This is a genomic window from Tissierella carlieri (genome assembly GCF_018917285.1).
Lineage (GTDB): Bacteria > Bacillota > Clostridia > Tissierellales > Tissierellaceae > Tissierella > Tissierella carlieri.
The window spans coordinates 1-57,671 of the sequence record NZ_JAHLOH010000040.1; the positions used below are offsets into that span (position 1 = coordinate 1).

46 protein-coding genes, 1 pseudogene, 2 CRISPR repeat arrays and 1 other annotated feature (1 of these 50 running past the window's edge) are annotated in these 57,671 nt (G+C 31.8%); of the genes and pseudogenes, 16 read left to right on the plus strand and 31 right to left on the minus strand.

Annotation, left to right across the window (positions count from 1 at the left end; all coding sequences use genetic code 11):
• Window positions 1-65: 65 nt before the first annotated feature.
• Window positions 66-1,284: a CRISPR direct-repeat array (repeat unit 30 nt; unit sequence GTTTCAATACCTCATAGGTAATCTAAGTAC).
• A 145-nt stretch (window positions 1,285-1,429) separates the two neighbouring features.
• From cas2 to KQI38_RS12405, 18 genes are all read right to left on the minus strand, one after another.
• The gene (gene cas2 / locus KQI38_RS12320) at window positions 1,430-1,693 is read right to left on the minus strand and encodes a CRISPR-associated endonuclease Cas2 (protein WP_216559844.1); all 264 of its coding nucleotides are present in this window, start codon (window positions 1,691-1,693) and stop codon (window positions 1,430-1,432) included.
• 1 nt (window position 1,694) lies between these two features.
• Window positions 1,695-2,687 (minus strand): type I-B CRISPR-associated endonuclease Cas1b, encoded by a 993-nt coding sequence (cas1b, locus tag KQI38_RS12325; RefSeq protein WP_216559846.1) that lies wholly within the window; start codon window positions 2,685-2,687, stop codon window positions 1,695-1,697.
• Between the two features lie 12 nt (window positions 2,688-2,699).
• Window positions 2,700-3,191, minus strand: a complete 492-nt coding sequence (gene cas4 / locus KQI38_RS12330; RefSeq protein WP_216559847.1) for a CRISPR-associated protein Cas4 — start codon at window positions 3,189-3,191, stop codon at window positions 2,700-2,702.
• 10 nt (window positions 3,192-3,201) lie between these two features.
• On the minus strand, window positions 3,202-5,445 hold the full coding sequence (cas3, locus tag KQI38_RS12335) for a CRISPR-associated helicase Cas3' (RefSeq protein WP_216559848.1): 2,244 nt from the start codon (window positions 5,443-5,445) through the stop codon (window positions 3,202-3,204).
• Window positions 5,446-5,458: 13 nt separating this feature from the next.
• A complete protein-coding gene (gene cas5 / locus KQI38_RS12340) occupies window positions 5,459-6,187 on the minus strand; it encodes a CRISPR-associated protein Cas5 (protein WP_216559850.1) in 729 nt (242 codons plus the stop codon).
• A 16-nt stretch (window positions 6,188-6,203) separates the two neighbouring features.
• Complete coding sequence (gene cas7i / locus KQI38_RS12345) at window positions 6,204-7,088, minus strand: type I-B CRISPR-associated protein Cas7/Cst2/DevR (RefSeq protein WP_216559852.1); 885 nt, start codon at window positions 7,086-7,088, stop codon at window positions 6,204-6,206.
• Window positions 7,081-8,745, minus strand: a complete 1,665-nt coding sequence (locus KQI38_RS12350; protein WP_216559854.1) for a hypothetical protein — start codon at window positions 8,743-8,745, stop codon at window positions 7,081-7,083. The genes cas7i and KQI38_RS12350 overlap by 8 nt, the downstream gene beginning before the upstream one ends.
• A gap of 14 nt (window positions 8,746-8,759) precedes the next feature.
• On the minus strand, window positions 8,760-9,488 hold the full coding sequence (gene cas6 / locus KQI38_RS12355; RefSeq protein WP_216559856.1) for a CRISPR-associated endoribonuclease Cas6: 729 nt from the start codon (window positions 9,486-9,488) through the stop codon (window positions 8,760-8,762).
• A 573-nt stretch (window positions 9,489-10,061) separates the two neighbouring features.
• A CRISPR array of direct repeats spans window positions 10,062-10,952; the repeat unit is 30 nt; unit sequence GTTTCAATTCCTTATAGGTAATCTAGATAC.
• A 693-nt stretch (window positions 10,953-11,645) separates the two neighbouring features.
• A complete protein-coding gene (locus KQI38_RS12360) occupies window positions 11,646-13,022 on the minus strand; it encodes a tyrosine phenol-lyase (protein ID WP_216559858.1) in 1,377 nt (458 codons plus the stop codon).
• Between the two features lie 173 nt (window positions 13,023-13,195).
• A complete protein-coding gene (locus KQI38_RS12365) occupies window positions 13,196-14,758 on the minus strand; it encodes a sigma-54 interaction domain-containing protein (protein WP_216559859.1) in 1,563 nt (520 codons plus the stop codon).
• Between the two features lie 91 nt (window positions 14,759-14,849).
• Complete coding sequence (gene trpB / locus KQI38_RS12370; RefSeq protein ID WP_216559861.1) at window positions 14,850-16,007, minus strand: tryptophan synthase subunit beta; 1,158 nt, start codon at window positions 16,005-16,007, stop codon at window positions 14,850-14,852.
• 47 nt (window positions 16,008-16,054) lie between these two features.
• Window positions 16,055-16,297 (minus strand) — a binding site (T-box leader).
• A 75-nt stretch (window positions 16,298-16,372) separates the two neighbouring features.
• Window positions 16,373-17,764, minus strand: coding sequence for a dihydrolipoyl dehydrogenase (lpdA, locus tag KQI38_RS12375; protein WP_216559863.1), 1,392 nt, complete (start codon window positions 17,762-17,764; stop codon window positions 16,373-16,375).
• A gap of 10 nt (window positions 17,765-17,774) precedes the next feature.
• Complete coding sequence (locus tag KQI38_RS12380; protein ID WP_216559865.1) at window positions 17,775-19,076, minus strand: dihydrolipoamide acetyltransferase family protein; 1,302 nt, start codon at window positions 19,074-19,076, stop codon at window positions 17,775-17,777.
• Window positions 19,077-19,099: 23 nt separating this feature from the next.
• On the minus strand, window positions 19,100-20,095 hold the full coding sequence (locus KQI38_RS12385; protein WP_216559867.1) for an ATP-NAD kinase family protein: 996 nt from the start codon (window positions 20,093-20,095) through the stop codon (window positions 19,100-19,102).
• Window positions 20,096-20,116: 21 nt separating this feature from the next.
• The gene (locus KQI38_RS12390) at window positions 20,117-21,088 is read right to left on the minus strand and encodes an alpha-ketoacid dehydrogenase subunit beta (protein ID WP_216559869.1); all 972 of its coding nucleotides are present in this window, start codon (window positions 21,086-21,088) and stop codon (window positions 20,117-20,119) included.
• Complete coding sequence (gene pdhA, locus KQI38_RS12395; protein WP_276515582.1) at window positions 21,089-22,069, minus strand: pyruvate dehydrogenase (acetyl-transferring) E1 component subunit alpha; 981 nt, start codon at window positions 22,067-22,069, stop codon at window positions 21,089-21,091.
• Between the two features lie 17 nt (window positions 22,070-22,086).
• Entirely contained in the window at window positions 22,087-22,446 is a 360-nt protein-coding gene (locus KQI38_RS12400) for a Lin0512 family protein (RefSeq protein ID WP_308524975.1), read from the minus strand.
• A gap of 170 nt (window positions 22,447-22,616) precedes the next feature.
• Window positions 22,617-24,554: a sigma-54-dependent Fis family transcriptional regulator gene (locus tag KQI38_RS12405; protein ID WP_216559873.1), complete on the minus strand. Its 1,938-nt coding sequence runs from the start codon at window positions 24,552-24,554 to the stop codon at window positions 22,617-22,619.
• A 527-nt stretch (window positions 24,555-25,081) separates the two neighbouring features.
• Here KQI38_RS12405 and KQI38_RS12410 point away from each other — a divergent pair.
• A pseudogene (locus tag KQI38_RS12410) lies at window positions 25,082-25,318 on the plus strand (SDR family oxidoreductase); the annotation flags it as partial.
• A 288-nt stretch (window positions 25,319-25,606) separates the two neighbouring features.
• On the opposite strand, the gene KQI38_RS12415 reads toward KQI38_RS12410, so the two are convergent.
• The 4 genes from KQI38_RS12415 to KQI38_RS12430 all read right to left on the minus strand — a co-directional run bounded on the left by KQI38_RS12415 (window position 25,607) and on the right by KQI38_RS12430 (window position 28,409).
• Entirely contained in the window at window positions 25,607-26,137 is a 531-nt protein-coding gene (locus KQI38_RS12415) for a hypothetical protein (RefSeq protein WP_216559875.1), read from the minus strand.
• 68 nt (window positions 26,138-26,205) lie between these two features.
• Window positions 26,206-26,667: a hypothetical protein gene (locus KQI38_RS12420; protein WP_216559877.1), complete on the minus strand. Its 462-nt coding sequence runs from the start codon at window positions 26,665-26,667 to the stop codon at window positions 26,206-26,208.
• 490 nt (window positions 26,668-27,157) lie between these two features.
• The gene (locus KQI38_RS12425; protein ID WP_216559879.1) at window positions 27,158-27,760 is read right to left on the minus strand and encodes a DUF3841 domain-containing protein; all 603 of its coding nucleotides are present in this window, start codon (window positions 27,758-27,760) and stop codon (window positions 27,158-27,160) included.
• 100 nt (window positions 27,761-27,860) lie between these two features.
• Window positions 27,861-28,409, minus strand: a complete 549-nt coding sequence (locus KQI38_RS12430; protein ID WP_216559881.1) for a hypothetical protein — start codon at window positions 28,407-28,409, stop codon at window positions 27,861-27,863.
• 289 nt (window positions 28,410-28,698) lie between these two features.
• Here KQI38_RS12430 and KQI38_RS12435 point away from each other — a divergent pair, with 289 nt between their 5' ends.
• From KQI38_RS12435 to namA, 10 genes are all read left to right on the plus strand, one after another.
• Entirely contained in the window at window positions 28,699-29,298 is a 600-nt protein-coding gene (locus KQI38_RS12435; RefSeq protein WP_216559882.1) for a DUF2238 domain-containing protein, read from the plus strand.
• Window positions 29,299-29,517: 219 nt separating this feature from the next.
• Entirely contained in the window at window positions 29,518-30,600 is a 1,083-nt protein-coding gene (gene pdhA / locus KQI38_RS12440) for a pyruvate dehydrogenase (acetyl-transferring) E1 component subunit alpha (protein WP_216559884.1), read from the plus strand.
• Window positions 30,601-30,602: 2 nt separating this feature from the next.
• Window positions 30,603-31,583, plus strand: a complete 981-nt coding sequence (locus tag KQI38_RS12445) for an alpha-ketoacid dehydrogenase subunit beta (RefSeq protein WP_216559886.1) — start codon at window positions 30,603-30,605, stop codon at window positions 31,581-31,583.
• Window positions 31,584-31,598: 15 nt separating this feature from the next.
• On the plus strand, window positions 31,599-32,867 hold the full coding sequence (locus tag KQI38_RS12450) for a dihydrolipoamide acetyltransferase family protein (RefSeq protein ID WP_216559888.1): 1,269 nt from the start codon (window positions 31,599-31,601) through the stop codon (window positions 32,865-32,867).
• Window positions 32,868-32,886: 19 nt separating this feature from the next.
• On the plus strand, window positions 32,887-34,266 hold the full coding sequence (gene lpdA / locus KQI38_RS12455) for a dihydrolipoyl dehydrogenase (protein ID WP_216559890.1): 1,380 nt from the start codon (window positions 32,887-32,889) through the stop codon (window positions 34,264-34,266).
• A gap of 139 nt (window positions 34,267-34,405) precedes the next feature.
• Window positions 34,406-35,464, plus strand: a complete 1,059-nt coding sequence (locus tag KQI38_RS22640) for a TlpA family protein disulfide reductase (RefSeq protein ID WP_216559892.1) — start codon at window positions 34,406-34,408, stop codon at window positions 35,462-35,464.
• 37 nt (window positions 35,465-35,501) lie between these two features.
• Window positions 35,502-35,639: a CD1871A family CXXC motif-containing protein gene (locus tag KQI38_RS12465; protein WP_216559894.1), complete on the plus strand. Its 138-nt coding sequence runs from the start codon at window positions 35,502-35,504 to the stop codon at window positions 35,637-35,639.
• Window positions 35,632-36,483, plus strand: a complete 852-nt coding sequence (locus tag KQI38_RS12470; RefSeq protein ID WP_216559896.1) for a 4Fe-4S binding protein — start codon at window positions 35,632-35,634, stop codon at window positions 36,481-36,483. Before KQI38_RS12465 ends, KQI38_RS12470 begins: the two co-directional genes overlap by 8 nt.
• Window positions 36,484-36,583: 100 nt before the next feature.
• The gene (locus tag KQI38_RS12475; RefSeq protein ID WP_216559897.1) at window positions 36,584-37,819 is read left to right on the plus strand and encodes an aminopeptidase; all 1,236 of its coding nucleotides are present in this window, start codon (window positions 36,584-36,586) and stop codon (window positions 37,817-37,819) included.
• 110 nt (window positions 37,820-37,929) lie between these two features.
• Window positions 37,930-38,946, plus strand: a complete 1,017-nt coding sequence (namA, locus tag KQI38_RS12480; RefSeq protein ID WP_216559899.1) for an NADPH dehydrogenase NamA — start codon at window positions 37,930-37,932, stop codon at window positions 38,944-38,946.
• A 34-nt stretch (window positions 38,947-38,980) separates the two neighbouring features.
• Here the strand turns inward: namA and KQI38_RS12485 are convergent, their stop codons facing one another.
• From KQI38_RS12485 to KQI38_RS12515, 7 genes are all read right to left on the minus strand, one after another.
• Window positions 38,981-39,748 carry a glycyl-radical enzyme activating protein gene (locus KQI38_RS12485; RefSeq protein ID WP_216559900.1) on the minus strand — a complete coding sequence of 256 codons (768 nt, stop codon included), beginning with the start codon at window positions 39,746-39,748 and terminating at the stop codon, window positions 38,981-38,983.
• A 46-nt stretch (window positions 39,749-39,794) separates the two neighbouring features.
• Window positions 39,795-42,164 carry a glycyl radical protein gene (locus tag KQI38_RS12490; RefSeq protein ID WP_216559902.1) on the minus strand — a complete coding sequence of 790 codons (2,370 nt, stop codon included), beginning with the start codon at window positions 42,162-42,164 and terminating at the stop codon, window positions 39,795-39,797.
• A 117-nt stretch (window positions 42,165-42,281) separates the two neighbouring features.
• Complete coding sequence (locus KQI38_RS12495) at window positions 42,282-42,830, minus strand: helix-turn-helix domain-containing protein (protein WP_094901198.1); 549 nt, start codon at window positions 42,828-42,830, stop codon at window positions 42,282-42,284.
• 78 nt (window positions 42,831-42,908) lie between these two features.
• Window positions 42,909-45,536, minus strand: a complete 2,628-nt coding sequence (locus KQI38_RS12500) for an FtsX-like permease family protein (protein WP_216559904.1) — start codon at window positions 45,534-45,536, stop codon at window positions 42,909-42,911.
• On the minus strand, window positions 45,523-46,215 hold the full coding sequence (locus KQI38_RS12505) for an ABC transporter ATP-binding protein (RefSeq protein WP_094901194.1): 693 nt from the start codon (window positions 46,213-46,215) through the stop codon (window positions 45,523-45,525). The genes KQI38_RS12500 and KQI38_RS12505 overlap by 14 nt, the downstream gene beginning before the upstream one ends.
• 228 nt (window positions 46,216-46,443) lie before the next feature.
• On the minus strand, window positions 46,444-47,667 hold the full coding sequence (locus KQI38_RS12510; RefSeq protein WP_216559906.1) for a HAMP domain-containing sensor histidine kinase: 1,224 nt from the start codon (window positions 47,665-47,667) through the stop codon (window positions 46,444-46,446).
• A 3-nt stretch (window positions 47,668-47,670) separates the two neighbouring features.
• The gene (locus tag KQI38_RS12515; RefSeq protein ID WP_216559908.1) at window positions 47,671-48,360 is read right to left on the minus strand and encodes a response regulator transcription factor; all 690 of its coding nucleotides are present in this window, start codon (window positions 48,358-48,360) and stop codon (window positions 47,671-47,673) included.
• Window positions 48,361-48,510: 150 nt separating this feature from the next.
• Between KQI38_RS12515 and KQI38_RS12520 the strand changes: the two genes are divergently transcribed.
• The 4 genes from KQI38_RS12520 to KQI38_RS12530 all read left to right on the plus strand — a co-directional run bounded on the left by KQI38_RS12520 (window position 48,511) and on the right by KQI38_RS12530 (window position 55,169).
• Complete coding sequence (locus KQI38_RS12520) at window positions 48,511-49,332, plus strand: putative ABC transporter permease (protein ID WP_216559910.1); 822 nt, start codon at window positions 48,511-48,513, stop codon at window positions 49,330-49,332.
• Between the two features lie 155 nt (window positions 49,333-49,487).
• Window positions 49,488-52,385 (plus strand): acyl-CoA dehydratase activase, encoded by a 2,898-nt coding sequence (locus tag KQI38_RS12525; protein ID WP_276515583.1) that lies wholly within the window; start codon window positions 49,488-49,490, stop codon window positions 52,383-52,385.
• A gap of 16 nt (window positions 52,386-52,401) precedes the next feature.
• Window positions 52,402-53,769, plus strand: a complete 1,368-nt coding sequence (locus tag KQI38_RS22370) for a 2-hydroxyacyl-CoA dehydratase (protein WP_276515584.1) — start codon at window positions 52,402-52,404, stop codon at window positions 53,767-53,769.
• 77 nt (window positions 53,770-53,846) lie between these two features.
• Window positions 53,847-55,169 (plus strand): helix-turn-helix domain-containing protein, encoded by a 1,323-nt coding sequence (locus tag KQI38_RS12530; RefSeq protein WP_216559911.1) that lies wholly within the window; start codon window positions 53,847-53,849, stop codon window positions 55,167-55,169.
• Between the two features lie 38 nt (window positions 55,170-55,207).
• On the opposite strand, the gene KQI38_RS12535 is transcribed toward KQI38_RS12530, so the two are convergent.
• Window positions 55,208-55,702 (minus strand): ECF transporter S component, encoded by a 495-nt coding sequence (locus KQI38_RS12535; protein ID WP_216559913.1) that lies wholly within the window; start codon window positions 55,700-55,702, stop codon window positions 55,208-55,210.
• Between the two features lie 214 nt (window positions 55,703-55,916).
• Here KQI38_RS12535 and KQI38_RS12540 point away from each other — a divergent pair, with 214 nt between their 5' ends.
• On the plus strand, window positions 55,917-57,287 hold the full coding sequence (locus tag KQI38_RS12540) for an aldehyde dehydrogenase (protein WP_216559915.1): 1,371 nt from the start codon (window positions 55,917-55,919) through the stop codon (window positions 57,285-57,287).
• Here KQI38_RS12540 and corA read toward each other — a convergent pair.
• Window positions 57,282-57,671, minus strand: partial view of a magnesium/cobalt transporter CorA gene (gene corA / locus KQI38_RS12545; protein ID WP_216559917.1) — the 3' end only. The gene runs 675 nt beyond the window's last position; only the last 390 of its 1,065 coding nucleotides appear in the window; the start codon falls outside the window, past its right edge — the gene reads right to left on this strand; its stop codon occupies window positions 57,282-57,284. The two genes, KQI38_RS12540 and corA, sit on opposite strands and share 6 nt — an antisense overlap.

A 57,671-nucleotide genomic window follows, 5' to 3' on the forward strand; every position in this document is an offset into this window, starting at 1 on the left:
TTTCAATACCTCATAGGTAATCTAAGTACTTTCTCTACCCTCCTTGTTTACGCTTCTTGAGTATAGTTTCAATACCTCATAGGTAATCTAAGTACAGGAAGAACGATAAACCTCTGCACTGAATGCGGAGGTTTCAATACCTCATAGGTAATCTAAGTACATGAACTGCTATAGAACTAATTGCAAATGTGATGATAGTTTCAATACCTCATAGGTAATCTAAGTACTTATCTCTCGCTTATCCTTATCTTTATCAAGTTCCTTGTTTCAATACCTCATAGGTAATCTAAGTACGTGCAGAGGTTTATCGTTCTTCCTCTATACTTAGCTTGTTTCAATACCTCATAGGTAATCTAAGTACCATATCTCTTATTACATCTGGGTAATTCTTTTTCAGTTTCAATACCTCATAGGTAATCTAAGTACTCTGTTGATGATGCATAAGCGTTAACACCTAGGTTAGTTTCAATACCTCATAGGTAATCTAAGTACTTATATCTCTTGTAATTTTGGAAATTGTCATGATAGTTTCAATACCTCATAGGTAATCTAAGTACCTGTATTCAATGTATTTTGATCTATATTATGAATATAGTTTCAATACCTCATAGGTAATCTAAGTACAAAACACTCATGCTGGATTTGGTGCAAATGATTATTAGTTTCAATACCTCATAGGTAATCTAAGTACCATAGAAAAATACAAGAAAACTGGATATGGGAAGAGTTTCAATACCTCATAGGTAATCTAAGTACATGTCATATCTAAAAACAAAATTATATGTGTCATTAGTTTCAATACCTCATAGGTAATCTAAGTACTAATAAAGTGGAAATTTATTGATTTATATAGAGAATGTTTCAATACCTCATAGGTAATCTAAGTACTCTCTGGGATAGCATTACGGAAAGGTTGGAAAATGTGTTTCAATACCTCATAGGTAATCTAAGTACCATGTATATTTAAGGTTTCTGCTATTTCTCTTACTGTGTTTCAATACCTCATAGGTAATCTAAGTACTTAGTGGAGGTTTTTATATGTTAGTTGAATTAATTTGTTTCAATACCTCATAGGTAATCTAAGTACTGTTTGGTATTTGGCTTGCTATTACTACATTTAGTAGTTTCAATACCTCATAGGTAATCTAAGTACTCTCTGGGATAGCATTACGGAAAGGTTGGAAAATGTGTTTCAATACCTCATAGGTAATCTAAGTACTTTCTAAAACTTTCAGGATATCCTGCTTTATTTTTGTTTCAATACCTCATAGGTAATCTAAGTACCCCGTGCACATAGCACTATTACTACATATCGATTTTATCATAATTCCTTATGATTTCATAGCACTTTACTAAACTATCTTGATTAAGCCATTTTAGTTTTCATCGATCTCCCAATTTTTTTACACTATTGGGGGTCGACGAAAATTTATAGGAACAAAGATTGAGGATTTTTTTCTATTCCAATTACTTCTTTATTAGAGTACTTCATGTTGGCAAAAGTATATATTATTAATGAATCGACTTCCTTATCCATCTTAGCTACAAGTTCATATTTTAATTTTTTCAAATTACTCTCTGTGATTTCACCTTCAAATACAGAATTTTGAACCCACGTCAGATACTTTCTACATGTCTTCAGAGCTTTTCCAACTCTTTTCTCTCCGAAATCATAAAATAATATTACAAACATTCTACCACCTCGCTACAAATCCTTGGTATGGTTGATTTTCAGTAATATGTTTTTGTATTTTGTATAATTCTAATCTTATAAGTCTTTTATAGCTTACATTAAGATTTAGATAAGGATGTTTAATTACCGTGTCTAACTTTCCATTATAATCTTCTAAGAATTTCTTTCTTCCTTTTTCGGAAATCAAAATTCCATTAAAATCTTTTTCAAAATCTTTATCCGTTATAGTTCCCTTGTTTAATAAAGAGAATATTGTTCTATCTACTATGATAGGTTTAAATATCTCTGCTATATCAAGATTGAGTGTAAATCTTCTTTCATTAGTTGCATGAAGATAACCTATTCTTGGATCTAGTTGTGTTTGGTATATCTCTCCAAGTACCGTTGTATACATTATGGCATTTCCAAAGCTAATAAGTGAATTAATATTATCTAGAGGTGGTCTCTTGCTTCTAGTTCTAAACTCAAAATCAGGATTTTTAATTATTTTATTGAAACAACTATAGTACTCATCTCTTATATTTCCTTCTAAGGCCATTAGCTGCTCAATAGTTTTAACATCTCTCATTTTATCAAGTTTTTCTGCTATACTATCAATTCTATATTCTAGATCTACACCCCTTGAATTATAATATTTTAATATAACTAAAATATTTTTAGCTGCAGTTTCAATTATTTCTCTTGCAAGTACCATTCTTTTTTCATAATCCAAATAATTCTCTGCTTGCTTAAGTATCACATATCCAGAATTCAGATGCTCTCTAGGATAAAAACTTCCACTATAGTACCCATAATAATTAAAGAAATGTAAACAAATCTCCTTCTGCGATACAAAATCTAAAAATGATTTATTCAATGTTACTTCACCAAAGAACCAGATATTATTTACTTCTTCAACTGGAATATACTTCTTACCCTCTTCGGTTTCAAATAATAAAGTATTATCTTTTCTCCTCATTTCCCCATCATTAAATACATATATCTCTCTTTTCAAAGCCAATCCCCCTTAAGCGTAACAATATTCTCTATATCCGCAGCTTCTACAGTATTTATTCTTTGTAACTGGTGGCGAAACTTCACTATCTATTATTAATATTATTTCACCTTCAGCTTTTTCCAATGTTAAAATATTTTCTTCAGTTAACTCTACCTCCACCCTTTTCCTTTCTTCTGGATATAGAAGAACTCCCTTTGCATTTATACCAGCCTTTTTCAATTCTCTAAGATAGTAAAGCAACTGCATTTGAGAAGCCTCTTGAAACTTAGAAGTTTTCTTTGTTTCTCCTATAACCAGTTCATCTTTAGTATTTAATATAACGTCAAATTTAACATTTCCAAATTCTATTTCTTTCTTATTCCTACTATAGACCGTCTCATGAATAAACCTACCAATATCTATATTTGTATCCTTTTGATCTGGAACTATGTTTCTACTCATTAACCAAACTTCTCTTTTACAAATTTTATAATACCACATTAATGTTCCATTAATCTCCATATATTACACCTCATAGCATATCAAAAGTATTATCATTATAAAGGATTCCTATATTCTCATTATAATCAATCGTATATATTGGTAAGCTATAATTGTTTTCACAATAATTTCTTAATATGTATTTTTTAAATCTTCCAATACTAACAGGAACTTCATATAATGATATTTTCGCATATTCTTTATTTTCAAATAATTCTTCTACTACTTCCTTATAAATATAAGGAATAATTGATATCTTTGTATTTTCAACAAGCCTCGTTTGAAGTTTCTCTTCATCATATTTCAAATCAAATATTATCTCTTCATCTGAAATTCTATTATATAAATCTATTCCTTTATTATAATTATCATCATACATATTAAAATCAGCATACACTTCATCTACCATGTTTGCTATTTCATATTCCGATAAATATTTTTGGTTCTTCTGTACTACAGCTTTGGATTTCTCTAATATATCCTTTTTATCTTTATAAACATTTTTTAGTGCTATTTCTGAATAATCAAAAACAATAAATTCAGAATCCTTACATTTTCCCCACCTATTGCATCTGCCTGCTCTCTGCACTAAACTATCTATAGGTGCACATTCTGAAAATATAATATCAAAACTAATATCTAAAGAAGCCTCCATAACTTGAGTTGATATAACAATTTTATAGTCATTATCCTTCTGAAGAGATGCTTCTTTATCTATTCTGTCCTTCATAATAAACTCCGAATGTAAACAGAGTGCATTATATTTTTCTGATAAATCATTATAAAGAGATTTAGCTTTTTCTATGTTATTTACAATAATTGCAACCTTTTTACCTTTATTTATATAGCCCTTTACTTCGTCAAGTATATCTTCAATTTGCTCATCAATATATCTCCATTTATTTTGTTTTCTATCCATTAACTCAGTAGCAATGATTGGTTTCTCTATATTTAATAGATTTTTAAAATGATTCATTAAAAACTTCGGCATAGTTGCACTCATAATCATTACTCGACCTTGAAGCTTCTTTATCTTCTTTATAGTTTCCGTAATTAGCGCAAGGGTAAATGTATCATATGCCTGTATTTCATCAAAAATAATTGAACTACCAACAAGAGCATATTCCTTCATTGACCAATGTCCTACATTAAATCCACTAGTCAATAACTGATCTACAGTAGAAACCATTACAGGTGTTAAAAATACCTTGTATTGTAATAATTCATACCTTAGCTTAGAACTATCTATAATTTCACACTCATCATTTATAGCAAAGTAGACATCTGCATTGGAATGAGTCAATCCACAATATTCCTTCTCAAAATAATAGCTAGTCAATCTAGCAAATATACTATTAGACGTCACCATTGTCGGCATAAGAAATATTATTTTGCTTTTTTCAGATTTAACAGCCCACAAAAGTGAAGCTTCTGTCTTTCCAGAACCTGTAGGCGCTATGGCTACTACATCATTTGTAGCCATAGCACATTCCTTATGAAATATTCTTTCAATATATTGATTCCCATCTGCTTCTACTTTAATTTTAATCTTCTCTCTTAACTCACTTTGCTTTAGCTCTTGCTGTAAAGATTTTTTATTAGAAGATGCTATCCAGTCAGAATATTGCAATATTCCCTTGCATAATGAATAGAGCATTCTGATATCACTTCTTTCTAAATTTAGCCTTCTTAAATGAGATTCGGCTAATTGACTTTGGAAGTATTTGAGTATACTTTCTTTTTTTATTTTATATCCTCCTAAGCTATCTACAAGATCAAGTTCCACATTTCTTTGATTAATAACCAAATCTAGTCCATATCCATATTCCTCTTCAGTTAATTCCGGCCAATTCATTATTATATCTCTTTCTCTAGTAAAATCATTTAAATTGATATCTAGCCTTTTATGATGCGATAATACTGCGTAATAATGATAAGGAAACTCTAATATTTCCGCTTTAAGATAGTTTTGAGTAGCAAATATCATATATACAAAGGATAGAAGTTCATGTCTAAAATAGTCTATCTTTCCTTTTTTATCAATTGTTTTTCTCATTTGTTCCTGAAATTTATATGACAATTTTCCAAAGTCATGCATGACAACTGATAGATATGTTTTCCTTTCAAAATCATCTATATCTTTTCCAATACACCTCATAATTTTTGTCAAGGCTAATTTATTTCTATTAAATTCTATATAAAATACTTCTATACATTTTTTAATATGATATTCATAGCTACCTTCATATCCTTCTATAGGCTTAGCATAAAACATATTTACACCTCATTTACTCTTCACTAAATACAAACAAAGGAATCCTTTTATCTTTAAATAAATATGCTGTAATTGGCTCTCTTAATAAATGAGCATCTCCTAAAAAAGTAAACTTACTAAATCTAGTAGCTTCTCTCTCATCATTATCATTGAATTTAAAATCTATTGGTAAATTTTTTATAATAGGCGGTCTAATAGTTGATTTTATTGGCAAAGTTTTGACTTTCTCCCAATCTAATTCAAAGTCATTTATATAATTACCGCAAATCCAAGTATTTCTTATATCTTTGCATCCTATAGTACTAACCTCATTACATATTTCTATATTGGATATCTTTACTAATTCATCACTATTTCCAAGAGTCAATGCAAAAAACGGATTGATAAAGGCCTGATATAATTCTTTTATAATATCTGAGTCTTTACATCCAATAAAAATATCTATATTGATATCATAAAGGAACTCCCGCATCAATATATCTTTTTTCATTGTCTTTCCTGATATTTTCGAATAATTCCACAAGTCTTTTCCTAATCCTTGATTTTGTACCCTACAACCTACACTTATGGTGTTTCTTTTAAAATATTCTAATGCATCTTTAAATTTTTTTCCTAATGCAGCTCCTGAAATCCCTACAATAGTAGTAGGCGGTGGAGCAAGTATAGTCTCTTGATATAGATGAGTATTAGGATCTCTAAAGGAAGCCGTCATAGCATAAAGTGATACTATTAATCCTTTCATTGATATCCCTCTTTCATTACTTAATTCCATAGGTTTCTTTTACCCAACCGCAAATAGTTTCGAAACAATCTCCAAGAGCCTTAAATTCATTTGTATTCTTACTAAAAAATCCTTTTCTCTCACCTATACATGAGTCAACTATCTGCTTCTTAAAGTCTTCTATGGTATTGTTGATTAAATCTACATTTATATTATCTTCATCATCTATTCTTATACTTTCCATGAAAATAGGATTCTTTACAGTCATAAGTGAAGCACATACAAGTTTAGGTGAAATATCTGATAAAAATCTACTTTGTCTTCCTATAGTCCATAAGTTTTGTATAGCATCTATCAGTGCCAATACTCTCTTAGCTTTTTCCTCATTATTTAAACCTAATTCATATTTATCTCCTATAGATTTTTCTCCGATTCTGTCTAATTCAATTAGAACAGTTCCGCAGTAATATCCTGAATGTATTTCAGTTTCAAATATATTTGGATTCCCCCCTGAGCTTACAGACATATAATTTGTAGCGAAATCAAGTTCTCCCAAATAGGGTGTAATAGCTACTAAAGGAGATACTCTAACAGGACTTGTCCTCTTTACTGTATTGGCTGAAGCATTCATAAAACCAAATAAATCATCATCAATATATTTTTGAGGATCACATTTTGTTGTTGCTGCTCCTTTTTCCTTTTCTCCTGCAACTCCTTCAGATAACTCAAACTCCATTACTGCAAGTTGTTCTTTCAATGCTCTCCTAACAGCTTGAGAAGAACAATATGGATACTCTTTGCCATCATTTTTTCTGATCTTCTTAATACTGGAAATATTATCAACTTCTTTATCTGATCCATTCAATGATGCATACGTCGCTTTTGTCAAATAAGTAATTGTTAATGATTTAGCTTTATTCATCTTTATTATCCCCTTTCTGTTTTTTAGGTGAATTATAATAATTAAAATTATTAAGTGCTCCCATAATACAATAACCTTTGAAATCTTCAAATGATACTTCATTTAAAATTCCATCTAAAATTGATTTAGATACTGAAATTCCGTATCTAAATTGGAGTGTATTTAATTGGGTTATAAAATCTGTTACTGTACGTGTTTTTCTTAAAGCAAATAAATCACCTTTTATTTTTTTTAAAACCTCCTTATCTTCACCGGAAATCATATAGGGTTGATATACTATTTGTTTACCCAAATTTACAGCTACTTCAATTTGTTCTCTATTCATAATATCCTCCTTTATTATCAGATAATATTCTTTAAGAAAGTTAAGCACATTAGACACCTTAATAGGTTTGTTTTCATAAATCTTTCTAAAGGTGATTGCTTCAACATCAGAAACTATACAATATTTATTGAGAACTTTTTTCAAAACATTGTTCCTTGATGGCGTAAGATTTCCTTTACCATCTGTCTCATATAATGAATTATACACGCTTTTCACATCTACATTAATACTTATAAGATGTGACAATAATCTATATACATAACTAACATCATTATAGAAAATCAATTCCTTAGTAAGGAAGGTTTGCCCTTTTCCATCTAAATTTATAACAATTATCTCCATCGATGACGACACTATATCTCCCAATAATCGCAAGAATAAGTCTTCTTCCGAAAAATCTGTAATGGCTTCATTACTCTTTAAAACAGCATAAGTATCTACAAAATATGACCATAATAATTCATAGGACATTTTTGCCTTCCCAATAAGCCCATCCGGATCAAAGCCTATATTTTTATAGAAATAATCTGAATCAAGGCTACGTATAACCGAGTTACTACCTATCTTGCTTTGATTATCAATATTATCTTTTAAATTTTGTGAGTTTAATAATAGAATTGATAAACTTGTACCATCTTTTTTATAATTGATAGTATCCATAGTAAATTTAGACAAAAGTTCACATTCCCAACAAATTTTAGCTGATTTTTTCCCTTGAGTATGAAATGATTGAGCAGCACTCTTGCTTGCAAACAATAAAAACGATGGTTGAGAAATCTCAGTTAAATTACTAGTTAATTTTCCACATACTGAACAAGCAGATTGTCTATTATTTTCTCTAGGTAAGATTTTAATATCTGGATGACATTCTGGAAGTGTAAATAATAATTTCTTCTTATTTCCCCAAAGTGACTTACCTGTTTCTTTTAAATATTCATCTGTTCTAGATTTAAGTATATCATCTAATTTCTCATATTCTTCTCCATCAACTTTCCAACTGGTACCCTTTACAAAATTGCTAACAACCGGAGTTGCTTGTCTCTTTGGCGCAACACTAAATTCTTTCGTTTCTTTATTGTATAGTACTAATTCATTTCTAGCGATTTGCTCTTTTGTAGATGTATTCCAATACATTAATGCTAAAAAACTATAGCATTGCTCTAAAAATATCCTAATTTCTTCTTCATTTTTTCCCTCGATAATTAGGCGATCTGCATCAAAGCTTAAATTTATATTACTATGATTTTTTTTCACTTTACTTCCTATAAAATATAATCCTACAATCCCTGCATCAAACCACCAATGATTTCTTACATTGATTTTATATTCCATCTCTTTCCCCCTTCCTATATAATTTTTACGCATCCAAATCCTTGACTATTCTTGCTCCCAAACCCTGCATCTAATCCCATCTGCAAAAGTCTTCTATCCCCCTTTATTAAGAATTTACCTGATGCCCCCTTTATTATTATATTTTTGTAGTATATAATATTCTGTCTGGATTGTCCTATGGGAATAAGTTCTATACTACTATCAAGCGACAAACTAGTATTATTTAAAGCATTATATTTCTTGACTAGATTCTCAGTTATAATTCTATTAAAATCTGTTTCTCTAGGCGTAAAGTAACAAGTATATTTACTGCCATCTGATTTCAACAATGTACTGTAGGCTACAATAGAAGATAATGTATCTACTGTAATCTCATCCTTATCAATTACAGAATTAAATATTTGTATCTGTTCAGTTTTTATATTATTTTGTCCTAGATATAAATCATTTCTTTGCAACATAAAATTTGCAATTGATTTAGAAAAATCATCTAATGGCGAAGAAACTATAAAATCTATTCTTTTTCCAAAATTAAATTTATTACTTTCCTTTTTCCCTCTATTGAGTATCCTAGAAAAGGTAAATAATTTAAAACTTCTACTATTACTGATATATCCCCTGTTATGTAAGAATTCTGCTAATTTATCATCAATATTGTTATAAATGAAGGCTTGTATTATATTATTGTAGTGAATGGGAAGAGTTATATCCCTTTCACTGCTGAAACCTATCTTTATTTGCATATTATTCCTCCAAAATTACATTTATCCATTATTTATCTATTCTACACAAATCATCAAAATCCTTCTTTTTTCCCAATATAATTGAAAAAATCCCAGTAATAATAACTAGAACTGGAATTTTTAATAGTCAACTTTTATTTCTTAGAATTATTTCAATTATAAATATCTAGTATACTACCTAGTCCTCCTTCTCTTCTATAATTCCTCATTATGTTTGATTTAAAGTCATTATCACTATTTTGAGACTAATTAAATTAATTACTTCTACCTTTATTAAAACTTATAATATCTTTGTTGATTATATTAAAGCGTTCAAAAGGCGTAAATCCCAAATGAAGTCTATCCATATTTATGAAAAATGGGCTTACTAGTTTTTTAACTCGTTAGCAATATCTCACTATATAGAGTGTTTATATAACAGAGAACAATACATAGTCTTATTGATTACATTACTCATTAGAAATATGAAGAAAAGACCAAGGTACCATTTTGAAAAATGTTCGGAGAAATGTGCCTACTACGCTACTATATATCCATAATACAATTAGCCATACTTCTAAGTACTCCTACTTTAGTTTCATTCCTTATAGGTAATCTAGTTACTGATAGTCTCTAGCGAAACAAACCCTGCTTTTTCTTGATTTCAATTCCTTATAGGTAATCTAGATACTTTCTAGGAGGTGTAAATTATAAATGTTACTATATTGTTTCAATTCCTTATAGGTAATCTAGATACCTCCAACAAAAGTACTAAATGAGCCAAAGGCATATACATTTCAATTCCTTATAGGTAATCTAGATACTTAATGAAGACTTTGAAGGTCTTATGTCATTCGTAGGTTTCAATTCCTTATAGGTAATCTAGATACAGGAAACACTAAAGAATACGTATATAAGCAAGCTATGTTTCAATTCCTTATAGGTAATCTAGATACTGAGGTAGGGGAAATTAGGGAATGGTTTGTCAACAAGTTTCAATTCCTTATAGGTAATCTAGATACGCAATAGTATAGGTGGTGTTTCTGATTACTCTTCTAAGTTTCAATTCCTTATAGGTAATCTAGATACTTATAGAGAGTTTGCCCGAAGCAGATGCGATCCTGGGTTTCAATTCCTTATAGGTAATCTAGATACATGTATGAGGAGAGATTTGAATGGAGATTAATGACTGTTTCAATTCCTTATAGGTAATCTAGATACTAGTAGAACATAATGGAAATCAGTACGAAGGACTGCAGTTTCAATTCCTTATAGGTAATCTAGATACCTTCTTCAGAAAATCATCTGTACTCATTCCTGCGGGGTTTCAATTCCTTATAGGTAATCTAGATACTATAATCTCTTTCGGTTTCTGCTGCTGCTTTTGCAAGGTTTCAATTCCTTATAGGTAATCTAGATACGATTTAGCAATCGAGGAAAAATTCGGTAATGATAGTTTCAATTCCTTATAGGTAATCTAGATACTTGTACACAAAGCACTATTACTATATCCTTATTTTACCATACTTCATCATCTTTGTATTGAATTTTATAAAATGGCTTACCTAAGTTATTTTTAGTTTCGTCAACCCTCAAAGATTTTTGCATCATTTAGGATCGACGAATCTCTAAAGGAATATTGATTGTAGATCTTTTACATGTCTATTGCTCTATGTTAGAGTATTTAATACTAAAAAATACATCCTCATCCAAAAGAATAAATAATCGATATAGCTTGACTCTGAAACAAACCAATCTTTGTTTATAGTAGTTTTTAACATTGAATTGTCAGTTAATTCATCAAAGTCGCCATCAGAAAAACAACAAGAAATAATTTAATAAATTTGGGGTAATATTTCTCATCATTATTATAAACAAATTATTTACTCTTTTCTATAATTACATAATAATCCCTTCTCTTTGATTCTTCAATGAAATTATTAAAACAATAAACTTACCCTATTAATAAAACTATTTTATATATTACTAAAGTAGAAAACAATAAAACCTCAGATGAAAGTATTGACTATTCCTATATTCTCATTTCTTAAATATCATTATTTACTTCATTTGTAGCTACACCATGTCTTAAATTAGAATTTGTATCTATAATTGATACCCAACAAAAAAACTAGAGAGTCCATAACAAACTCCCTAGTCCAAACCTTCTATCCTATATTAAATATGCTCAAATCTTCCTGTGAAGAATCTCAATACTGGTGGCTCATAAGTGAATTTCAAGCCCTTTATTTCATCTCTTCTCTTATATGTTGCAATTATTGCTTCTGCAACATAGTCTAAATGTGCATAGCTGTAAACTCTTCTTGGTATTGTTAATCTTACTAGCTCTAATTTAGGGAAGTATTCCTTTCCTTCCTTATTTCTGCCAGCAGAAATATTTCCTCTTTCCATTGTTCTAACACCTGATTCAATGAAGATTTCAGCCGCTAAAACTTGAGCAGGATATTCAGATTGTGGAATATGCGGTAAGAATGCTCTAGCATCTAGAAATACTGCGTGACCGCCTATTGGTCTAACTATTGGCACGCCAGCTTCGATTAGCTTATTACCTAAATATTCAACCTGACTAACTCTATGCTTGATATAGTTAAAGTCTAAGGCTTCCTTTAGTCCGATTGCAAAAGCCTCCATATCTCTTCCTGACATTCCTCCATAACTTGGCATTCCTTCATATACTACTACTAATGATGTTGCTTTGAAATATAGATCTTCTTCATTCATGGCTAAGAATCCACCCATATTTACAATACCGTCTTTTTTACCTGACATAGTAGCTCCATCAGCATAGGAGAACATTTCTTTAACGATTTCTGCAATAGATTTGTCTGCATATCCTTTCTCTCTTACTTTAATGAAATATGCATTTTCTACATATCTAGTACAGTCAAACATTACTCTAATTCCATGTTTTTTAGACAGTGCATGAACTTCTCTTAAATTTTGCATGCTAACTGGCTGCCCACCAGCTAAATTAACTGTTACACCAACGCAGATATAAGGGATATTTTCAGCTCCAACCTTATTAATTAAATCTTCATATTTTTTAATATCTATATTTCCCTTGAAAAGTACATCTTCTTTATCTGAGATATGAGCTTCGTCAATTATAACATCTACAAAAGTGCCGCCATTCATTTCTTGGTGAGCTCTAGTAGTTGTAAAGTACATATTACCTGGAATATAGGTATTTGGTTTAACTAATATTTGTGATAATAGATTTTCCGCACCTCTGCCCTGATGAGTTGGAACAACATATTTGAATCCCATTATATCCTGTACAGTTTTCTGTAAATGATAGAAATTTTCGCTACCTGCATAAGCCTCATCGCCCATCATAAGTCCTGCCCATTGTCTATCACTCATGGCATTTGTTCCACTGTCTGTTAATAGGTCAATATATACATCCCTTGAGTTAAGTAAGAAAGTATTGTAGCCTGCTCTTTTAATAGCTTCTATTCTTTCCTCTTTCGGTAAAATTCTTAGTGGTTCTACCATTTTCACCTTATATGGTTCCGGCATGTATTTCATATCCATATACTATTCCCCCTTATTTTTTAATACATTCTATAGATATAACTATTTGCAAATTTTATGCCAAATTTAAAATATGGGGAATAATTATAATACTGTCAGTTTGAGAAGCTAAATATAATTCCAGCTGTAAATAATATTTACAGCTGGAATTATATTTTACAGTCTTGTAAATATTATTTACAGTCTTCGTATTCTTTAATACGTTTAATAACAGTCGTATGGGATATGTTTAAAGCCTTTGCAATCTCCCTTGATGAATTAAATTGTTTTCTTGCTTTTATAATATGTTCATATTCAACAGTCTTAATTATTTCTGGTAGATTCACAGGAAATTCAATATTCTCTTCATTATAAATTATTTTCTCTGTTTCATTAGAATCTAATTTATTTACAATCAATAAATGTTTAACATCTATTGAATCCTCTGCAAATATCACAGCTCTTTCTATAACATTTTGTAACTCTCTCACATTACCAGTCCAAGGATATTCCTGCAATATTTTCAATGCCTCTTGAGTTATTTCTAAGTTTGGTTTGTCTGCACCTTCTCCCAAGTGATTTGTAAAATATTTTGCAAGTATTGATATATCTTCTTTTCTTTCCCTCAGTGGAGGTATATTAACAGGTATAACATTTAATCTATAATATAAATCCTCCCTAAATGTCTTTTCATTTACCATAGCAGATAAATTTCTGTGAGTTGCAGAGATTATTCTTACATCAATTTGTATCTCCTTTCCCCCACCTATTCTTCGTATTTGTTTTTCCTGTATCGCTCTCAATATTTTTGCCTGTAAATGGATAGGCAACTCTCCTATTTCATCTAAAAATATACTTCCTCCTGTAGCCAATTCAAAAAGTCCCTGCTTTCCTGTATTTGCACCTGTAAAAGCACCTTTTTCATAACCAAAAAATTCTGATTCCAAAAGTGCATCTGGTACAGCAGAGCAATTAACTGCAACAAAAGGACCATTTCCTCTTCTGCTATTTAAATGAATTGCTCTAGCAAACAGCTCCTTCCCTGTTCCAGACTCCCCTAAAATCATAATATTGGCCTCTGCTTTAGAAACTGACTTAGCTAATGAAATGGTATTCTTTATACTTTCTGATTCCCCGATTATATCTTCAAAACTTATCATAGAAGGCCTTGAAATAGTTTGGATCAGTCTTCTAACATCATCCATTTCTTTAAAAATCAGGAGAGCCCCCATTTTAATACCTAGATTATTTTTTATAAGTTTAATATTTAGTATAAGATTTACCTTTTTATTTCTAATCATTGTACTTACTTCAATATTAGCCTTATCATCTATATCTATATTTGGATTATATATTTCTTTTGGTATTATGAGATTTATATTAGTCTCCTTATCCTCGGGTTCAATATTAAATAATTTACTGGCCTTGGAATTGTAATATTCAATATTTCCTTGTTTGTTTACTGCAATAATACCATCTGTCATACTATTTATTATTATCTGAAGTTCCTTTGCCACTTTTTCCGAGTCCATCATATCTAACTCTGTTATATCTAAAATTTCCCTAACCTCATTTTTTATCCATTTCTTAAACTCATTCCATTCTATGCCTTCCCATTCAACTTTAACAGAAATATAAGGGGGGTTTATCTCCATAGTAATAATATTCATTTCTTTCGAAGCCAAGGCGGCTAATATTTTATGAGCCATACCTACTTTATTTTCTTTAACTAAAAATTTTATCTTTTTACTATTCAATAAACTCACCCCTCATAAGCAATGGATTATATTTAAGTTAATTCACTAATTTTATTCTACTATATTTATACATATTTCTTCAATATGGTTATCATTTTATCATATCTCTTACTTGTGCTACATCCTTATCTCCTCTACCAGAAAGGTTTACTATTATAATCTTATCCTTGCCTAAAGACTTAGCTAATTTAATTCCATAGGCTATGGCATGGGAAGATTCTAAAGCTGGGATTATTCCCTCTGTTTTTGATAGCTTAAAGAATGCATCTAAGGCCTCCTTGTCTGTCACAGATTTATATTCTGCTCTTTTAGTATCATTATAATAGCTATGCTCTGGTCCTACCCCAGGATAGTCTAATCCTGCGGCAATGGAATGGGTGCTATGATCTAGTAAATAACATTTGAAACCATGTATTAAACCAACATTGCCTCTACATATACTAGCTGCATGTTCTTTCGTGTCAATTCCTTTTCCAGCTGGTTCTACCCCTATCATCTTTACTTCCTTATCATCATAAAAAGGTGCAAATAATCCTATAGCATTACTGCCTCCTCCAACACAGGCTACTACATAATCAGGTAATTTTCCTTCTTTTTCCAATATCTGTTTTCTTGCTTCTCTTCCTATTACTGATTGGAATGTCCTCACTATCATTGGGAATGGATGAGGTCCTACTGCTGAGCCAAGAAGATAGAAAGTATTATCCTTATTCTCTACATAGTCATTTAGTGCTCTATCTACCGCTTCCTTCAAAGTCTTATTTCCTTCCTCTACTGCCACTACCTTTGCTCCTAACATTTCCATTCTGAAAACATTTAACTCTTGCCTTTTAGTGTCTTCCGCTCCCATATAAATTGTACAATCCAGTCCAAGTAAAGCACATACTGTAGCTGTAGCAACTCCATGCTGTCCCGCTCCTGTTTCTGCTATTATTCTCTTTTTACCCATTCTTTTAGCAAGTAGTCCTTGTCCTATGGCATTGTTAATCTTGTGAGCTCCAGTATGGTTTAGATCTTCCCTTTTCAGATAAATCTTAGCTCCTTCCATTTCTTCTGTTAGTCTTTCTGCAAAGTATAGTGGATTTTCTCTACCTACATATTCCCTTAAATAATAGTCTAGTTCCTTCAAAAACTCTTTATCTTCCATAGCATTATAGAATTCTCTTTCCAATTCTTCTAATACTGCTTTCAATTCTTCTGGTACATAGGCTCCGCCAAATTCTCCAAATAATCCATTTTCTCTTTTCATACTTCTTCCTCCTAGATTAAATTTAAATACAAAAAAACCTCCATCCTCAATAGGACGAAGGTTGAATTCGCGGTGCCACCTAAATTATGCAAAAATGCATCTCTCTTAATGGGATACTAACATATCCTGTCCTTAGTTAACGGTAGGCTTCCGGCACGGGGTACTCTCCATAGATTTCCACCAGCTTCTACAAAGTCCATTCATTAAATCCCTCTTTGCCAAAGTCCCACCAATCTTTAGCTCTCTGTGAAAGATAAGAATTAACTACTCTTCTTTGTCTTCGAATTTATTTTTGTATTTCATGAAAGTATATCAGATGCAAAGTAAATTTGCAACAATTAAATTTAAAGTATTTTCAATTCCTTCTATACCCTTGGTAAATGTATAGCTTTTCCATATACTGATTCAGCAGCTTCATGTATACTCTCACCTATTGTAGGATGTGCATGAATTGTTGTTATAATTTCTTCTATTGTACTCTCCAATCTAATTGCCAATGCACCTATTCCTATTAATTCTGTTGCATTTGTTCCTGCTATATGAAGACCTAATATCTCATCTGTATCTTCATCTATTACAAATTTCACTAATCCATTGACCATACCGTTTATTATAGACTTTCCATTAGCATATAAAGGAAACTTTCCAGTTTTCACATTATATCCCTTTAAGGTGGCCTGTTTTTCTGTCAACCCTACTCCTGCTAATTCAGGCTTTGTATATATGCAATAAGGTGTTGTCTTATAATCTATAGCTTCAAAATTCCCCATTATATTTTCTGCAACGGCTATCCCATGGCTTGAAGCTACATGAGCTAATAATGCTCCTCCTGTGCAATCTCCTATTGCATAGATATTATCAATATTAGTTCTCATAGATTTATCTACCTTTATACATCCTTTTTCTGTTTCTATTCCTAAATCTTCTAGACCTAAACCTTCTATAGCTGGTTTTCTCCCGATTGATAATAAAATTTTCTCTGCACTTATGGATTTTTCTCCTTCATTATTTCCCATTAATACATTTAATCCATCAGATTCCATTTTTATTTCCCTTACTCTTGTACTTGTATAAATATCTATTCCCGATTCAATTAATTGTTCTTTTAGACAGGTCACTATTTCTTCATCCATATTTGCCACTATTTCAGGAAGCATTTCTACTATTGTAACCTTTGTTCCTGCATTTGAGTAAATATTTGCAAACTCAACACCTATAACTCCGCCTCCAATTATGCATATGCTTTTAGGTATTTTATCTAAGGACAAGGCTTCTGTACTTGTCAGTACTCCATCTAAATCCAATCCAGGAATAGGTACTCTAGCAGGCTTAGAGCCTGTTGCTATTACAGCTTTATCAAAAGATACAAGTCTTTTTTCTTTGTTACTCGATATTACCTCTATTTTATTTTTAGAAATAAACTTTCCTTCTCCTTGGATTACCTCAACCTTATTTGATTCTAAGAGAACTTTTACTCCGTCAACCAATTGTTGTACTACCATTTCCTTTCTATTTTGAACTACATCCCATTTTAGACCTAAATTCTCCAATATCAGTCCTAATTCTGAGGCTTCTTCCTTTAAATGATTGTAAATTTCAGTAGTATGAAGCAACGCTTTTGTAGGTATACAACCTGTATTTAAACAGGTTCCTCCTACATTATCTTTTTCGATTAATATTACTTCGGCCCCAAGTTGTGCCGCCCTTATGGCACATACATATCCTCCAGGTCCTCCTCCTAATATTACTATTTTCATATCTTCACCTCTAAAGTAACAGCAAAGCTGGATTTTCTATATATTCTTTTAACTTAGATAAAAACTGAGCGGCTACTGCTCCATCTACTACTCTATGATCTGCTGTAAGAGAAAGATTCATCAAAGGTCTTATTACTATATTTCCATTTTCCACTACTGGAGTTTCAACTATAGCATTTATCCCCAGAATTCCTACTTCTGGCTGATTAATAATTGGACTAAAGGATTCTACACCAAACATTCCGATATTTGAAATGGTAAAGGTCCCTCCCGTTATTTCATCCGTTGTAAGTTGATTATTTTTGGCTTTATAGGATAATTCTTTTATCTCCGCTGATATTTGCTCTAAACCCTTTATATTTGAATACTTCACTACAGGAACTAATAATCCCTCCTCTAAGGCTACTGCTACTCCCATGTTTACATAGTTTCTTAATATGATTTCCTCTCCATCAACTGTACTATTTAACAATGGAAAGTCCAATAAAACTTTAGAAACTATCTTTACAATTAAATCTGTATACGTGATATTTACCGTCTTCTTAAGCTGTTGTCGAATTTCTTTCAATTTAGTAATATCAACTCTAATATCAAAGGTAACTGCTGGTGATATATTCCAACTGTCAGACATTCTTTCAGCTATTATCTTTCTCATACCTGTCATAGGAGCTCTTTCCTCTACAGGACTTGCTGATTCTATTAAATTCTTTTCCATCCTGAACTTCAATATATCTTCTTTTCTAATTCTATCATCCTTATTTATTTCAGATGGATCTATACTATATTTTTCAGCCATCTTTTGTGCTGTAGGTGTTATCTTTATCTTGTTTCGATTTTCTATAATTTTTTCTATATCTTCTAGTATAATCCTCCCATTGGGACCTGAGCCCATAACTTTCGAGAAATCTACATCATTCTCAATAGCTAATTTCTTTGCTGCAGGAGATATCTTTATTCTTCCTCCATCATCTTTCTTTGCATCCTTGACTTCTAATGTCTTTGTTTCTATTTTTTCATCTTTTACTTCTATTTTTTCATTTTCTTCTATTGTCAATAACTGACTAATATCTTCGTTCACTTCGCCTATAATACACACAGGCTCCAAACATGGAACTGTATCACCAACATCAGCTATTATTTTAAGCAATACTCCAGATTCAGTACTTTCTATATCATTAGTCAACTTATCAGTTTCAACAGAATAAAGCTTGTCTCCTTTATTAACTGGGTCATTTTCTGATTTATACCATTTAACTATTCTTCCTGACTTCATAGTTAAACCCAGCTTCGGCATGGTTAATTGCTTCGCCATTTTATTTCCTCCTCTATGTCGATTTAATATTTGAAAAACCCATTTTTCTGTGCTTCCTCTAATGTCCTTTTTATATTTACTCTAAAGGGTCCATTCCTTGTAATTTTAAATTTAAACTTATCTCCAGCTTTAAAGATTATCTCCCGTTCTCCATCTAAAGCTATACTTCCCCTATAATCAGGATTAAATATATATTCTTCATTTAGTTCAATTTTCTTAGGCATATCATGAAATATCTCTTTTAATGTACCCGCAGCAACGGGGGCCATACTTTTAGCTTCCCCCGTATTCATCTTCATAGCTGCTCCGAAATCGTCATCTTCTTTTATTATCATATTTACTCCAATTAATGTGGAAAAACCTATGGATGCTGGATGTGCTCTGGAAATAATTACCTCAACTATATCCCCTATATCCCAAATAGCCTTAGAGCCAATAAATGTCTGCTTGGATATTACACAATCCACCAGGGCAATATCTATTAATTCATCCTCTAAGAATATTTCTATTCTTTTATCCTTCCTGCATGTCACTCCTAAATCACAGTTTTTAGTAGCTATAGCTGCTGCAGCCATACCTACCACCGTTCCTTCCAGCATCTCAGGATATACATTATTGGTTCCTGTAGAAACACTTATCAAAGGTGTTTTTACAATGGCCTTAGCCGCAGCTCTATTTGTACCATCACCGCCTAGTACAACTATACAGTTTACACCTTCTTCTTCCATAAATTTTGCCCCATTAGTAGTATCATTTAAATTTCCTTCTACTTTTATATCCAGAATACTAACAGGAATTTTCAGCTCACCTGATACAGTTAAATCCTCTATAACCTTATATCCTATTAAAAAAGTATCTGGCATTATAAATATTTTTTCTACTCCGTATCCTTGAGCTCCTAGGATTATTCTTTTTACAATATTTATCTTTTCATTATTATCTACTACCGTAGCATGTGATACAAGTCTCCTAATATCCTTTCCCGATGCAGGATTTGCAATAATCCCTAAGCTATTCATCCTTTCACCCCATAACAGAATTTACAGAATTTCTCTAGCACCTTTTAATATATCTTCATAATCCGGTATTACATATGATTCAAGAACTGGGGAAAATGGAATAGGTGTGTTTAAACTTGCCACTCTGACTACTGGGGCATCTAGATAATCAAAATACTCTTCAGCAATCATTGCAGATATTTCACCTGCATAGCTTCCACGCTTAGTCTCCTCTGTTGCTATTAAAACTCTATTTGTTTTTTCCACGGATTTAAAAATAGTATTTTTATCCAATGGATATAAAGTTCTTGGATCTATTACCTCTGCCTCTATACCTTCCTTTGCCAAAATTTCTGCTGCCTTTAAAGATTCATGTACCATTTTTCCTGTAGCTATTATTGTAATATCTTTTCCTTCTCTCTTTATATCAGCTACTCCTAATGGTATAGGTTTCACATCTTCATCTATTTCGCCTTCCATTGAATATAAAACTTTATGCTCTATGAACATAACAGGATTATCATCTTCAATAGAGCTAAGCATCAATCCAAGGGCATCTTTTGGAGTTGAGGGATAAACAACTTTTAATCCTGGTACATGTGTTAACCAAGCTTCTAAAGACTGAGAATGCTGTGCTGCTGCCTGCACTCCTGCCCCAGCCGGCAATCTTACTACCATTGGTAAGGATATCTTTCCTCCAAACATATATCTCATTTTAGCTGCTTGATTAACTAGCTGATCCATTCCAACAGTCAAGAAATCAATAAACATCAATTCAGCAACTGGCCTTAACCCCGTTGCCGCAGCACCTACAGCACATCCTATAATAACACCTTCAGAAATAGGAGTATCTTTCACTCTTTCAGCTCCAAATTCATCATATAAACCTGCTGTAACTCCAAAGCATCCTCCGAAGGCTCCAACATCTTCTCCAAATATAAACACATTTGGATCTTTCTTCATCTTCATTCTCATTCCTTCTCTTATTGCTTCTCCATATGTCATCTTTTTCATTTATCTTACCTCCTCTACTATATCTGTATAAATATCTTCAACAGCCAATTCTAAAGAAGGCAATGGACTGTCTTTTGCAAATTCTACTGCTTCCTCAATTTGATTTTTTATATCTTGTTTTATAGAATTCATTTCTTCTTCCGAAAGAATATTATTTTCTAGTAAGTAAGTTTCCATTCTAGGTATAGGATCTTTCTTTAGCCACTCTTCTTGCTCTCCAGCCAGTTTATAGCTACCAGGATCACCTTCAAAATGTCCCCTATGCCTATATGTTTTACACTCAATAAGTGTAGGTCCCTGACCTTTTCTAGCCCTTTCTATAGCTTCCTTAGAAGCCTCATATACTGCAAATACATCATTACCGTCCACAATTACTCCAGGAATATTATAAGCTACAGCTCTGTCAGCAACATCCTGTATAGCCTGATGATTAGATTGATGCATCGATATTCCATATAGATTGTTTTCACAAACAAATATTACTGGAAGCTTCCATATGGATGCAAGATTTAATGATTCATGGAATGTTCCTTGATTTGTAGAAGCATCTCCAAAGAAGCAAACGCAAACTTGGCTAGTCCCTCTATATTTGGCACTTAAGCCTGCTCCTACTGCTATATTATGACCTGCTCCGACAATACCATTTGCCCCTAATATTCCTCTAGTTGCATCAGCAATATGCATAGATCCTCCTTTACCTTTACAGTATCCTGTTTCTCTTCCAAACAGTTCTGCCATCATATATTTTAGATCTCCACCTTTTGCAACTATATGACCATGACCTCTATGGGTACTAGTTATATAATCATCTTCATTAAGATTTTGGCATACTCCCGTAGCCACAGCTTCCTCTCCTAAGTATAAATGTACAAAACCAGGTATACTTCCTTCTGCAAATAAATTTGAAGCTTTTGTTTCAAATTCTCTAATTTTTAGCATTGTTTCATACATATTTTTAATATCCTTATTGGTTAAATTCAATTTTATCCCTCCTATATTTACTTTACACTTACTTCTATGCAGGCCAAGGCTGCTTCTATGCTATTGTCTTTATCGCCGAATTCAGGAATATAAAGACCCGGAACTTTAAGCCCTCCATATACAGCTTTAAGATTTTTCTTCCCAATAGGTATACATTGCTTTATCCTATCTGCATCAATCTCTTCAGGCTTAGTTACTGCAACTGTTATCTCTACGTATACTTCTCGATTTAAATCTTTTATGCCCAACACCTCTTCTAAGCCACATAAACAGCTTTTGGACACTGCATCTTGTACAGCCTTTTCAGCCGCACGGTTTACATCTTGACCATGAAAATCCATTCCAATTCCAAACTCTATTATAAATCTTCTAATAATCTCCCTCCTTTCTACTTAAGTACTTTGTATCTATTTATATAAGCAAGTTGAATGCCAAATTTTTTTTAAAATTAAAGTCCCAATTTTACTACTTTTGCCTATTTATCTCTTGATAAAAATAAAAAAATTCCCAAAACTGGGAATTTTCCTTTTCTCATTTTTGGGAATTTTCACTTGAATATATTTACATCTATTTTATACTCATTAATTTTCCTATATATAGTAGACTTACTTAAATTTAATATATCGCCTGCATTTATTACATGTCCTTTAGTTTTCTTCAATGCATTTATTATAACATGTTTTTCAGTCTCTCTTATGTTCATCAAATCAAGACTAGTATTTTTCTCGACTGCATCTATTTCATTTATTATTTCTTCAGGCAAACATTCGATCCCTATTACTTCATCTTGATTCAAATAATATGCTCTTTCTATAACATTCTGCAACTCCCTAACGTTGCCTTTCCATGAATGTTGGTTCAAATATAATAGAAACTCAGATGATAAGATTACATTTGTTGAGTTAGATTTGTTTAATTTATTTAAAAAATAATTTACATATAAATCTATGTCTTCTCTCCTGTCTTTTAATGAAGGTATATTTATTTTCAATACATTTAATCTATAATATAAATCTTCACGAAAGTTCTTCTTTTTGACTTCATCAAATAAGTTTCTATTTGTTGCACCTATTACCCTTATATCCAATTTTTTAGAATATTTACCTCCAATTCTTGTCACTGTATAATTATCTAATACTCTTAACAACTTGGCCTGAATATCTAAAGGAAGTTCTCCAATTTCATCTAAAAATATAGTTCCTCCTTGAGCCAATTCAAATTTCCCCGACTTTCCATTCTTGGATGCCCCTGTAAAAGCACCTTTTTCATATCCAAATAACTCTGACTCAACTAGCTCTCTTGGAAGTGAAGCACAATTTACTGCTACAAATGGTCCATCAGCTTTTTTACTGTAATTATGAATTGCATGTGCAAAGAGTTCTTTTCCAGTTCCGCTATCTCCTTCAATTAATATGCTTCCACTAGTCTTTGCAAAACGTTTAGCATTATTTATAACATTTTTCATTTTATCGTTTGAAGTTAAAATATCACTAAATCTATAGATAGCTCTATTTCCAGTTACCACGTTAACTGTATTATGCAAGTATTCTATTTCTTTAAATACTAATGCTATACCTATTAGCTCATTATTAGTCAATACTGGAGTTATTTTCACGTTACAAGGAATTACTTTATCATTTATGAAAAAATTGCAATACATATAGTCCATTGTCATATGTTTTTGCGTTAATATCTCTTGAAAATCTGTTTCTCTTAAAATTTCTCTTATATCCAGTTTATTATCCTCTTCAATCCCTAAAATCTTAGAAGCTATATAATTTATCTTATTTATTTTAAAATCCTTATCAGCTATTATCATTCCATCTGATATTGATTCAACTGTTGTATCAACTAACTCATGAGTTCTCAATAAACGTATTTCATTTTCAATAGAGTATGCCGCTGCAACCACTATTCCCAAAGTATGTTTATGTAATTTATCAAAGCTGCCTGACATATCTAAAACACCTATTATATTTCCCTTATTATCATGAATTGGTGCTGCTGAACAAGTCCAGCTATGATGGTACTCACAATAATGCTGAGATCCTGTAGTATGAATAGGTTTATCTACTATTATACTTGTTCCTATAGCATTAGTTCCTACTTCTTTTTCAGACCATAAAGCACCCACACAAAAATTTAAAGTATTTGCTTCTTTTCTTACAGGTTCTTCTCCTATGGTTTCTATTATTACCCCTTCTTTGTCTGTAAGAACTAGGATAAAATTAGATCCTAAAACTAACTCATTAAGGTTCTGCATAATAGGTTTAGCAACCCTTAATAGCTCCTCATTTCTTTTTAATACAACTTCAAGTTTCTCACTATCAATTGTTTTACCAAAACCTGCTTTTGGATCTACTCCTAATCTTGTACATCGTCTCCATGATTCAGCAATTATTTTATCTAACCCATCCTCAATTTCTCCTGTTTCTATAAATTTAGTCCACAAATCCTTCATGTTTTTGAACATCTCCAAATCCATGCTATCACTACCTTTTTTTATATTTATTATAGATTCTTTGCATCCTTTATATAATAATGTCTGAATATTCCTTCTACATAATTATATCATTCTTCTAGTCAAATAAGAAAAAATTTTAAATATAAGTAAAATCAACAATCAAAACTTTGTAAATATCCCTATAGGAAATATAAAAGATAAGTTAGACTATCTATGTAAACTATACAATATAACTTATATAAAACAAGAAGAAAGATATACATCTAAAGCAAGTTTCTTTGATAAAAATGTAATACCAACAATAGGAGATAATACTTAAGAGGGTTTCAGTGGAAAAAGAATAAAAAGAGAACTATATAAAACAAGTACAGGTTCTACCTTAAATGCAGCACTAAATATATTAAAGAAAAGTAAAGTTGTGGATCTAAGTATCCTATACAATAGAGGCGAAGTGGATACGCCTAAAAGAATAAGGATAACTTAGCTATCAACCTTCTTCGGAAGCTCCTACTTCTATAAGTGGTGAGTAGTTCACGTATTCTAAGCAAAACATTATATGCAATGCTATATGCCCTGGTGGAATTGAAACGGAAATAGGCACAGGAGAATTTATGAAAAACATAAATATGGAAGGAATGAATATGGCAACGTCAGGTGCAGCTGGCAATCCAAGAACAGGTAAAGGCAGTGAAATTGCAACAGTTGCAGTATTCTTGGCAAGTGACGATGCAAGCTATGTAAATGGACAATGTATAGCAGTTCATGGAGGATGGACTGCATATTAATAAGAAAAGCTTCTAAAGTCAGATTAGCGCAATAGATTTATTTAAAGTACAAAAATCCTTACACCCTCGAAAAAACACCCTCAATTAAGGGCTTTATGAAGAAAAATCCTTCATAAAGCCCTACAAACAGTATATTTTTTCTGCTTGTCAAGATTGCAAAGTATTTTTTTAACTAGGCAAAAATCTTCCTGCTATCCTTGGCAAGGATTTTGTGTTAAAGTCTAATTAAATTTATTCATGGAAGTTTTGACTTTACAGGAAATTATTTACATTATCCTGTAAAAATTTTTAATAAGGATAAATACTTGTAATTATCCATTTTCCATCAATATATTCCAGCTTAAACTCAAAAATATTAGTATATTCTTCTATGATCTTTTCATTTGAATACAGCTTTTCAATATATTCAACCAAATATTTCGCATTTGTTTTATCTTTAGATATTTTTTCCCATCTTATTATGTCTATCTTAGATTTATCAAATTTGCCACTTACTAAATTGGAATCAATTAGGTAGCGTGAAGCTACTAGGCTATCATAAACTCTTTTAGACAATAAAGGTTTAAAGTTTTCAAGGAATATATCCGTACTTTCAGCTATTTCTTCTGCACTTACACCCATTCCCTCAAAGTTATTACCTGCTTCGCTAAATAAGGCTGTTAGTATATCCTCATGATTTTCATAAAGGGCGGATTTTTCATCAAAAAACTTTCTTATAGTCATTTTTGAATTAGTTCCTTTATTGTATAAATAAAAAGCTAATAATAGAGCTGTAGCAATGATAATTAATAATAGTAGGTATGATTTGCGAATTTTCATGTCATTCTATCCCCCCGGCTAAATATTAACTAAATCTAGTAAATGGGCAATGCCGCCTCCCTACCATATCATTCATATCTTAATCTGCAATATGGTACAGTTGACCCTGATGTAAACTCAATACGATTAGTATATATAACCGCACCATTATTAGATATAACACGTCCTGCATGCCATAGGGCATATCTACCTACATAGTTTGCTTCTAAAGGATCGTATTCAGTTATTAATACTTCAGTACATCTCTTACATTGCCAACAGCTACCATCAAATTGAAATACCGGATTTTGACCAGATGCCCCTTTATATACACGTCCCCATCCACGTGAAAACATCAAGTGATAATCATATCCATTACAGATTTCTTCTGCTAATGGAACGATTAGAAAGTCTCCTGATAAACTTATATCTGGTAAATTATTTTTCTCGATTAAATTAGTTGCACTTGAGCTAAATGTAATTGTAAATATCAGTAACAATGGTAAGAAAATATGGCTTACTAAATTTCTAATTAAATTGTGCTTTTTCATTTAATCACCTCCTTTTATCTAATATTAGTATCATGTCAACTAATCTTAAGTGCAATGATTAAATTAAGGAAACGAATTCCTTGTATGGGCATCAATTAATCTTTAATTCAGAAGCTAATATTTTATAAAAGTCAGTATCACTTTAATTTATTTATTGAATTAACAATTATAGTTATTAATGTCAGTGAATCATATTTTGGTATTTGTTGTCAACATATTTATTTGTACAAATTTCGCTACCTTAATGTTATAATTTGTCGGAATTTAAAAGAAGGCCTATTTCATAATTTCTTTAATAGATATGAAACGCCTCTTTTTATTGCACACTCTCCTCCTCAATTTCGTAAGTATTAATGATATGAAATTGAGGAGGAGGCTTTTATGCAATTTACAAGTAAAAATTTTTTATCTAAAGAACTAGTTGAGAAGTATTTTCTAAGATTCATTATAAAATTAGGGAACGCCTTAAAGCATCCCCCATAATTTAAGTCTAAATCTCTCCATTCCAATATAGTATATCCTTGATCATGTCTTCCCTTACTTCCCATATATTAGCTTGAACATCGAATATATTCCAATCTTCAATTTCAAAAACTCTCATCCAGCTTTCCATTACTTTCTTCTTTTCCAAAGGATGGAAATTTGCATATTTCCCTTCTATAAAAGAAAATGAATCCTTGAACCCTTTTCTCTCCATATCTTTCATATAGGACTTTTCATCTTCTTCGTCTTTAGGAATATACAAATGGTTCAATACATAATCCCACTTTCTTCCATCAAAATATATAACTTCTGCCTCGTCTACCTCTAATACATATACTACTGTACCCTCTATGGGCTTTAACATATTTTCTTCGCTAATTGAACACCATATTGGAAACTCTACACCATCTGGCTTGGGAACCATTTTACCTGCCTTATCTACAAACCACTGGTAGAGCTTTATATAGTACTCTGCTATATCTTCAAATTGTTGTTCTATATATTTTCTTTTGACTCTATATCTTCCTTTTTCCTTTATCTCGTCAAGACTCTTTATATCTTGCCTAGTCCAAAGGGTTACCTTATTTAGGTTGCTTTTTGAATCTGCCATGATTCCATCCCTCCGATATAGTATATAGATTAATATACCCTACTTTTCATAATCAATTGAATAATTTTTATTTATAATAATACTATTGCCGGGATGCATTTTACTTATTATATTCACCTAATACGACATCATTAATTAACCATACTATATCTATTTTTCTCACAGTAAGAGTAATTGTTCGACTAATTGGATCATCATTTTCGCTACTTGTAATCTCTATGATATTTCCCCCAACTTCATATTCTGTATCTGATATCTTTTCTACATTCTCAATTTCAATGCGATCTGGCCACGGACTTGAAACAAATCTTCCCGGAGCATCCTCTGGATTATTTAACCATTTATTCATAAGGTCTTCCGATACAAGTCCTCCATAATTCTCCTTCATACTCTTTTCTAATTCTTCCTTAGGTGATAAAAGCGATACAGATTGAAGTTTACCTCCAAATTCTTCAACTAATCTAGTAACTTCTTCCTTATCTTGTTTATCTATTGTTATTTCCTCTTTATCTAATTTATCTTTAGGGGTTTGTTCTTCTATTTGATTCTGTACTTTCCCCGTTGAGCTATCTTCATTTTTTGGAGCTGTACACCCTATTAGAGATATAGATAAGGATAAAGCTACTCCATATAATAATATTTTTTTCATATGATCTTCTCCTTACTTATTTTGATGCTTTTATTATAGCAAGGATTATAATTCATATGTTTACAACGAGGTTACAATATGCCACTCTCAAATAATCTTTTTACTATACTAAGTAGATTAAAATTCTAACTCAAAATCAAAAAACTTTAAAAATCTATCTTATTAATTAATAAAATGAGTTTTTAATTTATATTTTTTCATAATAAGGAAAGGATATAATTAACTAATTAACAACCAATTCTTTATACTACTATACTCTCATAAAATAGATAGAAAGGAAGAAACCTTTATGAATAACAAAAACAGCAAGCTATCCATTGGAATAGCTGCATTATTTGAAATAATATTAATAACCACCGCTATCTTTAACATCGTATCAAAACAATGGAAAGACCTTACTATATCACTCATTGCTATTGTATGTATTATACTTCCTTTTATAATCACATATATTGCTAACATTAAGAATCTGGCATTACCTCCCAACTTTCAATTAATATCATTATCATTTATTTTATTTGCACAATACTTCGGAGAAATCCTAAAATTTTATAGAAAATTTTTTTGGTGGGATTTATTTCTTCATGCTTTATTTGGCAGCTATGCAGTTATTGTTGCATTATATTTAATTAAAGGTGTTGTTAAAAAAGAAAAGGAAACTAGTGAAAACCGATTTACTATTTTTACTATAATATTTGCATTTTGCTTTTCAATCACCTTAGGCACTCTATGGGAAATGTTTGAATTTGTAGGAGATTTTCTATTTAAAGCACATATGGTTAAAGGAGGACTTGTAGATACATCAACAGATATTCTGATAAAAATTTTATCTGCTTTTATTACCTCTATAGTATATTATTATCGTAATAGAAAATTAATTAAATCCTAATTTACTTTACACTATTTTAGCTCTATTCTTCTATCTTTTCTTTAAACTTAATTTTGTTCAAGAATTTTTCTACATCTAAGTTCATCTTAAAATAATACAACCCCTACGGGGTATTATTATGTTTAAACTATCAAATTTGGGTAATATATATAATGTAAATGATAATGATTATCAATTAGCTTGTACAATATATTTATTATAAATTAAGGAGGTAAAATTATGCGATTTGAAGATTACAATCCTTTAGAAGAAAAGCATTATAGCATTTTAAATGTTGACGGCGAGGTTCTCAAAGAAGAAGACCTTCCATCCCTCTCAAATGATGAACTATTATATCTTTACAAGACTATGTTATATTCACGTATTATAGATGAAAAAGCATTATCCTATCAAAGACAAGGTAGAATGCTAACCTATGCCCCTAATATAGGTCAGGAGGCTGCTCAAGTAGGTAGTGCCTATGCTATGGAAAAAGAAGACTGGTTAGTTCCTGCATTTAGAGAATTAGGTGCTTGGTTAATAAGAGGGGTTCCTCTCAAGAATATTTATCTATATTGGTACGGTAATGAATGGGGAAGTTATATGCCTGAAGATGTAAAGGTGCTTCCTGTATCTGTGCCTATTGCTTCTCAGTACCAACATGCAGCAGGTATTGGAATGGCTAACAATATTAAGGAAGAAAAAAATGTAGTAGTCACTTATGTTGGGGATGGTGGTACTTCCCATGGAGATTTCCACGAGGCTCTAAACTTTGCTGCTGTATTTAAGGCTCCTGTAGTATTTATAATTCAAAACAATCAATATGCTATTTCAGTTTCTAGGAAACAACAAACCATGAGTAAAACCTTAGCTCAAAAGGCTATTGCTTATGGTATGCCAGGAATTGTTGTAGATGGCAACGATATATTTGCTATGTATTCTGCTACAAAAGAAGCTATTGACAGGGCAAGAAACGGTGAAGGTCCTACTCTAATAGAAGCCTTTACCTATCGTCTAGGTGCTCACACTACTTCTGATGATCCTACCTTATATAGAAAAGATGAAGAAGTACAAGAATGGTGGAAAAAAGACCCAATATTAAGATTTAAAAAATATTTATTGAATAAAAATATATTAACGGAAGAATGGGAAGAAAAAACTAAAAAAGAATTAGAAATTGATGTCATGTCTACCTTCGAAGAAATTGAAAATAAATCTGATACTTTAATTGAAGATATATTTAAATATCACTATGAGACTATGCCTCCGCAGTTAGAGGAACAATTAGAAGATTATAAAGCTTTTTTAGAAGGAGGTAAATAATTATGGCTAACACATTAAATATAGTTCAGGCAGTAAATCAAGCATTGATGAATGAAATGGAAAATGATCCATCCGTAGTTGTTTACGGTGAAGACGTAGGTGTTGAAGGTGGAGTTTTTAGAGCTACTGTTGGACTACAGGAGAAGTTTGGAGTCCAAAGAGCATTTGATGCTCCCCTTGCTGAATCTGCAATTGTAGGAACTGCCATAGGTATGGCAATCAATGGTCTAAAACCTGTTGTGGAACTTCAATTTATGGGATTTTCTTACCCTGCTTTTAACCAGATAATCTCCCATGTTGCTAGAATGCGTAACCGCAGCAGAGGCAGATATACTCTTCCTATGGTAATTCGTGCTCCTTATGGCGGAGGAATTAGGGCATTGGAACATCACTCTGAAAGTACGGAAGCCCTTTATGCCCATATACCTGGACTTAAAGTAGTTATTCCTTCCACTCCTTATGATGCAAAGGGGCTTCTTATAGCGGCAATCAGAGACCCTGACCCTGTTTTGTTCTTAGAGCCAAAGAGAATATACAGAGCATTTAAACAGGAAATCCCAGAGGAAGCTTATGTACTTCCTATTGGAAAAGCAAAGGTTGTAGAGGAAGGTGAAGATGTCACCATTATAACTTGGGGCGCTATGGTAAGAGATGTACAGAAAGCCAGTGAAATGGTTAAATCAAAGGGAATCAACCCTGAAATCATAGATTTAAGAACTATTTCTCCGATGGATAGAGACAGTTTTATTGAATCTGTTAAGAAAACTGGAAGGGCTATAGTAGTTCACGAGGCACCTAAGTCCTTTGGAGCAGGGGCAGAGATTGTATCTATTATCAATGAAAAGGCCTTTTTATATTTGGAAGCCCCACCTACTCGTGTAACTGGATTTGACACTGTATTTCCATTACCAAGGGGAGAAAAACACTATATTCCAACCCCTGAAAGAATTGCAAAAACTATTGAAGACGTAGTTAAGTTTTAGTGGAGGAGGTATATTATGAGATTTGAATTTGAATTCCCGGATATAGGTGAAGGTATAAGAGAAGGTACTCTTATGAAATGGTTAGTCCATGAAGGAGATAATATAGAGGAAGGTCAATCAGTTGCCGAGGTTGAAACAGATAAGGTTACTACAGAAATACCTTCTCCAAGATCAGGCAAAGTCTTAGAATTGAAGTTTCAAGAAGGAGATACCATTGAAGTAGAACAAGTTTTTATTGTAATAGATACTGAAGGTAATTCTCTAGATGTAGTTGAAAAGTCAGAGATCGTAGAAGAAGAAACTGCTGGTGTCGTAGGTGAAGTAATAGCTTCCTCTGAATTAATTCCAGCAAGTACTGAGGGAACAATATCCACTTCTAAAGAATCCCTTCAAAAGAAAAAGGTATTAGCTACTCCTGTGGCACGTGCAATGGCTAAGGATTTAGGTGTTGATATTACAACAGTAGAAGGCACAGGTCCAAATGGTCGAGTGATGAAGGATGATATTAGAAATGCCAAGGAATCTATATCTAATCCTGCACAAGAAACACCTAAGATACAGGAAATCCTATATGATAATGGAGAAAATATCGAAAGAATTCCGCTTACAAGGATTAGAAAGACTATTGCAGAGCAAATGGTAAAATCTAGATTTACAATACCTCATACAACTGCAATGGATGAAATAGATGTTTCCAAACTAGTTGAATTTAGATCTAAATATAAAGATAAATTTAAGTCTGAAGATATTAATTTAACCTATTTACCATTTATTATTAAAGCAGTTATTACAGTTTTAAAGCAGTATCCTGAATTTAATTCTTCCTTTGATGAAGAAAGAGGAGAACTTATTCTAAAACATTTCTATCATATTGGTATAGCTACTGATACTAATAGAGGTCTTATGGTCCCAGTACTTCGAGATGCTGATAAGAAAAGCATAGTAGAAATCGCTAAGGAAATCGAAGACTTAAGTAGTAGGGCTAAAGAAAATAAGATGGAAATTCATGAATTAAAGGGCAGTAGTTTTACCGTGACTAATTACGGTTCTATTGGCGGATTATTTGGTATTCCTATTATCAATTATCCAGAATCGGCTATTTTAGGTATTGGTAAAATCGTTAAAAAGCCTATTGTAAAGGATGATGAAATAGTAATTGCTCATATGCTACCTTTATCCTTATCCTATGATCATAGAATAATTGACGGTGCCAGCGGAGCACGTTTCCTAAATCTGTTGAAAGAATTATTATCTGACCCTGAAATATTACTGATGAAGTCATAGAAAGGTAAAAGGTGATTATATGAATAAATATGATCTTGTTGTTTTGGGTGGAGGCCCTGGAGGTTATGTGGCTGCCATAAAGGCAGCCCAACTAGGGGCTAAGGTAGCTTTAGTTGAAAAAGAAAAATTAGGAGGCGTTTGTCTAAATTGGGGTTGTATACCTACTAAGACGATGTTGAAGACAGCTAAGCTTTATAAGGATATACTAAGAGGAGAGGAATTTGGTATCGTTGGAATTGATACTGACAATATAAAAGTAGATTGGAATTCCCTCCTAAAAAGAAAAGACAAAGTTGTAAATCAATTGGTATCAGGAATATATACTCTTTTTAAGAAAAACAAAATTGACCTTTATGAGGGTATGGGTACTGTGCTAAATAGAAATGAAATTAGAATAAATGATGAAGTCCTCTGGGGGAAAAACCTCATCATAGCTACTGGAGCTAAAGAAAATTTTCCTTCAATAGAAGGATTGGAAGATATGGTTAGGTCTGGAAAAGTTATAAATAGTAAAGGAGCATTAAGTCTTTCAGAGATTCCAAAGGAGTTGGTAGTCGTTGGTGGCGGAGTTATAGCTGTTGAATTTGCCACACTCTTTAACTCCCTAGGTTCTAAGGTAACTCTAATTCAAAGGTCTAGTCGTATACTAACTTCTGTAGAATCTGAAATGGCTCTAACCTTAGAAAAGCATCTTAAAAGAGAAGGCATCAATATATTAACTGACACAAAGTTAAAGTCTATCTCTGAAAATGGAGTTTTATTTGAGCATAAAGGTCAAGATAAAATAGTCAAAGGAGATAAATATCTTGTATCCTTAGGATTGAAACCTCAGCTAAATGGAATAGAAAAACTTAATTTAAAACTGGACTCCAAAGGTTTTGTAGAAACAAATGAAAAGCTGGAAACCAGCTTAGATGGAGTATACGCTATTGGTGATTTAAATGGTAAGTTTGCTTTAGCCCATGTTGCTTCTGCTGAAGGAGTTGTGGCGGCAGAAAATATTATGGGTAAAAAAAGTACAATAAACTATAATATAGTCCCTGCTTGTATCTACACATTCCCTGAATTAGCCAGTGTAGGTCTTACAGAAGAAGAAGCTAAAGCTCAGGGTTATGATGTTATCGTCAGCAAATTCCCATTAGCTGCTAACGGAAAAGCTCTATCTGAAGGAGAAACCTTAGGTTTCGTAAAAATAATAGCCGATAAAAAATACGGTGAAATTCTTGGAACTCATATAATGGCATCTCATGCTACAGATATGATTTCAGAAGCAGTTGTAGCTATGCAAATAGAAGGAACAGTCTATGATATTGCAAAGGCAATACACCCTCACCCCACTCTTTCAGAGATTATGATGGAAGCTGCCCACGGTGCCATAGATAAACCCATTCATATATAGAAACTCCCTTTTGGGAGTTTTTTTATGTCCAATTAAATGTCCAATATAATTATTTTTCTATATCATTAATAATCACCAAATTTTTAAATAGATATATTATATATAACTATTTATATAAATACAAAAGGAGGTATTATTAGTGAAAAAATCTTTATCCAGAATTTTAATTTTCTTATTGATTGGTTTAATAGCCTTTAGCTCCATTGGATGCGGAAAGAAGGAACTAACCATAACAGCAGAGGAAAAGGAACAAGGCTATAGAGCATACAAAGATATGGGGATGAAATTTAAATTATCTGATGTATGGAAGACCTATGATGATAATTTAATGCTTGATGGTCTAGGAGATGAAGAAGATGAAAATAACCCTATATATACTGGTAGAAAATATGGATTTATCTCCAATGAGTTAATCACTGAATATTATGATGTAGCTGAAAATGTTAAAGATCAGGAAGAACAAAATAAAAGATTTTCTGAAATCTTTTCACAAGTTAAAGATATCTTTTCTATAGTTGTATTTAGAAAAGATAAACTTCCAGCAGAAGATAAAATAGCTGAATTAACTGGAATGACTCATAATGAAAAAATCTCAACTATTGCAGATTATATCTTTTATTTCTGCAAGAATGATTATGATGAAGCTGAGCTATCTGAAGAAGCTAAGGTTGGATATAAGGCTTTGTTTGATGATGTAGAAAATGTTAAATCGAGTCTTACAGTTTATAAACCTATGACCCCTCAAGAATCTATAGCTGGTCTGAAAAAAATTGAATTTAATCTTAAGGATTTAGAGGGCAATGATGTAACCCATGAAGTGTTTAAAGATAAAAAGTTGACTATGGTAAATATTTGGGGTACATTCTGTGGACCTTGCATAAGAGAAATGCCAGATCTAACTGCCTTACATGAAGAATTAGAAGATAAAGGCATAGGAATTTTAGGTATTATATCTGATACCCCTAACTCAGAAAATGAAGATGCAGCTAGAAAGATAGTAGCAGATGCAAAAGTTACATTTACAAGTATAATCCCAGATGACAATATGAAAAACACTCTATTATCCAGTATCTCTGGAGTACCTACTTCCTTCTTTGTCGATAGTGATGGAAAAGTGGTAGGCGAGGTAATAACAGGTTCACGAAGCAAGGAAGAATATCTAGAGATAATGTTAGAAGTTCTTGAATCATTAAAATAATAGGACTTCATACATGTAGTTAAATGGAGGAGAAAAAATGAAAGACAATTTATTGCGTAATATCATATTAATTGGTAGCATGGGGTTAATAATTGTAGGTGTCTCAAAGGGAGAAGTTACCACTGTTCTTACTAAAGCTATCAATATATGTCTGGAGTGTATAGGAATTGGCTAATAACAATAAAAATAGGCATATAGTTCAATTATTGAGTACCATTGCTACAAATGGACATATAAAAGGCTTTTTCACTGGAAAATTATATAAAGGAAACCTTAAAAAATTTTGTGTCCCTGGACTAAACTGCTATTCTTGTCCTGGAGCTTTGGGTTCCTGCCCTATTGGATCTATGCAGGCTGTTATTGGAAGTATGAAATATAAATTTTCATACTATGTGCTAGGTATTATGTCTTTGTTTGGAGTATTATTGGGAAGGTTTATATGCGGCTGGCTCTGTCCCTTTGGATTTATAGAAGATTTACTTCATAAAATACCTTCTCCCAAAATTAAAGTTCCTAATAAAGTTCATAATATATTAAAATATCTTAAATATGTGGTGCTACTCTTATTTGTTATAATTCTTCCTTTTGTTTTTCAAGATGAACTTGGCATCAGTGATCCATATTTCTGTAAATATATTTGTCCATCTGGAACTCTTTTTGGAGGTATACCTCTTTTATCACTAAATCCCAGCCTTAGAAGCGGATTAGGCTCTTTATTCATTTTAAAACTATCTATACTTATAGCAATTATCCTTTTATCAATCTTTATATATAGAGTTTTCTGTAAGTATTTATGTCCTTTAGGAGCCTTCTACTCTCTATTTAATCCTATAAGTTTCTATAAGCTTGAAGTGGATAAAGAAAAATGTATAAGCTGTGATATCTGTACCAATACTTGTAAAATGAATGTTGAAGCATATAAAAAACCTAATGATATGGAATGTATCAGATGCAATGACTGCATTAAATCATGTCCTAAGAATGCCATAAGCTGTAAGAAACCCCTCAATAGAAAATAATTGAGGGGTTTCTTATTGGGGAAATTTCAATAAATTCATATATTTACAAACTCTTCCATATCCTATAAACTATAGATAAATACATAAAAGAGGTGATATCTTGAAAAATTTTGAAACCATGTTAAATGAGTATGCAAAGTTATGTGTTAAAGTAGGTATCAATATCCAATCAGGTCAACCTTTAGTTATTAATTCTCCTATTGAAGGTGCTTATTTTGTAAGACTTGTGGCTAAAAATGCCTATGAACTTGGTGCTAGTGAAGTTCATGTTAATTGGAATGATGAAGTACTTACAAAATTAAAGTTTGAAAATGCTCCTATGGAAATATTTGAAAACTTTCCAAAGTGGTATGCTGACGGTTTAGAAGACTATGCTAAGAAAGGTGCAGGTTTCCTCTCTATCTCAGCCCAAGACCCTGAATTACTTAAAGAAATCGACCCTAAAAAAATAGCTGCAAATAATAAATCTTCCTCCATAGCTTTAAAGGAATGGAGAAAATATACAATGAATGATATAAATCCTTGGTGTGTAATATCTATTCCTACAAAGTCTTGGGCAAAAAGAGTATTTCCAGATGTAACTGAAGAAGAAGCTGTAGAAAAATTATGGACAGCTATATTCAATGCTACTCGTATGGATTTAGAAGACCCTATTAAAGCTTGGGAAGATCATATGGATAATTTAAAAGATAAAGTTGACTTCTTAAATGATAAAGAATTTAAAACTTTACATTATACTTCATCTAACGGTACAGATTTGGTTGTAGAATTGCCAGAAGGACATATATGGGCTGGTGGTGGAGCAATAGATTCTAAAAATACTTATTTTGCTCCAAATATGCCTACTGAAGAAGTATTTACTATGCCCCTTAAAACTGGTGTAAATGGTGTAGTATACAGTACAAAGCCTTTAAACTATGCAGGGAATACTATTGATGAATTTAAGCTTACATTTAAGGATGGAAAGGTAGTTGATTTTGACGCTAAAGTTGGTAAGGAAACCCTAAGCATGCTATTGGATATTGACGAAGGTGCAAAGCATTTAGGAGAAGTTGCCTTAGTTCCTTATGACTCTCCAATATCCAATTCTAATATTATCTTTATAAACACTCTATTTGATGAAAATGCTTCCTGCCACTTTGCTTTTGGTAAAGCTTATCCTACCAACATAGTAGGCGGAGAGAAAATGACAGATGAAGAGCTAGAAGCTCACGGAGTAAATAACTCTCTTACTCATGTTGATTTTATGATAGGTTCAAAAGATATGAATATCCTCGGCGAAACTAAGGAGGGAGAGAAAATACAAGTATTTGAAAATGGAAATTGGGCATTTTAATTTAGTGGTAGAGAAATCTTTCCCTGCCATTTTATTTTTATAGAAATTCCATATTTATTATTATATTTTTCCTTTTATGGGTAAGTATATCTTTAAGGATGGTGATATATTTGAAATCTTTAACATCATATAATCTAAAAGGATTAGAGTTAAAAAATCGGATAGTAATGCCCCCAATGTGTATGTACTCCTCTGATGAAAATGGAATGGTTAAGGATTTTCACGAGGTACATTATGTATCTAGGGCAATAGGCGATGTTGGATTAATCATTGTAGAAGCTACTGGTGTTGTTCCAAATGGTAGAATATCTAGCAATGACCTTGGCATCTGGAGTGACGAACATATACTAGGATTAAAATCCTTGGTGGATAAAGTAAAATCTCATGGCAGTAAAATAGCAATACAATTAGCCCATGCAGGAAGAAAATGCACATCAAATGATGAATATATTGTAGCTCCTTCAGCTATTAGGTTTAGTGAGGAATATAGATTACCTCGTGAATTAACTATAGATGAAATAAAGGAATTGGTTTTAGCCTTTAAAGAAGCTGCAAGACGTGCAGATGAAGCTGGTTTTGACAGCATAGAAATTCACGGGGCCCATGGATATCTTATACATGAATTTTTATCACCTATTACCAATAAGAGAACTGATAAATATGGTGGCAGTCTAGAGAATAGAACTAGATTTTTAAAGGAGATATTAGTATCTGTTAAAGAAGTATGGCCTAGAGAAAAACCAATTCTTCTTAGGGTATCTGCTGATGATTATGCAGAAGGCGGAATCAATAAAGAAGAAATGGTTAAAATCATCGATGAAATCAAAGATAATATAGATATGGTCCATGTAAGTACTGGTGGACTCATTAGCGTTAAATTTGATATATTTCCAGGATATCAAGTATCACATGCTGAAACCATAAGGAGAGAATGTAATATACCTACAATTGCAGTAGGACTTATCAATGGATATGACCAAATAGAAGAAATTCTATATAATAATAGGGCTGACTTAGTAGCTATAGGCAGAGGTCTGCTTCGTGATCCACATTTTGTATTGAATATGGCCTATGAAAATAGACTTCCTTTAGAATATCCTCAACAATATGAAAGAGGATATATGTAGTAAAAAAACTGGCAAATTAAATTTGCCAGTTTTTTTACTTATAGCTAACTACTCCTACCCCTTCATCTTCCACTATCTTTTTTAATTCATTTAAATATTCATCTGATGGAGTTTTAAAATATCTTGATGGCTTTTCCTTTCCAAGAGCTTCATATTTTATATCTCCAAATGAATGATATGGCAGAAACTCTATTTTTGGTTCTTTTATACTATTTTTAACAAAAATAGCTGTTCTTCTTATATTATCTTTATCAGAATTTACACCATCTATTACCGGTATACGTACTACTACATCTACATTTAATTCTTTTAACCGTCCTATACTTTTTAATATCTCTTTATTGCTAACTCCAGTGAAAGATTTATGTTTCTCGTCATCCATATGTTTAATATCTATAAATATCAAATTTAACTTCTCTAATATATGTTTTACTTCATCAAAGTCAAAGTAGCCACAGGTTTCAACTGCTAAATCTATAGCTTTATCATAGAGCCTATATACAAGTTCTCTAAGCATATCTACTTGAAGCGTTGCTTCACCTCCAGAAAAGGTAACGCCGCCACCTGAGAATCTATAAAATATTCTTTGCTTTTCTATAATATTTAATATTTCCTCACTACTATAGCAATGAATTAACTCTTCTTCCTGTGAAATCTTATTAAGATTAACATGACTTTCTGGATTAGCACACCATTTACACCTAAGAGGACAACCAGCAAAGAAAATTACTGTTCTGATTCCATTACCATCATTCACAGAAAAATTTTGTGGTTCCATAAAGTATCCTCTAATATTATTCATTTAGTTCACCTCTAACTTGGGATTAAAGACATATGTCCATCTTAAACTAATATTTTTCATGGGCCGTTCTTGCAATTATGGCATCTTGCATTGACCTAGATAAATTGATAAATTGTGTACTATATCCTGCAACTCTAACTAATAAGTCTTTATAGTCCTCTGGCCTTTCTTGAGCTTTACGCAATATTTCAGTAGATATTGTATTAAACTGAACATGAAATGCTCCAAGGGAGAAAAAGGACTGGATCATGGCTCCTAAATTACTTTGACCTCTTTTCGTATTTACCAGTTCCTCATTTAATCTTAAATTCAACAATGTTCCACCAGAGTGAACATCTTGGTTAAGTTTTGCTGCAGAACGCATAGCTGCCAATGGAGTAGATGTATCAGACCCAGCAAATGGTGATACCCCTTCTGATAATGGTTCTTTAGCTTTTCTGCCACATGGAGTTGCCCCAACAACTTTACCAGTTGGTAAATAATTAGAAATTCCCATAAAGGCTGTGTTAAAATTGTTACCATTTATATCTTTATATTTATGTCCTTCCTTGTAATAATGGTTAGCCATCTTGATAGCTATATCGTCTACATAGTCCATATCGTTACCATACTTTGGAACATCTAAGGCTAATTTTCTTAAATCATCATAGCCTTCCCAATTGGCATCAAGTGCATTTATAAGATTTTCCATAGTTGTTACCTTATCTTCAAATACTAGTTTCTTAATAACAGCCAGTGAATTAGAAGTGACTGCAAGACCTATTCCAGTAAGGACCGGTCCTAAATTATATTTTGCCCCTGCATCAACTAAATCCTTGCCTTGCAGTATACATTCTTCTATACAAGATGATAAGAAAGGTCTTGGAACCATTTCCTTATGAAGCTTTTGTGCCAATAAAGTTGCAATAACTGAGTGTTTAATTAAGTTGTCAAACTGCTTATAGAAAGCATCTTCCACTTCTTTATAGGTCTCAAATGTTTTTGGGTCCTTTTCATCTAATCCTATCTTCTCTTTAGTAATCCTGCTTATCCCTTGATTTAATGTAAATTCCAATGCCGCAGTAAAATTAATATTAACTGCTGATGTCCATTCCCCTGTTTTTCTGAAATGCGGAACTACACAGCCGCAGTTATTCCAATCTCTTGCATCTTCTGGCTCATAGCCAGCATTAATGAGCATTTGATAGCCTGCATTATCGCTATGAATAGCTGGAAATCCTGTGCCTTTACTTACTAAATGGGTTACAGCTTCTAGAAACTCACTTGGGCAATCCTGATGAATTCTGACACTAAGTCCAGGCTGGTGAGTCTTTATCCTTTCAGTAGCCTTTAAACTCATATAGGATAAATCATTAGTAGCATCCTTTCCATCTCTTGTTTTTCCGCCAATTGTTAAGTTTTGAAATTGATTGTATCCAGCAAAAAACTCCGCTGTATTGGCTGAAATTGTCCATACCCATTCAGAAAGCTTTATCCAATATGCTTCAATTAGTTCTTGAATCTGATCCTTAGTAATGATCCCTTTCTCTATATCAGATTTATAATAGGGATACATGAACTGGTCAAATCTTCCCACATTAAGAGCCAATGGATTTTCAGATATTATGCCTCCTACTTGTGTAAACCAAATGAATTGAATAGCTTCATAAAAAGTAGTTGGAGGATTTTCTGGTACCTTATTGCATATTTCTGCAATATTTAAAAGTTCTCTTTTTCTTATTTTATCCTTTTCTTCTATTGCCATCTCTTTTGCTTTTTGGGAGTATCTTTTAGCAAGTGTTATAATTCCCTCTGATGTAATAATTATAGATTTATAGAAATCTTTTTTCTTCAAATCTTCAGCGGAGGTATCTGACAGTTTTAATAGATTTTCTTCAGCTTCTTTAATTATTCCACCAAAACCTTTTTTGAATAAAACATCTTGATAATCTGGTGTTATCTCACCAACAGCTTGCCTCCATTTAGAATCATTATCTACAATACCTGTATCAACAACAACTTTTGCAGTTTCTTTAGGCAATTGTGCTAGGAAGGATTCTTCTAATGATTTTCCCTTCCAGTAAGGAAATATTTCTTTTCTGACATATGCCCTTTGCTCATCTGTCATAACATAAGGATCTTGTACTCTTTTATCAAAACTATCCATTTCCTTATCTACCCAAGTCCACGAGAATTCAGGTGTTAAAATTCCACATTTCCTAAATTCACCTATCGCACCTACGATAAGCTCACCCTCAAAGATATTTGTAGCTATTTGTTCGCAAGTATCTCTAAAAGCTTTAGCTCTTCTTATTGGTATTGATTCACCCTCAGTCATTTTGTGTGATTCAGTCCAAATTCTTGCTCTTTCATAAGAAATTGCTGGCTTAGAATTTATATAATTTTGTCTTGCCATTTCAATCCTTTCTGTAACCATATCTATGCTCCCTCCTTTTATTTAATTCTAAATTTTATGTTTTTACATCCTATGTGCGTTATAGCATACCTAATATTTAAAATTTATTCAGAATGATTTAAATCATTCTGAATAAATTTAATACTTAACTATATTCTGAAATATAACTTCCGTATCATATGGATTGCTATATGAATGTTCTACATTAGCTTTAAAGGCTAATGCAGATGGAGCTTTAAGTTCAAATCTCTCATTATCTACGGTTAATAAAAGAGTTCCTTTGGTCACAACAATATATTCATTGATTGAATTCTCATGAGGTGTAGACACATGGTTTGCTCCTGGAAGCAACTTAATATAAAAATACTCAAACCCTGATATAGGATTAAAAGGAAATACATCATACAACATCATTTTCCCATCAGATTCATATACTGGTTCTAAATCATCTAAGGATATTGGCTCATAATCCTTAGTTTCACTGCTTAGCAACTCTGAAAATGAAATCCTTAGACCAGTAGATATCTTCCATAATATTGATATAGTAGGGTTTGATTCTCCTCTTTCAATCTGACCAAGCATAGCCTTACTTACACCAGTCAAATTAGATGTATCTTCTAATGTCAAACCTCTTTCAAATCTCACTCTTTTCAAAACTGTTGATATATTAGATGATGGATCCTTCATATTTTAAAGCCTTTCTACTCAATTAGTTATTATACTTTTAATTATAAGCAATATCCTATGAGGCTTCAATACCAAACTTTAATTTTCTGCCTTCATGCTCTCTACTATAATTTTATCATTGATTCTCTTAAGGGGATATGCTCCTGACAATAAAGCTATAATTGTAGCCCCTACACAAGCAATGGTTATATTCTTCCATGGTATAATCCACTGAAACTCTCGAATCTTCATCAATATATTAAATAATATATATGACAGCCCTGTACCTATAACTCCACCAAATATTGCTGCATATATTCCATAAAAAAGACTTTCAAGTGCTACCATTCTCTTAATTCCAGATTGTGTCATACCTACAGCCTTAATCATTGCAATTTCCTTAGTTCTTAATATAATATTCGTGCTTATGGTATTTATTATATTTATAGAACTGATTAAAGTGATTATGGCCACAAAGCCATATAAAAATATGCTTACTATTATACTTGCTACCCTATTTTCCTTAGCCGACTCTGCATAGTCTATATAATGGAGTCCTGGTGTTGCTTCCTCTAGGTCATCTAAATAAGCTTTTACACTTTCAATACTTCCATTTTCAGCCATTTCAATATACATATTTGTACGATATCTTCCTACCTCAGCATCATCAAAGTCCTCATCATCTGTCTTGAGTAAATTCTCTAATACTGACTCTGTAGTTATTATATTTATACTGCCATTTGGATTATATTCCTTATCTAATATGCCTTTTTCTAATACTCCTACTACTGTTAATTCTTTATAAACAGGTTCTACTCTTTCTTTATTTAAATCATAGGAAGTATAAGGTATCTTATCTCCTACCTTTAATTTATATCCTTCCATCAAAGAATTCCTATCTGTTTTTTGATTATATGCATAGGTACTGTTTATAATCAATACTCCATTTTCTTTATTTAATCTATTTACATCTAAAGTTCCCTCTTTCAAGAGTCCCTTTAAAGTTTCAAAATTTTCATCTCCAATAGTGGATACTTGAACATTATTTATCCTAATTAAGTTATCTCTCTTCTTCTCAAATAAAAATGGAGCCATTTCTATCATCTTTTTACTGATTCTGCTTTCTTCAATTAAGGCCTCCCCGTTATTAAATTTTACTTTATATACTCTTTTTATATCCTTTATATTCCTTAGCTCTGTATATATTTCTTCTGATTTATCATCTATATCCCCGTAAATGGAAAAATCCCCCATATCCTTACTTTCTACAATTCCCATCTTAAACATAAAATCTGAGAAGCTAGAAAACGTAATAAATAAAGATATACTTATAACCATAGAAAATACAGTGATTATAAATCTCTTTCGATTTCTTCTTAGATTTTTATATGCAATTTCTCCTTCTACTCCTAAGATTCTTCTGACAAGTATAGAATTCTGTATTTTTTTAAATTTTTCTTTTTTAAAACTTCCTGTATTTCTAACGGCTTCCAATGCTGATACTTTTCCTGCTCGCCTTGCTGGTCCTATGGCAGATAAAAATACTGTAACCAATCCTGTTATGGTACTAATTAAAAATACAGCTCCTGAAATAGTTATTTTCATATCTTTAAAAAGATATATATCTGATTTTAGCAAGCTAATGATATATAAAACTACTCTCATGGCAAATACTCCTGAGAACAATCCAATAGGGATTCCTATTATGCTAAGTATCAGAGCTTCCTTAAGTACTATTCCTCTAATTTGATTTGGAGTGGCTCCAACTGATCTAAGTAACCCAAATTGAGCTATTCTCTCTAATACAGAAATATTAAAAGCATTGTATATAACCGCTATTGTAGATACTATAATCAACCCTACTACGAAGATCAAAAGAACTACCATTGATCTATCAAAGGTCTGACTCATACTCTCAGCATATAGTCTTAATACCCTATAGTTATATTCAAAGTCCTCTTCTGTCTTTCCCAAATCCTTTGCAATTGATGTTATTTTTTCGTATGCGTCTTTTATATTGGGAATTTTTATATAAGCATTGTAGTTCCCTTCTTCTACTCTACTATCTAGTCCAGTAATACCTTTAGTAACTAAATTTCCCTTCCAAATATATTGAGGTTTTATAAATCCTACAACTGTATATTCCTTTTCTCCTGTTTTCTCAAATGTTTCTTTCCTAACTATTTGCCCATCTTGAGTTTCTTCATCATTCCCTATTATCCTATTACCCATAGTTAATTTTATCTTATCCCCTAGTTTTACCTCTTTATCAAAGTAACTAGCCATCCAATACTCTATAGCTATTTCATCTGGAGCTTTGGGGATTCTTCCTTCCTTGAGATTAAAGGGGAGCATTTCTATAGCCTCTTCTTCAAGTCCTTCTATCTCTATATATCTATATGGAATATCCCATCTATACTCTTCCTTTTCTTCTTCTGTAGTCTCTTTGACTATAGCTGCACCTTCAAGTTTGCCAACCCCTACTTCCGATACTCCTACATGATTAGTCATCTTGTTTATATTGTCCTTATCCATTTCAGCAAATTTAGCATGATAAGAACCATTTTCTCTTATTGCCTCTGTAATCAATGCTCCTCTAGCAGATACAATTATAGTACCTATTGCTGAAACAAGTGCTACAGATAAAATTATTCCTAATATAGTAAGGAGTGTCCTATTTCTCTGCCCTTTCAAATATCTGTAGGTGATTTCTTTATAGGATCTCACTATTAATCACCTCATCTTTTATGATATTACCATCTCCTATAGTTATTATCCTATCAGCTTGAGATGCAATATTTAAATCATGTGTAATGAGTATTAATGTTTGATTATATTTTCTTACAGATATTTTAAGTAAATCTATTATTTCCTTACTATTTTTACTATCTAAATTTCCTGTAGGCTCATCTGCTAATACTATGGATGGGCTATAGGCCAAAGCCCTGCCTATGGAAACTCTTTGCTGTTGTCCTCCTGAAAGTTCATTTGGCAAATGATGTCTTCTGTCTTGCAATCCAAGAATATTTACTAATTCTTCAAAATGATCTTTATTTACTTTCTTCGTATCTAAAAGTAAAGGCAATAACATATTTTCTTCTGCTGTGAGAACTGGAACTAGATTATAGAATTGAAAGATAAAGCCTACCTTCCTTCTTCTAAATATGGCTAATTCCTTTTCTGAAAGACCATATATATCTACTCCATCTATATAAACCTTTCCACTTGTTGGCTTATCTACTCCTCCTAGCAGATGTAATAATGTAGATTTTCCAGAGCCACTAGCTCCTACTACTGCTACAAACTCTCCTTGCTTTATAGTTAGATTAATGTTTTTTAAAGCTTCTACTTTGGTATTTCCTGTACCGTAGAATTTACATAAATCAACAACCTTCACTACATCCATATTTACTTCCTCCTATCCATTTTTCTAACTATATTATATAATGTCAACCTTACATCTTGATGAATAAAAGGATTACAATTTAGTAAGAAAAGCAAGAGTAGAACTTTTCTATTCATTATAAGAAAGGCTTCTATAAACAATTCAAGAGTAGCCTTTCTTGAAACTCATTTACGAAAAGTTCCTAAAATATAAAAGATAAGAAGTAGAACTTTTCTATTCGTTATAAGATTAAATTACTCCTTTTAAAAAAGTCATTGTAAATTCTGTTCCTTCATTTTTCTTACTCTTTACAGAAATAGTACCATCTTGAGATTCTACTATTAGTTTCGCTAGATTCAGCCCTATCCCTATACTTTCTGGTTTAACCTCGGAACTTACTTTATAGAATCTCTCAAATATATGTGGTAAATGTTTTTCATCTATACCTTCACCGTTGTCCCTTACAATAATGCTGCTAAATAATGGTGTCTCTTCTAGACTAATATTAATCTTTCCTTTACTATGCTCTATAGCATTCTTTATTATATTTATTAAAGCTTCCCCTGTCCACTCTTTATCTCCATAGAAACTTGCATTTTCATCTCCTTCTATTTCTAAAGCCTGATTTTCTAGTCTATGATTCAATGCAGATAAAGCTATATTGAGTATATCTTTTAATAGAACCTTTTCCTTCTTAAACTCGATTGCTCCTGCTTCTATTCTAGCTACCTTTAATAAATTGATTGTAAGCCATTCCATCCTCTCTAACTGAGACTTTTCCTTTTCCAGGAAATTTTGCTTCATATTTAGATCCATATTTTTATCTTCTAATAGAAGATCATTTATTACAATTAAAGAAGACAATGGTGTTTTAAGCTGATGAGAGATATCTGATATCATATTTCTTAAGAATACTTTTTCTCTTTTCAATACACTTAAACTATTTTCTAGTCTATTTGCCATTTGATTAAATTGATGGTTTAGTATATTAAAATCCCCTTCTCCTTCCTCAGTTAAATAAACTCCAAAATCCCCCTCTACTACTTTTTCCGATGCAGTATATATATCCTGCACTTTTTTATATATCTTCTTATATTCTCCCTTAAGCATAAAACCTAGAGGAATTATAAAAGAAAGAACTATTATAGATATAAGTATTTGCATCTTGTTACCCTTTAATATGGGCTGAAAGGATTTATCTAACTCCTCATAATAGCCATATAATTTTAATATTTCCTGTCCAATTAGTATATTTTCTTCTGAAACTTCCTTAGTTATATAGGGAATTATATCATCCTTTAATTCAGGATGATTTTTTATTATATTTCCAACTAAAGCCATATCTCTTTCTATTATCTTCTTATTTATATTATCTATAAATATATTTACAACAAAAAAACCTATCACAGCAAATACTATCTGTAATATTATGAGTTTCAATATCATAGATTTAAACTCTTCATTCCGAAACATATACTACCCCCTTACATCTACATCCCATCTATATCCGACACCTCTTACAGTTTTTATATATACAGGATTAGATGAATCTTCTTCTATTTTTTCTCTAAGTCTTCTTATATATACTGATAATGAATTATCATCTACAAACTCTCCATCTACATCCCATAGACTTTCTAATATCTTTGTCCTAGATAATACTTGACGGGAATTATTCATTAGAATATTTAACAACTTATATTCTGAGGGGGTTAGTTGAATCAATTCTCCTTTGATATATGCCTTATATTCTATTAAATTCAACCTAATATCTCCAGATATAAGAATATCCCTTTGAGTGACATTAGATGCCCTCCTAAGCACTGCCTTAATTCTAGAAATCAGCTCCTTTATTCTAAATGGCTTAGTTATATAGTCATCTCCACCAATATCTAATCCCATTACTATATTGACTTCTTCATCTTGAGCTGTCAAAAATATAACCGGTGTTGTTTTATCTTTTCTTATATATTTACATAGTTCAAAACCATTTCCATCTGGTAATCCAATATCCAGTATTATTAAATCATAGCCTATTTTATCTACTAATTCTTTTCCTTTAGAAAATGTATTTGCCACATCTGCTGCATATCCTTCATTTTTCAAAGTATATTCTATCCCCATGGCTAAGGTAGCGTCATCTTCTACTAAAAGTATCTTTATCATATAAGCACCCCTTTCGTTACTAATATTATAGCAAAATATTAATAATTTCCTAATTAACTTTAATTCATTGAAGCAAATTGCATTTATTGATTTTTTGAATTATAATTATATCATTAACTAATCTAATAAAATATAGTGATGTGATATAATATGATGAATTTTATTTTAAAATATTTATGGTTCTTTATTATTTATGCTTTCTTAGGCTGGTGTGTAGAAGTTGCTTATCATGTAGTGACCTCTGGGAAATTTGTTAATAGAGGCTTTCTAAATGGTCCTGTATGTCCAATTTATGGCTTCGGTATGATAATATTGATATTTTGCTTAGAAGACCTATCAAAAAACTTCTTTCTATTATTTTTAGGTGCATTTTTGCTTACATCGACTTTGGAACTCGTTACAGGATTTATACTTGAAAAAGTATTTAATGATAAGTGGTGGGACTATAACGATATGCCTTTTAATATAAGAGGTTATGTATGTCTCTCCTTTTCGATTATATGGGGTCTTGCCGGAGTCTTTATGATAGATATAATTCATCCGTCAATTTCAAAGCTTGTATCTATCTTCAATAGTAATATTGGTAATATTATATTGATTATACTTTTGGCATATTTTATAGCAGATTTTTTTATAACAATTTTAGGTATCATGAAAATAAAAAAACATATGCGTATACTTGAAGAAATAGCTGAAAAATTAAGATCTTATTCAGAAGATGTAGGTGAGAATATTTATAAAGGTATGACATTAGCAATTAAAACTAAAGATAACATGAAAAATAGACTTGCAGAACAGAAGTCGGATTTTAAAGATATTATAGATGAAAGAAAGCTACATATTGAAGAATTAAAGACAAAATATGAAAAATTGTCAAAAGAAAAAGGATTTATCCATAGGCGTTTAGAAAAGGCTTTTCCTAATATTAAGAAAAAGCTTTCTGAGTTAGATCATAACAAAAAAGATAAATAAAACAACCTATTTTACAAGCAGAGGACAGTATTCTTACTATCCTCTATTTTATTTTTTTGGAGGTGTTTGTTAAATTTTATCGGAATATTGAATAATAATAAAACTGTGATATAGTATAATAAAGTTAATTATATAGAAATGAAGGGACGATAAAAATGAGAATCGGTATTGATGTAGGTTCTACAACATTAAAGTGTATTGTATTAGATGAATATGACAATATAGTTTTTAGTTCCTATGAGCGTCATTATTCTCAGATTACTAAAAAAACTAAAGAATTGCTAGAAAGAATTATGGAAGAATGTCAATGTGATGAATATGTTAATCTATCTATCTCAGGTTCTGCTGGTATGGGATTTGCCGATAGATGTAAAATCCCCTTTGTTCAAGAAGTATATGCAACACGTATAGCAGTGGGAAAATTGATACCAGAGGCAGATGTAGTTATTGAATTAGGAGGAGAAGATGCAAAAATACTATTCTTAACCAACGGATTAGAAGTTCGTATGAATGGCTCCTGTGCTGGTGGTACAGGGGCATTTATTGACCAAATGGCAACTTTACTTAACATCACTCCTAGTGAGATGAATGATTTAGCTAAATCTTATGATAAGTTATATACAATTGCCTCAAGATGTGGGGTATTTGCGAAATCAGATATTCAGCCCCTCTTAAATCAGGGAGCTAAGAAAAATGATGTTGCTGCTAGTATCTTTTATGCTGTTGTAAATCAAACCATAGCAGGATTAGCTCAAGGTAGAGAATTATTAGGTAATGTTGTATATCTTGGAGGACCACTTACCTTTTTATCAGAGCTTAGAAGAAGCTTTGATAAAACTCTTGATACAAAAGGTATCTGTCCAGAGTACTCCTTATATTTTGTTGCCCTAGGTGCTGCCTTTATGTCTGAATCCCAAAAAGTAAATCTAAAATCTACCATAGCTATGATTGAAAATCAAAATAGTGATGGAGATTTCGCTCATACTTCTCCATTATTTCATAGTGTAGAAGAATATAATAATTTTATTTCTAGACACAATGAGGAAAAAGTAATATATTCAAATCCTAATGAATACAATGGAAATGCATATCTTGGTATCGATGCAGGTTCCACTACAATAAAGATGGTAATTATTGATGATGAGGAAAATATTCTAAATTCAGTTTATCTTCTCAACAAAGGAAACCCTGTGTCTATTGTAAAGGACTTTCTACAAGACTTTTATAATAAATTTCCAAATATCACCATAAGGTCTAGTACAGTAACTGGATATGGCGAAGAAATACTAAAAAACGCCTTTCAAATAGACTATGGTATTGTAGAAACTATTGCACATTTTACTGGCGCTAAGAAATTTAGGCCTAATGTGGACTTTATAATAGATATAGGTGGACAAGATATTAAATGCTTTAAGATAAAAAATGGTGTTATTGATAATATATTTTTGAATGAGGCTTGTTCCTCTGGCTGTGGTTCATTTTTACAAACCTTTGCCGGAGCCTTGAATTATACCATTGAAGACTTTGCCAACCTAGGAAACTTTGCTTCAAATCCTGTAGACTTAGGATCACGTTGCACAGTTTTTATGAATTCTTCTGTCAAGCAAGCTCAAAAAGATGGAGCTACCATTGAAGATATATCAGCAGGTTTATCAGCTTCAGTAGTTAAGAATGCGCTATATAAAGTGATTAGAGTTACATCTAGAGAGGGTTTGGGTAAGAATATTGTAGTTCAGGGTGGCACATTTTTGAATAATGCTGTACTTCGTGCTTTTGAAATGGAATTAGGGCAGGAAGTTATTCGACCAAATATCGCAGGTTTAATGGGAGCCTATGGTGCAGCCCTTTATGCAAAATCTAATGCTAAGGATATTTCTACTATTCTATCAAAGGATAAACTGATATCTTTCTCTCATGAAGTACAAGGCTCTACTTGTGGACTTTGCAGCAATAATTGCAGATTGACTATTAACACATTTGATGATGGCAGAAAGTTTATTAGCGGTAATCGATGCGAAAAACCCCTAGCTAAGAAAGAAGGTAGAAAACAATTAAGTATATATGATTATAAGCTAAAACTCTTAAATAACTATCAGCCTATTAAGGGAAAACGAGGCAGAATAGGGATACCCATGGTATTAAATATGTATGAATTATTACCTTTCTGGCATAAATTCTTTACAGAATTAGGATTCGAAGTAATCATTTCTCCTAAATCCAATAGAGATTTATATCTAAAAGGTCAACATACTATTCCTTCTGATACCATTTGTTATCCAGCAAAACTCGTTCATGGACATATTGAATCCTTAATAGATGGAGAGGTTGATAATATATTCTATCCATGTATGAGTTATAATTTAGATGAGGGATTAGGAGATAACCATTATAACTGCCCCGTGGTTGCATACTATCCTGAAGTGGTAGCCGCAAATGTCCCGCAAATTAAAAATATTAACTTTATCTATGATTATATTGGTCTTCACAGACCTAAGGATTTTATAAAGAAAATCCATGGAATTTTAGGCAGAAGTTTTAAGGATATTACTTTAGAAGAAGTAAAGCTGGCTTCTAACAAGGCCTATGAAGAATACTATTCTTATTTAGAAAGAGTTCAAGCCATGGGCAAACATTATATAGATTATGCAAATAAAAATAATCTACCCATTATCGTTTTGGCAGGTCGTCCTTACCATGTAGATCCTGAAATAAATAATGGAATAGATAAATTAATATGCCAATTAGGTGCTATAGTTATATCTGAGGATGTTATTAGCGGAAATACATCCAAATTTCCAACTTCAGTTTTAAATCAATGGACCTATCACGCTAGGCTATATGCTGCTGCTAAATATATTGGAGATAAAGATAATATGAATTTAGTACAATTAGTTTCTTTTGGATGCGGTTTAGATGCAGTCACTACAGATGAAGTTAGTGAGATATTAGAAAATGAAGGAAAAATCTATACTCAAATAAAAATAGACGAAATAACAAATCTTGGAGCTGTAAAAATTAGACTTCGCAGTCTAATGGAAGCTCTCAACCAATGAAAGGAGTCATGGTAATATGACAACAGATCATATTAATATAGAGGATTCAAATGTCGTATTTACTAAAGAAATGAAAAAAGATTATACTATTTTAATTCCAGATATGTCTTCAATCCATTTTTCTCTTTTTAAAAATGTATTTGAACAGTATGGATATAAAGTAGAAATACTTAAAAATGAAGGCTCTTCTGTAGTAAACGAGGGATTAAAATATGTTCACAATGACATCTGTTACCCTGCATTACTTGTTATTGGTCAAATGATAGATGCCCTAAATAGTGGTAAATATGATTTAAATAAGGTGGCCCTCATTATTAGCCAAACGGGCGGAGGATGCAGGGCTTCCAACTATATACATTTACTTAAAAAAGCTTTAAAAAAAGCTGGATATAGTAATATCCCCATTATCTCCTTCAATGTTAAGGGACTTGAAAAGAATAGTGGATTTAAACTTACTTTACCTTTGATTAACAAACTATTAGTAGCATTAACCTATGGTGATATGTTGATGCTTTTAAAAAATCAAGTTAAGCCCTATGAAATCTTTAAGGGTAGTAGTGAGAATCTGGTAGATTTTTGGATTAATCATTTGGGAAGACAGTTTGAACATGACAAAGGATATAAAATAAAAGAAATAAATAGAAACTTAGAAAGAATAGTAAAATCCTTTGGAGAGATTCCAGTTTTCAACGAGAAAAAAATAAAAGTAGGAATCGTTGGGGAAATTTATGTAAAATACTCAAAGTTAGGCAATAACCATCTAGAAGATTTTCTCATAAGTGAAGATTGTGAAATCATGGTTCCTGGTATTATGGGGTTTGCAATGTATACTGTAGATAATTCTATGGTAGATGTTGATATCTATGGTGGAAGTAAGATTAAAAGGACCAGTGCCTCATTAATAATGAAGTACCTTAGAATGTACGAAAATATGATTATCAAAGCAGTGAAAAAATATAGTAATTTTACTCCACCCTCTTCATTTGAACATTTAAAGTCCTTATCTGCCGATATCATAAATGAAGGTTGTAAAATGGGAGAAGGTTGGGTATTAACTGCTGAGATGGTTGATTTAGTTAAAATGGGATATGAAAATATCGTATGCACTCAACCTTTTGGATGTTTGCCTAATCATATAGTAGGAAAAGGAATGATACGTAAAATTAGAGACATCTGCCCTAGTGCAAATATAGTCCCTATTGATTATGACCCGGGGGCTACTAAGGTCAATCAAGAAAATAGGATTAAGTTAATGCTCTCTGTTGCCAGAGAAAATCAGGAACTAAATAATCCTACTAAGGACTGTGAAGTAGCAGATATGAAAGAAGATTCTTTAGGGGTTAAAGGTTATAAAATTGGAAAACATTTGAAGGCAGGAAATTAATATAGCAACACAGGAAACATTTTTGCTCTATCCCTATGCTAAACTTATATTACCCTAGGGCAGAGAGGAGAATAGCCATGACCACTATTCAACTGCTTCAAAAATCAATTGACTATATTGAAGAGAATCTAAAATCTGAACTTTCATTATCAGAGCTTGCAGAAATCTCAGGATTTTCAACATTTCATTTCTGTCGTATTTTTTCTAACTATGTAGGTATGCCTGTAGCTGCTTTTATTACTAAGCGTAGGCTTTACCATGGAATTTATGAGATTCAAATCGGCAAAAAAACAATTGATATAGCTCTTTTATATGGTTTTAATACCTATGCAGGATTTTTTAAAGCATTCAAGCGTGAATTTGGCTGCTCTCCTACAAAATATTTAAAATTAAATACTGCTAAAAAACCAATGGCAGTAAATTTAATTAGGGAGGCAAAAATTATGCTAACACAGAGAGAAATAAAACAGATATTGTCAAATTGGAATTTAGACTCAAATTTAGAAATAGAAGATACCTTTACTTTAGGTGGTACAGCTAAATCTGATAATACATGGTTAATTAATGGAAAATATATCTTCAAAACAGGAAAAAATATTGCAGGTTTAAAAACACATATCGCCATTTCAAAGGAACTAGAAAAATCTGGAGTCCTTGCAGCAACTCCTATTAAAACCATTGAGGATGAGGATTTCATTATTAAAGATGACAAATACTTTTGTCTTACCAATCATATCAAGGGGAAATTTTTAACACCTGAAGAACGTTATGCAGGGAATAGAATTGAAATAGGAAAAAAATATGGTGAAGCCATTGGTAATCTACACAAAATCCTTAAAAAACAAGATAAAAATTTAGAAGTTAATGACAATAATCTCCTAAAAACTGTATTAGGCTGGGCATTGCCCCAGACAAAAATAACTATGGAACAATGGGGTTGTCCATTACCCGATAGATTCTATGAGGATTTTACTGAAAACTTTAGTAAGCTTTATAATGAACTACCACGACATATAATTCATCGTGATCCTAATCCGTCAAATATTATGTTTCATAATGATGAAGTAAGTGGCTTTATTGATTTTGAAATCAGCGAGAGAAATGTAAGGATCTTTGATCCTTGTTACTGTGCAACAGGAATCTTAGCTGAAGCTACTACAATTGCTGATAGGTTTGAAAAATGGGATGAAATATTAAAGGGAATAATTACTGGATATGATACTATCTGTAAATTGACAGAAGCCGAAAAACTTGCAATTCCTTATGTAATCTATTCCATTCAAATGATTTTTATTGCCTGGTTAGATGGAAAAGAGGAACTTAAGAATCTTGCAATGCAAAATAGGAAGATGCTTATCTGGATATGGGAAAATAAAGATAAGTGTTTTGAAAGCCTATAAAATATAAAGTCTGACAGAAAATTTCTGTCAGACTTTATTTAATTGGTTATTCTTGTCTTTTTTAATGCTGTATATAATACTACTGCTGTAACTGCCCCAAGCAAGCCTTGCATTAAATTACCCGGTATAGATGCTAATGCTGCCTTCGCTCCATACATAAATATTTCTGCAAAATAATACCCAAATGCCATAAATACTCCGCCAATAACTGTGGCTATAATCGGTGTTCTTTCCCCTAGTTTAGTCTCAAGTATTTTTCCTGCTATATAACCCTCTAACCCTTTTACTATAAAAGTAATAGGAGCATAATGAGTGTATCCTAATAATATATCTGCTAAGGCTGATCCTAACCCTCCTACTAAGAATCCACCTTTTCTTCCTAGCATTATAGCTGCCAAAAATACCACCATATCCCCCAAATTTAAATATCCATTTGTTCCTATAGTAGGTATATGAATTACCATAGTCATCACAGTTGTTAGAGCCATAAGCACAGCTATTCTTGTTATCATTTTAGTATCCATATCTTTCATTTTTAATCTCTCCCCTTTCACTGTATGGGTACAATATTTTTGAACTTATGTAGTGTCTGTATATATAGAATAACACTTCCACTACACTTTTTCAATAGTTTTTTAGAGCAATTGAAATATTTATTTTCTTTATTAATTTAAGATTAAAAGTATAGACTATATCTGAAAATTATATGATATTATATATCTATATTAAAGGAAAAGGAATGATCCTATGTTGCAAAACTTATATGAATCAAAAAGAGAGTACTTTGATAATGGAAACACTAGAAGCTATGAATTTAGAATAACTGGGCTTAAAAAACTTAGAAACATAATAGAGAAAAATGAAGAGAATATAATTAATGCTCTGACATTAGATCTAGGTAAACCTATATTTGAGTCCTATACTGCTGAAATAGGTGTTGTATATCAAGAACTAAATCATGCAATAAAAAACTTAAGGTATTGGATGAAGCCTAAAAAAGTTCCTACCCCAATTTATCTACAGCCAGCTAATAGCTTTATCTATCCAGAACCTAAAGGAGTAGTGTTGATAATCAGCCCGTGGAATTATCCATTTCAATTGGCCATATCACCTTTAATAGGTGCTATTGCCGCAGGAAACTGTGCTATTTTGAAGCCATCAAATCAATCAAAGGAAACTGAGAAAATAATTTCACAAATAATCCGTGAGGCCTTTTCTGATAATTATATTAGTGTAGTAAAAGGGCCAGGTTCTGAAGCTGTTACACCTTTAATAGAGAATTATAGATTTGATCATATATTCTTCACCGGAAGTGTTAATGTAGGCAAGAAAATATTGGAACTATCGGCAAAACATTTAACACCTGTGACATTAGAATTAGGTGGGAAATCGCCAACCATAGTTTACAAAGACGCAGATATAGATATTGCAGCTAAAAGAATTACTTGGGCAAAATTTTATAATGCAGGCCAAACCTGTGTAGCACCTGATTACCTTTTAGTACATGAATCTAAAAAAGAAACTTTAATTAATAGTATAAAGCTATATATCAAAAATTATTATGGCGATAATGCTAAAGAATCTGAAAATCTAGGTAGAATAATCAATGAAAAGAGATTCCATAGACTTATATCTTTATTAGAAGGATGTAATATTCTAGAAGGTGGAGTTTATAATAAAGAGGATAGATTCATTGCCCCTACATTAGTTGATGGAATAGATATGAATCATCCAATTATGCAGGAAGAAATATTTGGTCCAATACTTCCTATATTAACATATAATCATATTTCAGAAGTTTTGGATATAGTTAGGATAAATCATTATCCTTTAGCTTTATATCTTTTTACAAGAGATAAGTCTATTGAGGACTATATTATTGAAAATATCCAATTTGGCGGAGGATGTATTAACCACGCAATATCACATGTTGCGAACTCTCATCTTCCATTTGGAGGAATTGGTTTCAGCGGTATGGGAAGGTATCACTCAAAATACACCTTTGATACTTTTTCCCATGAAAAAAGTATATTTAAATCTAATGGAAGACTTGATAGCAATATACTATACCCTCCTTACAATGAGAAAAATTTAAGATTGGCTAAGAAATTTTTATAGCCAATCTTTTTTTCTAAAAAATCTTAACATTAATATAATAATTATAATGCTTATTATCCAAAAGCTAAAATATCCATATTTCCAATTTAATTCTGGTAAGTATCTAAAGTTCATACCATATACTCCTGCAAGAAATGTTAAGGGTATAAATATGGTTGAGAATATAGTAAGAACCTTCATCACTTCATTTGTTTTATTTCCTATGCTGGAAAGATAAGTATCTAGCATACCACTGCATATATCTCTATATGTTTCTATAATATCTATCATTTGGATTACATGATCGTAAACATCTCTTAAATAGTAAATTGTTTTACCATCTATTAAATCATAATCATTTTTAGATAAGCTGCTGATTACATTCCTCATAGGCCAAAGCGAATT

Excerpts from the sequence above, each read along its gene's own strand:
- cas2 (WP_216559844.1), bottom strand. The coding sequence starts at position 1,693 with ATGTTTGTAATATTATTTTATGATTTCGGAGAGAAAAGAGTTGGAAAA.
- cas4 (WP_216559847.1), bottom strand. The coding sequence starts at position 3,191 with ATGGAGATTAATGGAACATTAATGTGGTATTATAAAATTTGTAAAAGA.
- cas3 (WP_216559848.1), bottom strand. The coding sequence starts at position 5,445 with ATGTTTTATGCTAAGCCTATAGAAGGATATGAAGGTAGCTATGAATAT.
- cas5 (WP_216559850.1), bottom strand. The coding sequence starts at position 6,187 with ATGAAAGGATTAATAGTATCACTTTATGCTATGACGGCTTCCTTTAGA.
- cas7i (WP_216559852.1), bottom strand. The coding sequence starts at position 7,088 with ATGAATAAAGCTAAATCATTAACAATTACTTATTTGACAAAAGCGACG.
- KQI38_RS12350 (WP_216559854.1), bottom strand. The coding sequence starts at position 8,745 with ATGGAATATAAAATCAATGTAAGAAATCATTGGTGGTTTGATGCAGGG.
- cas6 (WP_216559856.1), bottom strand. The coding sequence starts at position 9,488 with ATGCAAATAAAGATAGGTTTCAGCAGTGAAAGGGATATAACTCTTCCC.
- KQI38_RS12360 (WP_216559858.1), bottom strand. The coding sequence starts at position 13,022 with ATGGATATGAAATACATGCCGGAACCATATAAGGTGAAAATGGTAGAA.
- trpB (WP_216559861.1), bottom strand. The coding sequence starts at position 16,007 with ATGAAAAGAGAAAATGGATTATTTGGAGAATTTGGCGGAGCCTATGTA.
- lpdA (WP_216559863.1), bottom strand. The coding sequence starts at position 17,764 with ATGAAAATAGTAATATTAGGAGGAGGACCTGGAGGATATGTATGTGCC.
- KQI38_RS12380 (WP_216559865.1), bottom strand. The coding sequence starts at position 19,076 with ATGGCGAAGCAATTAACCATGCCGAAGCTGGGTTTAACTATGAAGTCA.
- KQI38_RS12385 (WP_216559867.1), bottom strand. The coding sequence starts at position 20,095 with ATGAATAGCTTAGGGATTATTGCAAATCCTGCATCGGGAAAGGATATT.
- KQI38_RS12390 (WP_216559869.1), bottom strand. The coding sequence starts at position 21,088 with ATGAAAAAGATGACATATGGAGAAGCAATAAGAGAAGGAATGAGAATG.
- KQI38_RS12405 (WP_216559873.1), bottom strand. The coding sequence starts at position 24,554 with ATGGATTTGGAGATGTTCAAAAACATGAAGGATTTGTGGACTAAATTT.
- KQI38_RS12415 (WP_216559875.1), bottom strand. The coding sequence starts at position 26,137 with ATGAAAATTCGCAAATCATACCTACTATTATTAATTATCATTGCTACA.
- KQI38_RS12420 (WP_216559877.1), bottom strand. The coding sequence starts at position 26,667 with ATGAAAAAGCACAATTTAATTAGAAATTTAGTAAGCCATATTTTCTTA.
- KQI38_RS12425 (WP_216559879.1), bottom strand. The coding sequence starts at position 27,760 with ATGGCAGATTCAAAAAGCAACCTAAATAAGGTAACCCTTTGGACTAGG.
- KQI38_RS12430 (WP_216559881.1), bottom strand. The coding sequence starts at position 28,409 with ATGAAAAAAATATTATTATATGGAGTAGCTTTATCCTTATCTATATCT.
- KQI38_RS12435 (WP_216559882.1), top strand. The coding sequence starts at position 28,699 with ATGAATAACAAAAACAGCAAGCTATCCATTGGAATAGCTGCATTATTT.
- pdhA (WP_216559884.1), top strand. The coding sequence starts at position 29,518 with ATGCGATTTGAAGATTACAATCCTTTAGAAGAAAAGCATTATAGCATT.
- KQI38_RS12445 (WP_216559886.1), top strand. The coding sequence starts at position 30,603 with ATGGCTAACACATTAAATATAGTTCAGGCAGTAAATCAAGCATTGATG.
- KQI38_RS12450 (WP_216559888.1), top strand. The coding sequence starts at position 31,599 with ATGAGATTTGAATTTGAATTCCCGGATATAGGTGAAGGTATAAGAGAA.
- lpdA (WP_216559890.1), top strand. The coding sequence starts at position 32,887 with ATGAATAAATATGATCTTGTTGTTTTGGGTGGAGGCCCTGGAGGTTAT.
- KQI38_RS12465 (WP_216559894.1), top strand. The coding sequence starts at position 35,502 with ATGAAAGACAATTTATTGCGTAATATCATATTAATTGGTAGCATGGGG.
- KQI38_RS12485 (WP_216559900.1), bottom strand. The coding sequence starts at position 39,748 with ATGAATAATATTAGAGGATACTTTATGGAACCACAAAATTTTTCTGTG.
- KQI38_RS12490 (WP_216559902.1), bottom strand. The coding sequence starts at position 42,164 with ATGGTTACAGAAAGGATTGAAATGGCAAGACAAAATTATATAAATTCT.
- KQI38_RS12495 (WP_094901198.1), bottom strand. The coding sequence starts at position 42,830 with ATGAAGGATCCATCATCTAATATATCAACAGTTTTGAAAAGAGTGAGA.
- KQI38_RS12505 (WP_094901194.1), bottom strand. The coding sequence starts at position 46,215 with ATGGATGTAGTGAAGGTTGTTGATTTATGTAAATTCTACGGTACAGGA.
- KQI38_RS12510 (WP_216559906.1), bottom strand. The coding sequence starts at position 47,667 with ATGTTTCGGAATGAAGAGTTTAAATCTATGATATTGAAACTCATAATA.
- KQI38_RS12515 (WP_216559908.1), bottom strand. The coding sequence starts at position 48,360 with ATGATAAAGATACTTTTAGTAGAAGATGACGCTACCTTAGCCATGGGG.
- KQI38_RS12520 (WP_216559910.1), top strand. The coding sequence starts at position 48,511 with ATGATGAATTTTATTTTAAAATATTTATGGTTCTTTATTATTTATGCT.
- KQI38_RS12525 (WP_276515583.1), top strand. The coding sequence starts at position 49,488 with ATGAGAATCGGTATTGATGTAGGTTCTACAACATTAAAGTGTATTGTA.
- KQI38_RS22370 (WP_276515584.1), top strand. The coding sequence starts at position 52,402 with ATGACAACAGATCATATTAATATAGAGGATTCAAATGTCGTATTTACT.
- KQI38_RS12530 (WP_216559911.1), top strand. The coding sequence starts at position 53,847 with ATGACCACTATTCAACTGCTTCAAAAATCAATTGACTATATTGAAGAG.
- KQI38_RS12535 (WP_216559913.1), bottom strand. The coding sequence starts at position 55,702 with ATGAAAGATATGGATACTAAAATGATAACAAGAATAGCTGTGCTTATG.
- KQI38_RS12540 (WP_216559915.1), top strand. The coding sequence starts at position 55,917 with ATGTTGCAAAACTTATATGAATCAAAAAGAGAGTACTTTGATAATGGA.